The 57,671-nt window shown below is 65.7% G+C and carries 42 protein-coding genes, 4 tRNA genes and 6 rRNA genes (2 of these 52 only partly in view); 22 read left to right on the forward strand and 30 right to left on the reverse strand.

The window, feature by feature from the left end; all coding sequences use genetic code 11:
• The 6 genes from R0232_RS31205 to R0232_RS31230 all read right to left on the reverse strand — a co-directional run.
• On the reverse strand, positions 1-919 hold the 5' portion of the coding sequence (locus tag R0232_RS31205) for an acyl-CoA dehydrogenase family protein (protein ID WP_431510558.1). The gene continues 209 nt to the left of window position 1, outside the view; the window shows 919 of its 1,128 coding nt (coding positions 1-919); its start codon is at positions 917-919; its stop codon lies off the left edge, out of view.
• A 36-nt stretch (positions 920-955) separates the two neighbouring features.
• Complete coding sequence (locus tag R0232_RS31210; RefSeq protein WP_093348258.1) at positions 956-2,203, reverse strand: glutamate carboxypeptidase; 1,248 nt, start codon at positions 2,201-2,203, stop codon at positions 956-958.
• A 132-nt stretch (positions 2,204-2,335) separates the two neighbouring features.
• Complete coding sequence (locus R0232_RS31215; RefSeq protein ID WP_431510559.1) at positions 2,336-3,520, reverse strand: acetyl-CoA C-acyltransferase; 1,185 nt, start codon at positions 3,518-3,520, stop codon at positions 2,336-2,338.
• 55 nt (positions 3,521-3,575) lie between these two features.
• The gene (gene aceK, locus R0232_RS31220) at positions 3,576-5,396 is read right to left on the reverse strand and encodes a bifunctional isocitrate dehydrogenase kinase/phosphatase (RefSeq protein ID WP_208510940.1); all 1,821 of its coding nucleotides are present in this window, start codon (positions 5,394-5,396) and stop codon (positions 3,576-3,578) included.
• Between the two features lie 20 nt (positions 5,397-5,416).
• Positions 5,417-6,166, reverse strand: coding sequence for a carbonate dehydratase (gene can, locus R0232_RS31225; RefSeq protein ID WP_281078005.1), 750 nt, complete (start codon positions 6,164-6,166; stop codon positions 5,417-5,419).
• Between the two features lie 63 nt (positions 6,167-6,229).
• Positions 6,230-6,670, reverse strand: coding sequence for a MerR family transcriptional regulator (locus R0232_RS31230; protein WP_208510941.1), 441 nt, complete (start codon positions 6,668-6,670; stop codon positions 6,230-6,232).
• Between the two features lie 126 nt (positions 6,671-6,796).
• On the opposite strand from R0232_RS31230, the gene R0232_RS31235 reads away from it, so the two are divergent.
• The 4 genes from R0232_RS31235 to R0232_RS31250 all read left to right on the forward strand — a co-directional run bounded on the left by R0232_RS31235 (position 6,797) and on the right by R0232_RS31250 (position 11,075).
• The gene (locus R0232_RS31235) at positions 6,797-7,858 is read left to right on the forward strand and encodes an MBL fold metallo-hydrolase (protein ID WP_431510560.1); all 1,062 of its coding nucleotides are present in this window, start codon (positions 6,797-6,799) and stop codon (positions 7,856-7,858) included.
• A 49-nt stretch (positions 7,859-7,907) separates the two neighbouring features.
• Positions 7,908-9,209 carry a leucine-rich repeat-containing protein kinase family protein gene (locus tag R0232_RS31240; protein ID WP_431512942.1) on the forward strand — a complete coding sequence of 434 codons (1,302 nt, stop codon included), beginning with the start codon at positions 7,908-7,910 and terminating at the stop codon, positions 9,207-9,209.
• A gap of 61 nt (positions 9,210-9,270) precedes the next feature.
• On the forward strand, positions 9,271-10,203 hold the full coding sequence (locus tag R0232_RS31245) for a pseudouridine synthase (RefSeq protein WP_431510561.1): 933 nt from the start codon (positions 9,271-9,273) through the stop codon (positions 10,201-10,203).
• A gap of 95 nt (positions 10,204-10,298) precedes the next feature.
• Entirely contained in the window at positions 10,299-11,075 is a 777-nt protein-coding gene (locus R0232_RS31250; RefSeq protein WP_431510562.1) for an SDR family oxidoreductase, read from the forward strand.
• Positions 11,076-11,168: 93 nt separating this feature from the next.
• Here R0232_RS31250 and R0232_RS31255 read toward each other — a convergent pair whose 3' ends face one another.
• From R0232_RS31255 to glyQ, 7 genes are read right to left on the reverse strand one after another with little or no spacing between them, the layout of a single operon-like run.
• Positions 11,169-12,176: a M48 family metallopeptidase gene (locus R0232_RS31255; protein WP_431510563.1), complete on the reverse strand. Its 1,008-nt coding sequence runs from the start codon at positions 12,174-12,176 to the stop codon at positions 11,169-11,171.
• A 58-nt stretch (positions 12,177-12,234) separates the two neighbouring features.
• Positions 12,235-13,029, reverse strand: a complete 795-nt coding sequence (locus tag R0232_RS31260; RefSeq protein ID WP_208510945.1) for a lysophospholipid acyltransferase family protein — start codon at positions 13,027-13,029, stop codon at positions 12,235-12,237.
• Entirely contained in the window at positions 13,029-13,610 is a 582-nt protein-coding gene (gene gmhB, locus R0232_RS31265; RefSeq protein WP_172705816.1) for a D-glycero-beta-D-manno-heptose 1,7-bisphosphate 7-phosphatase, read from the reverse strand. The genes R0232_RS31260 and gmhB overlap by 1 nt, the downstream gene beginning before the upstream one ends.
• Positions 13,607-14,143 (reverse strand): DUF6036 family nucleotidyltransferase, encoded by a 537-nt coding sequence (locus R0232_RS31270; RefSeq protein ID WP_431510564.1) that lies wholly within the window; start codon positions 14,141-14,143, stop codon positions 13,607-13,609. Before R0232_RS31270 ends, gmhB begins: the two co-directional genes overlap by 4 nt.
• Positions 14,140-14,469, reverse strand: a complete 330-nt coding sequence (locus tag R0232_RS31275; RefSeq protein WP_431510565.1) for a hypothetical protein — start codon at positions 14,467-14,469, stop codon at positions 14,140-14,142. Before R0232_RS31275 ends, R0232_RS31270 begins: the two co-directional genes overlap by 4 nt.
• Positions 14,470-14,496: 27 nt before the next feature.
• A complete protein-coding gene (gene glyS, locus R0232_RS31280) occupies positions 14,497-16,629 on the reverse strand; it encodes a glycine--tRNA ligase subunit beta (RefSeq protein ID WP_431510566.1) in 2,133 nt (710 codons plus the stop codon).
• 15 nt (positions 16,630-16,644) lie between these two features.
• On the reverse strand, positions 16,645-17,568 hold the full coding sequence (glyQ, locus tag R0232_RS31285) for a glycine--tRNA ligase subunit alpha (RefSeq protein WP_431510567.1): 924 nt from the start codon (positions 17,566-17,568) through the stop codon (positions 16,645-16,647).
• A 285-nt stretch (positions 17,569-17,853) separates the two neighbouring features.
• On the opposite strand from glyQ, the gene R0232_RS31290 reads away from it, so the two are divergent.
• From R0232_RS31290 to R0232_RS31300, 3 genes are read left to right on the forward strand one after another with little or no spacing between them, the layout of a single operon-like run.
• Positions 17,854-18,843 carry a diacylglycerol/lipid kinase family protein gene (locus tag R0232_RS31290; RefSeq protein ID WP_093348288.1) on the forward strand — a complete coding sequence of 330 codons (990 nt, stop codon included), beginning with the start codon at positions 17,854-17,856 and terminating at the stop codon, positions 18,841-18,843.
• Positions 18,840-19,658, forward strand: coding sequence for a metallophosphoesterase family protein (locus R0232_RS31295; RefSeq protein ID WP_431510568.1), 819 nt, complete (start codon positions 18,840-18,842; stop codon positions 19,656-19,658). The genes R0232_RS31290 and R0232_RS31295 overlap by 4 nt, the downstream gene beginning before the upstream one ends.
• A 10-nt stretch (positions 19,659-19,668) precedes the next feature.
• Positions 19,669-20,526, forward strand: coding sequence for a phosphatase PAP2 family protein (locus R0232_RS31300; RefSeq protein WP_208510948.1), 858 nt, complete (start codon positions 19,669-19,671; stop codon positions 20,524-20,526).
• A 78-nt stretch (positions 20,527-20,604) separates the two neighbouring features.
• On the opposite strand, the gene R0232_RS31305 is transcribed toward R0232_RS31300, so the two are convergent.
• Complete coding sequence (locus R0232_RS31305; RefSeq protein ID WP_093348292.1) at positions 20,605-21,675, reverse strand: asparaginase; 1,071 nt, start codon at positions 21,673-21,675, stop codon at positions 20,605-20,607.
• Between the two features lie 161 nt (positions 21,676-21,836).
• Here R0232_RS31305 and R0232_RS31310 point away from each other — a divergent pair, with 161 nt between their 5' ends.
• The 8 genes from R0232_RS31310 to R0232_RS31345 all read left to right on the forward strand — a co-directional run bounded on the left by R0232_RS31310 (position 21,837) and on the right by R0232_RS31345 (position 29,497).
• Positions 21,837-22,517 (forward strand): TetR/AcrR family transcriptional regulator, encoded by a 681-nt coding sequence (locus R0232_RS31310; protein WP_177239444.1) that lies wholly within the window; start codon positions 21,837-21,839, stop codon positions 22,515-22,517.
• A gap of 123 nt (positions 22,518-22,640) precedes the next feature.
• Complete coding sequence (locus R0232_RS31315) at positions 22,641-23,228, forward strand: NAD(P)H-dependent oxidoreductase (protein WP_093348294.1); 588 nt, start codon at positions 22,641-22,643, stop codon at positions 23,226-23,228.
• On the forward strand, positions 23,225-24,517 hold the full coding sequence (locus tag R0232_RS31320; protein ID WP_431510569.1) for an amidohydrolase family protein: 1,293 nt from the start codon (positions 23,225-23,227) through the stop codon (positions 24,515-24,517). Before R0232_RS31315 ends, R0232_RS31320 begins: the two co-directional genes overlap by 4 nt.
• A 39-nt stretch (positions 24,518-24,556) precedes the next feature.
• A complete protein-coding gene (locus tag R0232_RS31325; protein ID WP_093348298.1) occupies positions 24,557-25,420 on the forward strand; it encodes a creatininase family protein in 864 nt (287 codons plus the stop codon).
• Between the two features lie 65 nt (positions 25,421-25,485).
• Positions 25,486-26,466 carry an ABC transporter substrate-binding protein gene (locus R0232_RS31330; RefSeq protein ID WP_431510570.1) on the forward strand — a complete coding sequence of 327 codons (981 nt, stop codon included), beginning with the start codon at positions 25,486-25,488 and terminating at the stop codon, positions 26,464-26,466.
• Between the two features lie 13 nt (positions 26,467-26,479).
• Positions 26,480-27,310, forward strand: a complete 831-nt coding sequence (locus tag R0232_RS31335; protein ID WP_431510571.1) for an ABC transporter ATP-binding protein — start codon at positions 26,480-26,482, stop codon at positions 27,308-27,310.
• Complete coding sequence (locus R0232_RS31340) at positions 27,307-28,110, forward strand: ABC transporter permease (protein WP_093348306.1); 804 nt, start codon at positions 27,307-27,309, stop codon at positions 28,108-28,110. Before R0232_RS31335 ends, R0232_RS31340 begins: the two co-directional genes overlap by 4 nt.
• A gap of 7 nt (positions 28,111-28,117) precedes the next feature.
• On the forward strand, positions 28,118-29,497 hold the full coding sequence (locus R0232_RS31345; RefSeq protein ID WP_398501501.1) for an FAD-binding oxidoreductase: 1,380 nt from the start codon (positions 28,118-28,120) through the stop codon (positions 29,495-29,497).
• A gap of 1 nt (position 29,498) precedes the next feature.
• Here R0232_RS31345 and lnt read toward each other — a convergent pair whose 3' ends face one another.
• The 4 genes from lnt to R0232_RS31365 form a co-directional block, all read right to left on the reverse strand.
• Positions 29,499-31,022, reverse strand: coding sequence for an apolipoprotein N-acyltransferase (gene lnt / locus R0232_RS31350; protein WP_431510572.1), 1,524 nt, complete (start codon positions 31,020-31,022; stop codon positions 29,499-29,501).
• On the reverse strand, positions 31,022-31,900 hold the full coding sequence (locus tag R0232_RS31355) for an HlyC/CorC family transporter (RefSeq protein WP_057596996.1): 879 nt from the start codon (positions 31,898-31,900) through the stop codon (positions 31,022-31,024). Before R0232_RS31355 ends, lnt begins: the two co-directional genes overlap by 1 nt.
• Before the next feature lie 120 nt (positions 31,901-32,020).
• Entirely contained in the window at positions 32,021-32,749 is a 729-nt protein-coding gene (locus tag R0232_RS31360) for an N-acetyltransferase family protein (RefSeq protein WP_431510573.1), read from the reverse strand.
• Between the two features lie 109 nt (positions 32,750-32,858).
• The gene (locus R0232_RS31365; RefSeq protein ID WP_057596999.1) at positions 32,859-33,332 is read right to left on the reverse strand and encodes an Lrp/AsnC family transcriptional regulator; all 474 of its coding nucleotides are present in this window, start codon (positions 33,330-33,332) and stop codon (positions 32,859-32,861) included.
• Positions 33,333-33,481: 149 nt separating this feature from the next.
• Here R0232_RS31365 and hppD point away from each other — a divergent pair, with 149 nt between their 5' ends.
• The 5 genes from hppD to R0232_RS31390 all read left to right on the forward strand — a co-directional run bounded on the left by hppD (position 33,482) and on the right by R0232_RS31390 (position 39,120).
• The gene (gene hppD, locus R0232_RS31370; RefSeq protein ID WP_209543890.1) at positions 33,482-34,609 is read left to right on the forward strand and encodes a 4-hydroxyphenylpyruvate dioxygenase; all 1,128 of its coding nucleotides are present in this window, start codon (positions 33,482-33,484) and stop codon (positions 34,607-34,609) included.
• A 29-nt stretch (positions 34,610-34,638) separates the two neighbouring features.
• The gene (locus R0232_RS31375) at positions 34,639-35,445 is read left to right on the forward strand and encodes a transporter substrate-binding domain-containing protein (RefSeq protein WP_431510574.1); all 807 of its coding nucleotides are present in this window, start codon (positions 34,639-34,641) and stop codon (positions 35,443-35,445) included.
• A 15-nt stretch (positions 35,446-35,460) separates the two neighbouring features.
• Positions 35,461-36,333, forward strand: coding sequence for a phenylalanine 4-monooxygenase (phhA, locus tag R0232_RS31380; RefSeq protein WP_093348323.1), 873 nt, complete (start codon positions 35,461-35,463; stop codon positions 36,331-36,333).
• Between the two features lie 159 nt (positions 36,334-36,492).
• Positions 36,493-38,190 (forward strand): AMP-binding protein, encoded by a 1,698-nt coding sequence (locus R0232_RS31385; protein WP_208510954.1) that lies wholly within the window; start codon positions 36,493-36,495, stop codon positions 38,188-38,190.
• Positions 38,191-39,120, forward strand: coding sequence for an MBL fold metallo-hydrolase (locus R0232_RS31390; RefSeq protein WP_431510575.1), 930 nt, complete (start codon positions 38,191-38,193; stop codon positions 39,118-39,120). It begins immediately after the preceding gene.
• A gap of 165 nt (positions 39,121-39,285) precedes the next feature.
• On the opposite strand, the gene rrf (R0232_RS31395) is transcribed toward R0232_RS31390, so the two are convergent.
• The 10 genes from rrf (R0232_RS31395) to R0232_RS31440 all read right to left on the reverse strand — a co-directional run bounded on the left by rrf (R0232_RS31395) (position 39,286) and on the right by R0232_RS31440 (position 50,320).
• Positions 39,286-39,398: ribosomal RNA gene (rrf, locus tag R0232_RS31395) — 5S ribosomal RNA — on the reverse strand.
• Positions 39,399-39,538: 140 nt separating this feature from the next.
• Positions 39,539-42,409 (reverse strand): 23S ribosomal RNA (locus R0232_RS31400).
• A gap of 316 nt (positions 42,410-42,725) precedes the next feature.
• Positions 42,726-42,801, reverse strand: a tRNA-Ala gene (locus tag R0232_RS31405).
• A gap of 30 nt (positions 42,802-42,831) precedes the next feature.
• Positions 42,832-42,908, reverse strand: a tRNA-Ile gene (locus tag R0232_RS31410).
• An 89-nt stretch (positions 42,909-42,997) separates the two neighbouring features.
• Positions 42,998-44,532 (reverse strand): 16S ribosomal RNA (locus R0232_RS31415).
• A gap of 539 nt (positions 44,533-45,071) precedes the next feature.
• Positions 45,072-45,184, reverse strand: a 5S ribosomal RNA gene (rrf, locus tag R0232_RS31420).
• A gap of 142 nt (positions 45,185-45,326) precedes the next feature.
• A 23S ribosomal RNA gene (locus R0232_RS31425) occupies positions 45,327-48,197 on the reverse strand.
• A gap of 316 nt (positions 48,198-48,513) precedes the next feature.
• Positions 48,514-48,589 (reverse strand) — tRNA-Ala (locus R0232_RS31430).
• Positions 48,590-48,619: 30 nt separating this feature from the next.
• Positions 48,620-48,696, reverse strand: a tRNA-Ile gene (locus tag R0232_RS31435).
• An 89-nt stretch (positions 48,697-48,785) separates the two neighbouring features.
• Positions 48,786-50,320, reverse strand: a 16S ribosomal RNA gene (locus R0232_RS31440).
• Together the 16S, 23S and 5S rRNA genes with 4 tRNA genes alongside form the textbook arrangement of a ribosomal RNA operon.
• A gap of 595 nt (positions 50,321-50,915) precedes the next feature.
• Between R0232_RS31440 and R0232_RS31445 the strand changes: the two genes are divergently transcribed.
• Positions 50,916-52,832 carry an ATP-binding cassette domain-containing protein gene (locus R0232_RS31445; RefSeq protein ID WP_431510576.1) on the forward strand — a complete coding sequence of 639 codons (1,917 nt, stop codon included), beginning with the start codon at positions 50,916-50,918 and terminating at the stop codon, positions 52,830-52,832.
• A 97-nt stretch (positions 52,833-52,929) separates the two neighbouring features.
• Positions 52,930-54,705, forward strand: a complete 1,776-nt coding sequence (locus R0232_RS31450) for a phospholipase D family protein (RefSeq protein ID WP_296780278.1) — start codon at positions 52,930-52,932, stop codon at positions 54,703-54,705.
• A 25-nt stretch (positions 54,706-54,730) separates the two neighbouring features.
• Here R0232_RS31450 and R0232_RS31455 read toward each other — a convergent pair whose 3' ends face one another.
• A complete protein-coding gene (locus tag R0232_RS31455; RefSeq protein WP_431510577.1) occupies positions 54,731-55,636 on the reverse strand; it encodes a copper chaperone PCu(A)C in 906 nt (301 codons plus the stop codon).
• Positions 55,637-55,680: 44 nt separating this feature from the next.
• Positions 55,681-57,671, reverse strand: partial view of a TonB-dependent receptor gene (locus R0232_RS31460; RefSeq protein ID WP_431512943.1) — the 3' portion only. 313 nt of this gene lie beyond the right edge of the window; only the last 1,991 of its 2,304 coding nucleotides appear in the window; its start codon lies off the right edge, out of view; its stop codon occupies positions 55,681-55,683.

Consider the following 57,671-nt stretch of genomic DNA (forward strand, 5'->3'; position numbering starts at 1 on the left):
CGGCATCGCGCAGGCTCGCGGCATGCCAGATCAGCTGGCGCGCGGCCTCGAGCTGCGTCGCGCAGTCGGCGAGCCGGAAGCCCACGGCCTGCTGGTCGAAGATGGAACCGCCGAAGGCCTGGCGCTCCTTGGCATAGGCCACGGCCACGTCGAAGGCGCTGCGCGCCATGCCCACGCTCTGCGCGGCGATGCCGATGCGGCCGCCCTCGAGCGCGCCGAGCGCGATCTTGTAGCCCTCGCCCTCGGCGCCGATCAGGTTCTCCGCCGGGATGCGGCAGCCGTCGAAGTTGATCTGCGCGGTGTCGCTGCTGTGCTGGCCGAGCTTGTCCTCGAGCCGCGCCACCTGGTAGCCCGGCGCGTCGGTCGGCACGATGAAGGCGCTCATGCCGCGCTTGCCCGCGGCCTTGTCGGTGACCGCGATCACGATCGCCACCTGGCCGTTCTTGCCGCTGGTGATGAACTGCTTCACGCCGTCGATCACATAGCCGTCGGCGTCCTTGCGCGCGGTGGTGCGCAGGCTCGAGGCGTCGCTGCCGGCCTGCGGCTCGGTCAGGCAGAAGGCGCCGAGCATCCGCCCCTGCGCCAGCGGCTCGAGCCACTGCTTCTTCTGCTGCGCGTTGCCGTAGCGCATCAGGATCGCGTTGACGGGGCAGTTGGTCACGCTGATCGCGGTGCTGGTGCCGCCGTCGCCGGCCGCGATCTCCTCGAGCACCAGCGCGAGCGTGAGGTAGTCGAGGCCGGCGCCGCCGTGCTCCTCGGGCACGCAGATGCCGTAGGCACCGAGCGCCGCGAGGCCCTGGTGCACGTCCTTCGGAAAGCTGTGCTCGCGGTCCCACTTCGGCGCGTGGGGCCAGAGTTCGGCCTGCGCGAAATCGCGCACGGCGTCGCGGATGGCTTCCTGGTCGGTGCTCAGCAGCATGGCGTGTCTCCTTGTGTCGTTCTCGTCGCGTCGTCGTTACTTGCCCGAACCCAGGTCCATGATCAGGCGCGCGGCCATGTAGAGGCGGCGCGGGATCGCGCTGATGTCCACGTACTCGGCCTTGTCGCTGTGGTAGCCGAAGCCCGGCAGGCCCAGGCTCTCGATCACGGGCTTGCCCGACAGCGCCGCGTAGGCCGCGTCGGTACCGCCGCCGGTGCGCTCTTCCACGCCCAGCGTGCCGCCGGCTTCCTTGTAGTAGCCCACCGCCTTGTCGACCAGCTTCCTGCCGCCCTCGCCGGCATTGAAGGCCGGGCGGCCGCGCGTGACGATCACCTTCACGTCCGCATCGGGCAGCTTCTTCTGCTGCGCGCGCTCCTCGAGCGTCTTCATCGCGGCATCGAAGTCCTCGTTGCGCGCATAGCGCACGTCGGCGTTGAGCGTGGCGCTGGCCGGGATGATGTTCGAGACGTTGCCGGCCTTGGCGATGGTCCAGTTGAAGCGCAGGTTCTTCGACTTGTCGTCGATGCTCATGGTGCGCAGCACCAGGTCGGAGGCCTCGACCAGCGCGTTCACGCCGAGGTCGGGCGCCGCGCCCGCGTGCGAGGCCTTGCCCGTGATGTTGACCTGCACGTAGGCGATGCCCGAGGTGCCGAGCGAGAGCTTCTCGTCGCCGGCGCCGGTGGGCTCGAACGAGAGCACGTAGTCGGCCAGCTTGGCCTCTTCCTGGATCAGGTCGCGCGAGCCGAAGGAGCCTTTCTCCTCGTCGGTGTTGAACAGCACGGTGATGGTGCCGTAGTCGCGCACGCCGTAGTCCTTGAGCAGCTTGAGCGTGTGCAGGATCACGGCATTGCCGCCCTTGTCGTCGGCGATGCCCGGGCCGTAGGCCTTGTCGCCCTCGATGCGGAACGGCGCCTTGGCGAGCGTGCCCTTGAGGTAGACGGTGTCCATGTGCGACATCAGCAGCAGGTTCTTGCCGCCGCGGCCCTTGAGCTTGCCGACGATGTTGTCGCCCACCACCAGGCCGGCCGACTTGCTGCGCGTGACGGTGAAGCCCAGGTTCTTCAGCTCGCCCTCGAGGAAGTTGCCCGCCGCGGCGATGCCCTCGGCGTCGCCGGTGCCGGTCTCGATGTTGACCAGCTTCTCCAGCGTCTTGATGACGGCGGGCTGCTCGTCGGTGGCGGCCTGGAACAGCACGTTGTCGCGCTTCTGCGCCCAGGCGGCCGGCGCGAGCAGGGCGCCCGCGAGCACGGCGGCGATGACGTTGCGTGAATGAAAGGGACGCATGGGACCTCCTGCTTTTCTGCGATTCGTTCGGAAACTGGGAAAGGCCGCCGGCAGCCGCCGCCGGCCGGCCGCCCCTTTGGGAAGGGCGGAAGGCGGCGGGCGGCCCGGGCCGGCGGACGGGCGCCGTACCTTTTACAGCAGTTCGAGCGCCACGGCGGTGCCTTCGCCGCCGCCGATGCACAGCGTGGCCACGCCGCGCTTCCTGCCTTGCGCCTTCAGCGCGTGGATCAGCGTGACCATGATGCGCGCGCCGCTGGCGCCGATCGGGTGGCCCAGCGCGCAGGCGCCGCCGTGGATGTTGACGCGGTCGTGCGACACGTCGAGCTCGTGCATCAGCGCCATCGGCACCACCGCGAAGGCCTCGTTGACCTCCCAGAGGTCCACGTCCTTGACGCTCCAGCCGGTCTTCTTGAACAGCTTGGCCACGGCGCCCACCGGCGCGGTCGAGAACCACTCGGGTTGCTGCGCATGCGTGGCATGGCCGACGATGCGCGCGATCGGCTTCGCGCCGATCTTCTTCGCATGCGACTCGGTCATCATCACCAGCGCGGCCGCGCCGTCGTTGATCGACGAGCTCGAGGCGGCGGTGATGGTGCCGTTCTCCTTCTTGAACGCGGGCTTGAGCGTCGGGATCTTGTCGAGCTTGACCTTGCCCGGGCCTTCGTCGATGGCGATCAGCGTGTCGCCGCCGCGGCCCTTGACCGTGACCGGCACGATCTCGTCCTTGAACAGGCCGGTGTCGGTGGCCTTCTTGGCGCGTTCCACGCTGGCGATGGCGAAGGCGTCCTGCTGCTCGCGCGTGAACTTGTACTTGGCCGCGCAGTCCTCGCCGAAGGTGCCCATCGAGCGGCCCGGCTGGTAGGCGTCCTCGAGGCCGTCGAGCATCATGTGGTCGAAGATGCGGTCGTGGCCCATGCGGTAGCCGCCGCGGCCCTTGAGCATCAGGTAGGGCGCGTTGGTCATGCTCTCCATGCCGCCCGCCACCATCACGTCGTGCGTGCCGGCCAGCAGCAGGTCGTGCGCGAGCATCGCGGCCTTCATGGCCGAGCCGCACATCTTGCTGAGCGTGACCGCGCCGGCGCTGTCGGGCAGGCCGCCCTTGTAGGCCGCCTGGCGCGCGGGCGCCTGGCCCTGGCCCGCCATCAGGCAGTTGCCGAACAGCACCTCGCCCACGCTGTCGGGCGCGATGCCGGCACGCTCGACGGCAGCCTTGATCGCGGCGCCGCCGAGGTCGTGCGCCGCGAGGGAGGAGAAGTCGCCCTGGAAGCTGCCCATGGGGGTGCGGGCGGCGCCGACGATGACGATGGATTCGGACATGTGAGTGCTCCTTGATGCTGGAAAAAGAATGCGGGTCCGCGGATGCGAAGGCCCGTCAGGAATGTGCCGCCTGCTCCTCGTCGTGGAAGCGTTGCGACTCTTCGTACGGGAACACGTCCAGCATCTGGCCGGCCTGGATGCGTTCCTTGTGGTGTTGCCAGAAAGCGGCGTCGAGCAGGTCGGCGTGGTGCGCCATGAAGGCTTCGCGCACGTCCTTGTTGCCCAGCAGGAAGGGCTCGAAGGTCTCGGGGAACACGTCCTTCGGGCCGACCGAATACCAGACCTCGCCGCTCATCTCCTCTTCCTCGTTGCGCGGCGCGGGCACCTTGCGGAACTGGCAGTCGGTGATGTATTCGATCTCGTCGTAGTCGTAGAACACGACCTTGCCGCCGCGCGTGACGCCGAAGTTCTTCCACAGCATGTCGCCCGGGAAGATGTTGGCCGCCACCATGTCCTTGATCGCGTTGCCGTACTCGATCACCGCCTGCTCGAGCTGCTCCCTGGCGCGCCTGGCCTGCGCCGGGCTCTCGGGATGCGCGAGCATGTCGAAGGCCTCCTGCAGGTAGATGTTCAGCGGGATCATCCGGCGCTCGATGTAGACGTGCTTGAGCACCAGCTCCATCTCCCCGTTGCCGTCGCGGTCGCCGATCTCGAGCTGGCTGGGCGCGAACTTCCGGATTTCCTCGATCAGCGCGGGCTCGAAGCGGTCGAGCGGAAAACCCACGTCGCTGTACTCGAGCGTGTCGGCCATGCGGCCCACGCGGTCGTGCTGCTTCACGAGCATGTACTTGCCCTTGATCTGCTCGCGCGTGGTGTCCTTCGGCGGCGGATAGAAGTCCTTGATGACCTTGAACACGAACGGGAACGAGGGCAGGTCGAACACCAGCATCACCATGCCCTTGATGCCGGGCGCGATGCGGAAGCGGTCGCTCGAGTAGTTGAGGTGCGAGAGGAAGTCGCGGTAGAACAGCGTCTTGCCCTGCTTGGCCAGGCCCAGCGCGTTGTAGATCTCGGCGCGCGGCTTGCGCGGCATCAGCGAGCGCAGGAACTGCACGCAGGCCGAGGGCACCTCCATGTCGACCATGAAGTAGGCGCGCGCGAAGCTGAACAGCATCTGCAGGTCGTCCTCGCCGAACAGCACCGCGTCGACGTGGAAGCGGCCCTGGCCGTCGTGCAGGATCGGCAGCGCGAACGCCAGCTCGACGAAGCCGTTCATGATCTTGCCGACCACGTAGGCGCCCTTGTTGCGATAGAACAGCCCCGAGAGCACCTGCAGCTGGAAGTTGGCGCGCAGCTTGACCTGGTGGAAGCGCCCCTGCATCGCGCTCGCCACGCGCTCGGCATCGCGCCGCTTGTGGGCCCAGCTGCCGAGCAGCGCGAAGTCGTCGAGCATCTGCTCGATGGTGTCGGCCAGCGTGGCGGGCGACGGATAGTAGGGCCGGTAGGTGGGCGCGCCGCGCGGCTCGATGTACTCGGTGCTGATGGCCGGGCGCACGAAGATGAAGTCGTTCTGGAAGTACGCGCGGTGCAGGATCTTGGTGGTGACCGAGTTGAAGAAGCTCTCGGCCAGCTCGGGCTGGTGGTGGTCGACCAAGAGGCCGATGTAGTGCAGCTTGACCTGGTGCCAGACGTCCATCGGCTGCTCGCCGGCCTTGAACTCCTTCTCGAGCCGCGCCACCGCCTCGCTCACGCGCAGGTCGTAGAACTCGATGCGCTCGCGCTGCGCGCGCTGCTGGCCATGCCAGTCGGCGGTCTCGAAGCGGTGCTTGGCGCGCGACGACTCGGCCCGGAACAGCGTGTAGTGCCGGTTGAAGCCGTCCATCATCGCCTTCGCGATGTCGTAGGCCAGCGGGGAGTCGAGGCGCTGCGGGAACATGGACCGAAGCGGGCGCGGTCTCAGTCGGCCGCGGGGGTGGCGGGAGTGGTGGCGGTAGCGGGCGCGGGCGCCGCGGCGGGCTTGCCCGTGAGCCTGGTCACCAGCTCGCCGGGGCGGCTGTACTTGTGGCGCACGCGCTGTACCGCGGCCTTGTAGAGCGATTCGAGCGACTTGTCGCCTTCCACGCTCATGCCCAGGTCCTGCAGCAGGCCGTCGTGCACGCCGAAGGTCCAGCCGTGGATCGTGACCTTCTGGCCGCGGCTCCAGGCGTCGACCATCACCGTGCTGACGGCCACGTTGACCACCTGCTCGGCGACGTTGAGTTCGCACAGCGCGTCGGCGCGCACTTCTTCCGAGAAGCTGTCGAGCATCACGTGGTGGCGGTCGCGCACGTCCTGGATGTGGCGGATCCAGTTGTCGGCCAGGCCGATGCGGGTGCCGTTGAGCGCGGCCTTCACGCCCGCGCAGCCGTAGTGGCCCACCACCATGATGTGCTCGACCTTCAGGTGCTCGACCGCGAACTGGATCGCCGACAGCGCATTGAGGTCGGAGTGCACCACGATGTTGGCCACGTTGCGGTGCACGAACACCTCGCCGGGCTCGAGGCCGGTGATCTGGTTGGCCGGCACGCGGCTGTCGGAACAGCCGATCCACATGTAGCGCGGCGTCTGCTGCTTGACCAGGCTGGTGAAGAAACCAGGCCGGTCGCGTTCCATCTGCGCGGACCAGGCGCGGTTGTGGGCGAAGAGGTCGTCGAGGGATTCGGACATGCGGGGATTGTCGGTGAGGTGGAGGGGGATTCGGTGCGGCGGCGCCCGGCGCCGGGGGCTCTCTCAGGCGGTGGTTCGGGCCGGTCGCGGTGGCCTGGCCTTGGGCTTGCCGGCGGTTTCGGCCTTCTGCGCGCGCGCCAGTGCCGTCTGGCCCTTCTTTTCGTGAGCACGCACTTCCGCGATATTGGCCTGCAGCTCGGCGAGCTGGCCCTCGAGTTGCGCGCGGTGGGCGCCCAATATGCTGAGGAAGCGCTCGAGTTGCGGCACCGTGTCGCGCGGGCTGTCGTACATGTCGAGGATGTCCTTGGCCTCGGTCAGGCTCAGGCCCAGGCGCTTGGCGCGCAGCGTGAGCGTGAGCCGGGCCCGGTCGCGCGCGCTGTAGATGCGCTGCAGGCCGGCGCGCTCGGGCGTGAGCAGCCCCATGTCCTCGTAGAAGCGGATCGCCCGCGTTGTCAGGTCGAATTCCTTCGCGAGCTGGCTGATGGTGAAGGTTTGCGCTGGCATGAGGGCTTGTTCAGGGAACACGGGAGGCGCCGGAAAGGGGGCGTTGCGGGGGCGACAGCACATTTGCGCCGCGCTCTCTACAATGGTGCCCTCAACCCATGACGTTTACGTAAACGTCAATCCTACATGAATCTGCTCGAACGCGAACTCCACTACCCCCTCGGCGACACCCTGCCCGCCCCCGGCGAGGCCCTCGAAGTGGCGCCCGGCGTGCGCTGGATCCGGATGCGGCTGCCGTTCGCGCTCGACCACATCAACCTCTGGCTGCTGCGCGACAACTACCGCGGCGTCGAGGGCTGGACCGTGGTCGACTGCTGCATCTCGCGCGACGAGGCGCGGGCCCAGTGGGAGCAGATCTTCGAGACCCAGCTGCAGGGCCTGCCGATCGTGCGCGTGATCGTCACCCACATGCACCCCGACCACATCGGCCTGGCCGACTGGCTGTGCAAGCGCTGGAACGTGCCGCTGTGGATCAGCTCCACCGACTACCACGTGGCACGCGTGCTCTGCAGCAGCGGCGACACGCTGGCGGGCGGCGAGCATGCCGCGCGCTTCTTCAGCGCGCACGGCCTGGCCAACCCCGAGGCGCTCGACAAGATCCGCGGCCGCACCAACTACTACGCGAACATGGTGCCCTCGGTGCCCGAGAGCTTCGTGCGCATGCTCGACGGCGACAGCATCGACATCGGCGGCCATGCCTGGCGCTGCATCAGCGGCTATGGTCACGCGCCCGAGCACATCGCGCTGTACTGCGACGACCTCAAGCTGCTGCTGGGCGGCGACATGATGCTGCCGCGCATCTCGACCAACGTGAGCGTGTACGCGGGCGAGCCCGAGGCGAATGCGCTGCGGCTGTTCCTCGACAGCATCGAGCGCTTCAAGTCGCTGCCCGCCGACACCCTCGGCCTGCCCGCGCACGGCAAGCCCTTCACCGGCATCCATCGCCGCGTCGAGCAGCTGCAGGAGCACCACCGCGACCGCCTGGCCGAGCTGCTTGAGGTCGCGCTGGCGCGGCCGATCACGGCTTTCGAGGGGCTGCCGATCCTGTTCAAGCGCGAGCTCGACCTGCACCAGATGACCTTCGCGATGGGCGAGACCGTGGCGCACCTGCACCTGCTCTGGTATTCGGGGCAGGTGAAGCGCGAGCTGGGCGCGGACGGCATCTATCGCTTCGGCGCCCTGCACTGAAGCCGGCGCGGCGCGGCGGACGGCCGCGCATAGACTCGCGGGCATGAACATGTCGCACACGCTGGCCGATCTGCGCGCGGGCCGGCTGGCCGGCGCCACGCGGCTCGACCTGGGCTGCGGCCTCGAGGAATTCCCGCGCGAGATTTTCGAGCTGGCCGACACGCTCGAGGTGCTGAACCTCACGGGCAATGCGCTCGACCGCCTGCCCGACGACCTGGGCCGGCTGCACCGCCTGCGCGTGCTGTTCTGCTCCGACAACCGCTTCACGCGGCTGCCCGAATCGATCGGCGACTGCGCGAGTCTCGACATCGTGGGCTTCAAGGCCAACCGCATCGCCGAGGTGCCGGCCGCGTCGCTCGCGCCCTCGCTGCGCTGGCTGATCCTGACCGACAACGCGATCGAGCGCCTGCCCGACACGCTGGGTGACTGCGCGCGCATGCAGAAGCTGATGCTCGCGGGCAACCGCCTGAGCGCACTGCCCGAAACACTGGCCGGCTGCACGCGGCTCGAGCTGCTGCGCATCTCCGCCAACCGTTTCGCCACGCCGCCCGGCTGGTTGTGGTCGATGCCGCGCCTGTCGTGGCTGGCCGCCGCGGGCAATGCCTTCGACGCGCGCGACGAGGAGGCCGCGGCGATCGCGCCCGCGGTGCCGCGCATCGACTGGAGCGCGCTGCGGCTGGGTGCGCAGCTCGGCGAAGGGGCCTCGGGCGTGATCCACGAGGCGTTGCTGAACGCGCGGGAGCCGGTCGCGGTCAAGCTGTTCAAGGGAGCCGTCACCAGCGACGGCTGGCCACGCAGCGAGCTCGCGGCCAGCATCGCGGCCGGCGCCCATGCCACCCTGATCGGCGCGCAGGGCCGCATCGACGGCCATCCCGAGGGCACGCAGGGCCTGGTGATGGCGCGCGTGCCGGCCTCGTTCCGCACGCTCGCGGGGCCGCCGAGCCTGGCCTCGTGCACGCGCGACGTCTATGCCGAGGAGTCCCGCTGGTCCGCCGCCACCGCGCTGCGCATCGCGCGCGACATCGCGGCGGCGATGCGGCACCTGCATGCGCGCGGCCTGGTGCATGGCGATCTCTATGCGCACAACATCCTCTGGCATCCCGAGCAGGGCGCGCGGCTCGGCGACTTCGGCGCCGCCTGGTTCGCCGATGCGCTGCCCGCCGACGACGCGGCGCGCGCGCGGCAGCTGGAGGTGCGCGCCTTTGGCTGCCTGCTCGAGGAACTGGTCGCGCGCTGCGATGAAGCGCCGCTCGCGATGACGGCGCTGCGCGATCGCTGCCTGCGGCCCGAGGTGGCCGCGCGCCCCTCGGCCGCGGAGATCGCCGCGCTGCTCGACGAGGCCCTCGCATGAGCGCCGCGCCGGGCCGCCCCAAGCAAGCTCGCACCGCAGTGCGAAGCACGAAGGTGCTTCAATGAGCCGCGGCCGTCTCGCCCATCCGCCGCTGCCGATGCGCGACGGCGTGAGCGCGAGCTGCGTCGGCCTGCCGACCGAGGACCACTGGCCGACCATCGCCGATTTCCTGATCGCGCGCTTCACCGCCATCGCGCCCGAGGCCTGGATGCGGCGCATCCGCGACGGCGAGGTGGTCGACGAGCACGGCGTGCCCGTCACGCCCGAGCGCCGCTACCAGGCGCCGCTGCGCGTCTTCTACTACCGCGCGCTCGACACCGAGCCGGCGATCCCGTTCGAGGAGCAGGTGCTGTACCGCGACGCGCACCTGCTGGTGGTCGACAAGCCGCACTTCGTGCCCGTCACGCCCACCGGCAAGTACCTGCACCAGAGCCTGCTGGTGCGGCTCAAGCGCAAGCTCGGCATCGAGGCGCTGTCGCCGCTGCACCGCATCGACCGCAGCACCGCGGGCCTGCTGCTGTTCTCGCTGCGGCCCGAGACGCGCGGCGCCTACCAGACCATGTTCGCGCAGCGCACGGTGCACAAGGACTACGAGGCGATCGTGCCGCTGCCCGGCGGCGAGGCCGCCGCGGCCGCGCTGCCCTCGGTCTACCGCAGCCGGCTGGTCGACGACGCGCACTTCATGCAGGTGAAGGAGGCGCCCGGCGAACCGAACTCCGAGACCGGCATCGCGGTGCTGAAGGTCTTCGACGGCCTCGCGCATCTCGCGCTGTCGCCGGTCACGGGCCGGCGGCACCAGCTGCGCGTGCACTGCATGGCGCTGGGCATGCCGATCGTGAACGACCCCTTCTATCCGGTGCTGGCGCCGGTAGCCGCCGACGACTTCGAGCGGCCGCTGCAGCTGCTGGCGCGTTCCATCGCCTTCACCGATCCGGTGACCGGCGAGCCGCGCCGCTTCGACAGCCAGCTGCGCCTGCTGCTGGCGCCAAGGTGACGCCCGCGGCGCGGCGCCGGCACTAAGCTGCGGCCTCCGGCTGCCCCTGCCTTTCTTCCATCGGGCGGCCCCAGGCACACCAGGAGACGCCGCACATGGACACCACCCGACTCTTCTCGCTCCAGGGCCGCACCGCCCTCATCACCGGCGGCTCGCGCGGCATCGGCCGCATGATCGCCGAGGGCTACCTCGCGCAGGGCGCGCGCGTCTACATCTCGGCGCGCAAGGCCGAGGCCTGCGACCAGACCGCCCAGGAGCTGTCGGCTTTCGGGCATTGCGTGTCGCTGCCGGCCGACGTGTCGACGCTCGAAGGGGCGCAGGCGCTGGTCGCCGCGTTCGCGAAGCACGAGTCCTCGCTGGACATCCTGGTCAACAACGCCGGTGCCGCCTGGGGGGCGCCCTATGCGGAGTTTCCGGAGAGCGGGTGGGACAAGGTGGTCGACCTGAACCTCAAGACGCCGTTCTTCCTGACGCAGGCGTTGACGCCGTTGCTGAAGAAGGCGGCCGCGGGGGGCAACCACCTCGCGAAGGTGATCAACATCGCCTCGATCGACGGGATCTCGGTGAACCCGCAGGAGACCTACTCGTATGCGGCGAGCAAGGCGGGGCTGATCCAGCTCACGCGGCGCATGGCGCTGCGGCTGGCGCAGGACGGGATCGTGGTGAGTGCGATTGCGCCGGGGGCCTTTGCGTCGAGCATGAACAAGGATGCTCGGGACCATGGGGATGAGATCAAGGGGCGGATTCCGGCGGGGCGGATCGGGAAGCCCGAGGACATGGCGGGGGCGGCGATCTTTCTGGCTTCGAATGCGGGGGACTATGTGATGGGGTCTACGTTGGTGGTGGATGGGGGGGTGACGCACGCGCGCTGATTTCTTGCTGAGGCTGCTGGCTCTGGGCAGGTCGTCGGCCGGGTCTCGCCCGCCGGGGCGAGACCCGGCCAACGGCCTACGCAGAAAGAACAACTACCCCCACCGAGGCACAGCCTCATCCTTCAACTGCTGCCGCAACACATCGTAGTCAGGCACCACGCTCTCGACCGTCTCCCAGAACCGATGCGAGTGATCCATCACCCGCAGATGCGCCAACTCGTGCGCCACCACGTAGTCCACCACGGACAACCGAAAGTGGATCAACCGCCAGTTCAGCCGAATGGACCCATCCGCACTCGCACTCCCCCACCGCGTCGCCGCATTCGACAACGACAGCTTCGCCCACCGCACCCCCAGCAGCGGCGCAAAGTGATCGAGCCGCTCGATGAACAGCTTGCGTGCCTGCCGCATCAACCAGGCCTGCGCCGCATCGCGGATCTGCGCCGGCTCGGCGTTCTGCGCCACGGCCAGGCGCAGCAGCCGCGGACCGGTGCCGTCGCCCGCATCGAGCGCACCGCCCACGCCCTCGAAGCCATGCTTCGGATCGAGCCGCACCACCACCGGTTCGCCGAGGAAGGGAAAGCCCGCGCCGTCCTTCCAGTCGATGCGCGTGGCCTCGACGCGCGCGTGGCGCTGCTGGGTCTCGGCGAGCTTGCGCAGGATCCAGTCGCTCTTCTCGCGGACGGCGGCATCGACGTCGCGCAGCGCGACCCAGCGCGGCGCGCGCACCGACAGGCCTTCGGCGCCGACGACGAAACCGATGGTGCGGCGCTTGCCGCGCTTGAATTCGTAGGCGACGCGCGCCGCGCCCAGCATCAGCTCGCGCGAGGCCTGCGGATGCACGAAGCTCGCGGGCGTCAGGGTGTCGGCCAGCGGCACGGCCGGACGCGTGTCCTCGACCAGCGGCACCGTGGGGGTGGGCACGGCCACCACCGGCGACACCGCGAAGGGCAGCGCATCGGGCACGAGGCTGCCGGGCTGGCGCGTGCGTGGCCGCGCCGGGCCCGGGCTCTTGCGGCCGCGCGGCGCGGCGGGCGGTGGCGGCGCGGCCGCGGCGCCATCGCCGAACAGGTCCAGCGCCAGCTGCATCAGCTCCCGCATGCGTGGTTCCCGATGATGGACGACAAGGAAGGGACGACGGCCGAAGACGCGCGCGCCTTCAACCCGCCTTCTCGACCGTGGCGCTGCTGCCGGCCACGCCACCGGTGGCATCGGCATCGCGGTACGCCTCGGGATCGAGGCGATGCATCTCGGCCTCGATCCAGGCCTCGACCTCGCGCATCAGCTCGTCGGGCTTGCGGCCCGCGCTCGAGATCGGCACGCCGATCGACACGTCGACCACGCCGGCGCGCTTGACGAAGGCCTTGCGCGGCCAGACCTTGGCCGAGGTCACGGCGATCGGGATCACGGGCACGCCGGTCTCGCAGGCCAGGCGCGTGCCGCCGCTCTTGTAGGTGCCCTTCTGGCCGCGCGGAATGCGCGTGCCCTCGGGGAACATGATGATCCAGATGCCCTGCGCGAGCAGCTTGCGGCCCTGGCTCACCACCTTGTTGAAGGCCTGGGCGCGCTGGCTGCGGTCGATGTGGATCATGTCGAGCCGGCCCATGGCCCAGCCGAAGAAGGGCACGTAGAGCAGCTCCTTCTTGAACACGTAGGCCAGCGGATGCGGCATCAGCGTGGGCATCAGGAAGGTCTCGAGGGTGGACTGGTGCTTGACCAGCAGGATCGCGCCCGCAAGTTTGTCGGCCGGCAGGTTCTCCATGCCGCTCACGCGCAGCCGGATGCCCAGCAGCGCACGCGCGCCGCTGCCGACGGCCCAGGAGAGCCAGCGCGCCGCCATCCAGTAGAGCGGTATGCCGCGCATCCAGATCGAGCACACCAGCATGATGATCGCCCAGGGGACGACGGTGACGAACATCCACAGCGCGTGGAGAACGGAACGGAGCAACGCCATCAGAGAGCCACCTGCATGGATTCGGCGCGCGCCTCGCGCGCGAGCAAAAAGTCGACGAAAGCGGCGAGGTCTTCGTGCACCCTCGTGTCCGCCGGATATTCGGGAGGCAGCGGATCGAAGCCGCGGCAGGCCGCGCCCATGCCGGTCAGCAGCAGGTGCGGTTCGCAGCCGGCGGCCGCGCCGGCCTGCAGGTCGCGCAGGCTGTCGCCCGCGGTGGGCACGCCGGCCAGGTCGATGCCGAAGCGGTCGCCGATCTGCTGGAACAGGCCCGGCTTGGGCTTGCGGCATTCGCAGTCCTCGTCGGGGCTGTGCGGGCAATAGAACACCGCATCGACACGCCCGCCCACGGCCGCGAGCATCTTGTGCATCTTGGCGTGCATCGCATTGAGCGAGGCCATGTCGAACAGGCCGCGCCCCAGGCCCGACTGGTTCGAAGCGATCACCACGTGCCAGCCCGCATGGTTGAGCCGCGCCACGGCCTCGAGCGCACCGGGCAGCGGCGTCCACTCGGTGTCGCTCTTCACGAAGTCTTCGCGGTGCACGTTGATCGTGCCGTTGCGGTCGAGGATCACGAGTTTCATGGAGGTGTTCCTTCAGACTCCAGCTTGCGCCGCTTCGCCCAGGCGACCAGATGCGGCAGCGGATACTTCGCCGCATCCAGCATGCCGATGCGGTGCACCAGCGTATCGAGCGATACCAGGTCCTGCTTCAACAGCTCGCGAACGAAATCGGCGTCCTTCTCGCGACCGGCCACGCACTTGGAAACGACCAAGTCGTGCAGTTCCGGGCAGATGGCGGTGATCTCGCCGACGTAGTGCAGGCTGGCGCGACTCATCCAGTCGCCGGGCATGACGGCGGTCTCGGGCCCGACACCGTCGGCGAAATAACCGAAGGTCTCGTGAAAGCTCGAGTGCATGCCGATCGCCCCGTCGATCAGGTCGGCGCGCTCCGGATGCAGCGCGGGGTAGAGATCTATTTCGCGCGACACCAGCAGCGACTCGGGCGGTTGATCGAGCAGCAGCAGCACGGCCTGACTGCCGACGACCACAAAAGAACTTTCTTTCGAGATCGCCGCGGAAGCGCGCAACACGTGCTGCAGTTCTTCGAGCTTCATGGGGTCGCGGCCTGCTCGCGCGCCTGCTTGAGCAATGCCATTCGTTCGACCTGCGAGACGAGACCGCCGAGCGGCGACACGCTGCGCATGAGCTGTCCATGCTCGGACTCGACGAGCGCGGCATCTTCGAGCACGCCGACATCGCCGGCGAGAAGACGCTCCCACTCGTCCCACAGCACGTCGGAGCGCGTGGGACCCGACTGCTGACGCCAGCGTTCGAGGGTGCGGCGGGCCTGCTCGCGCAACGCGGGCTTCTGGCGCAGCACCGCCACCGCCCGCTGGTGCAGGGCGAGGGAGAACTGATCCAGTTGCTGTTGCCGGTTCATGCGCGATCGATTATCGAGTGACGGTCTTCAGACAGCCAGCCGCTCGAGCTGCGCCACGCGGTTCATCGCGGCATGCAGCGACATCAGGAGCCCCAGCCGGTTGAGCCGCAGGTCGGCCTGCTCGGCATTGACCATCACGCCGTCGAAGAAGGCGTCGACCGGTTCGCGCAGCGCGGCCAGGGTCTGCAGCGAGGCGGTGTAGTCGCCGGCATCGAACTGGGCGTTGGCGGCGGGCACCACCTGCGCCATGGCGGCATGCAGCGCCTTCTCGGCGGGCTCCTGCAGCAGCAGCTCGCTGACGTGGGCGTCGGCTTCGGGGGCCTTCTTGAGGATGTTGCCGATGCGCTTGTTGGCCGCGGCCAGCGCGGCGGCGGCGGGCAGCACGGCGAAGGCGCGCACGGCGGCGAGCAGTTGGGGCACCTGGCCCAGGCGCTGCGGGCGCGGGGCCAGCACGGCGTCGACTTCCTGCGCGCTGGCGCCCTGCTCGCGCAGGCTGCCGGCGAGACGGTCGAGGATGAAGTCCTGCAGCTCGACCGTGGCCTTGGAGGCATCGAAGCCAGCGATGTCCTTGAACTGCGCGGCGGCCTCGGCCAGCAGCGCGTCGAGGTCCAGCGGCAGGTTCTTCTCGATCAGCATGCGGATCGTGCCGAGCGCATGGCGGCGCAGCGCGAACGGATCGCGGTCGCCGGTGGGCAGGTTGCCGATGCCGAACATGCCGACCAGGGTCTCGAGCTTGTCGGCCAGCGCGACCACCAGGCCGACGCTGTTGCGCGGCAGTTCGTCGCCCGCGAAGCGCGGCTTGTAGTGGTCCTCGATGGCATCGGCCACGGCCGCGTCGAGGCCGTCGTGCTGCGCGTAGTAGCGGCCCATGATGCCCTGCAGCTCGGGGAACTCGCCGACCATGTCGGTCACGAGGTCGGCCTTGGCCAGTTGGGCGGCCTGCACGGCCTGGCGCGCCACCTCGGCATTGCCCAGCTGGTCGGCGATGGCGCGCGCGATGCGCATCACGCGCTCCACGCGTTCGCCCTGGGTGCCGAGCTTGTTGTGATAGACCACCTTGCCCAGCGACGCGACGCGCGAGGCCAGCGTCTTCTTGCGGTCCTGGTCGAAGAAGAACTTGGCGTCGGCCAGGCGCGGGCGCACCACGCGCTCGTTGCCGCCGATGACGGCGCTGGCATCGTCGGGGCTGATGTTGCTGACGACCAGGAACCGGTTCGTGAGCCTGCTCGAGGCGTCGAGCAGCGGGAAGTACTTCTGGTTCGCCTTCATCGTGAGGATCAGGCATTCCTGCGGCACCTCGAGGAACTCGCGCTCGAAGCTGCAGACCAGCACGTTGGGCCGTTCGACCAGCGCCGTGACCTCGTCGAGCAGCGCGTCGTCGTGGATCGGCACCGAGCCGCCGCCGACCTGGACCGCGGCCGCGGCGAGCTGGCGCGCGATCGCGGCGCGGCGCGCCTCGAAGCTCGCGATCACCGCGCCCTCGTCCTGCAGCTGCAGCGCATAGCTGTCGGCGTTGCGCAGCACCACGGGATCGACCGCGGCCTCGAAGCGGTGGCCATGCGTTTCGCGGCCGGCCTGGAGGCCCAGCGCCTCGACGGGCACCACGGCATCGCCATGCAGCGCGACCAGGCCGTGCGCGGGGCGCACGAAGCTCACGCTGGTCCACCCCGGCAGCTCGCAGCCGCTCTCGAGCTGGTAGCTCATGACCTTGGGGATCGGCAGCTTGGCGATGGCTTCGGCCAGTGCCTTCTGCAGGCCTTCGGCCAGCGTGGCGCCCTTGGCGGTGCTCTCGTAGAACAGGGCTTCGGCCTTGCCGTCCATGGCGCGCTTGAGGCCGGGCACGGCCGAGGCGTCGGCGCCGAGCGCGCCCAGGCGCTTGAGCAGCGCGGGCGTGGGCTGGCCCGAGGCATCGAGCCCCACGGCCACGGGCATCAGCTTCTGCGAGACGGCCTTGTCGGCGGCGCGCTCGGCCACGTGCGTGAGGTGCGCGGCCAGGCGGCGCGGCGAGGCGAAGGGCGTGAGCACCGAGCCGGCCTCGGCCAGGCCCTGGGCCACGAGCTGTTCGCGCAGCACGCCCGCGAAGGCCTCGCCGAGCTTCTTCAGCGCCTTCGGCGGCAGTTCTTCGACAAACAGTTCAACCAGCAGGGAGGTCTTGTTCATGGGGGTCGTCATCGCTCAGGCGGCCTTCTTCGGTGCGATCTGCGCGACCCATTCGCGCGGTGCCATCGGGAAGCCCAGCCGTTCCCGGCTGTCGTAGTAGCTCTGCGCCACGCTGCGCGCGAGGTTGCGGATGCGGCCGATGTAGGCCGCGCGTTCGGTCACGCTGATCGCGCCGCGCGCGTCGAGCAGGTTGAAGCTGTGCGCGGCCTTGAGCACCTGCTCGTAGGCCGGCAGCGCGAGCTGCTCGGCCATCAGGTGCCTGGCCTGCTTCTCGTGCGCGGCGAAGGCGGTGAACAGGAACTCGGCATCGGAGTGCTCGAAGTTGTAGGCCGACTGTTCGACCTCGTTCTGCTTGAACACGTCGCCGTAGCTGAGCTTGGCGCCACCGTGGCCTTCGGTCCACACCAGGTCGTACATGTTCTCCACGCCCTGCAGGTACATCGCCAGGCGCTCGAGGCCGTAGGTGATCTCGCCGGTGATCGGCTTGCAGTCGATGCCGCCGACCTGCTGGAAGTAGGTGAACTGCGTCACCTCCATGCCGTTGAGCCAGACCTCCCAGCCCAGGCCCCAGGCGCCGAGCGTGGGGTTCTCCCAGTCGTCCTCGACGAAGCGGATGTCGTTCTTCTTGAGGTCGAAGCCCAGCGCCTCGAGGCTGCCGAGGTAGAGCTCGAGGATGTTCGCGGGCGCGGGCTTGAGCACGACCTGGTACTGGTAGTAGTGCTGGCCGCGGTTGGGGTTCTCACCGTAGCGGCCGTCCTTGGGGCGGCGGCTGGGCTGCACGTAGGCGGCCTTCCAGGGCTCGGGGCCGAGCGCGCGCAGGAAGGTGGCGGTGTGCGAGGTGCCCGCGCCCACTTCCATGTCGTACGGTTGCAGCAGCGCGCAGCCCTTGTCGGCCCAGTACGACTGCAATTTGAGAATGATTTGCTGGAAGGTCAACATGAAGGGTGCCGGCCGGCGCGGCCGGGCGTTGGACGAAAGCGCGGCGGTGCGCCGCGAAAGCCCGCGATTTTACGGGCGGAGGGCAACTCTCCCACAGCGGGTCGGGAAGGCGCCTGCCACGCAGCGGACACGGGCCGTGCGATAAACCGGGGTCCGCGCGGGCCATCGGCGGGCCATCGTCTTCCGACGGCCGCGCGGCCGGCGCTTTTCATGCGGGCCGGGAACGCCCGCCCGCCACGCCGATCCGACGTCCCTCCCCCACGAGCCCCCAGCCCCACACGCCCCATGCCAGTGCCCGAGACCGGCCCGAACACCCCGCTCTTCATCGTGCTCAATGCCGCCTCCGGCAGCGAGGACGCCGTCCAGGCCCGCCAGGTCATCGAGGAAGGCTGCGCCGCGGCCGACCGCCGGCTGCGCATCTTCACGGTCGACCGCGGCAGCGCCGACGACGGCCCCGGCAGCCTGCGCGCGCTGGCGCGCGAGGCGGTGGAGCGCGCGCGCGCCGCCGGCGGCGTGGTGGTGGCCGCGGGCGGCGACGGCACGATCAATGCCGTGGCCCAGGCCACGCTGGGCAGCGGCTGCGCCTTCGGCGTGCTGCCGCAGGGCACCTTCAACTACTTCAGCCGGGCCCACGGCATTCCGCGCGACACCGCCCAGGCGCTCGAGGTGCTGCTGACCCATCCGCCGCGGCCGGTGCAGGTCGGGCTGCTCAACGACCGCGCCTTCCTGGTCAACGCCAGCCTGGGCCTGTACGCCCAGCTGCTCGAGGAGCGCGAGCACTACAAGTCGCGCTACGGGCGCAACCGCCTGATCGCGCTCGGCGCCGGCTTGCTGACCGTGCTGCGCGGCCACCGCACGCTCGACCTGCGCATGGGCTGGCGCGGCCAGGAGCGCGCGATCCGCACGCCCACGCTGTTCGTCGGCAACAACCCGCTGCAGCTGCTGCAGATCGGCATCGAGCATGCCGATGCGCCCGAGCAGGGGCAACTGGCCGCGGTGGCGCTCAAGCCGCATGGCCTGCTGTCGATGCCGGGGCTGCTGCTGCGCGGCGCGCTCGGGCGGCTCGGCGAGGCCGACGAGGTGCTGAGCTTTCCCTTCGAGTCGATGACGGTGCGCATCGGCCGCGCGGGCAGCCGCGGCCCGCGGCGCGTGAAGGTGGCGACCGACGGCGAGATCGGCTGGGCCGAGATGCCGCTGCTGTTCCGCGTCTCGCCCGAGCCGCTGTGGCTGGTGCGGCCCGACGTGGCGCCCGAGCTGGAGGCGGCCAAGCAATGAGCGTGTTGCTGCAGGTTTCCGACCCGCACTTCGGCACCGAGCAGCCGCCGGTGCTGGCGGCGCTCGAGCGGCTGGCGCGCGAACTCGCGCCCGAGCTGCTGGTGCTGTCGGGCGACATCACGCAGCGCGCCACGCGCGCGCAGTTCGCGGCCGCGCGCGCCTTCGTCGACCGGCTGGCGCCGCGGGCGCTGCTGGCGATTCCGGGCAACCATGACATCCCTCTGTTCCAGCTCGCGGCGCGCGCCTTCGCACCCTATGGCCGCTACAGCGAGGCCTTCGGCGGCGAACTCGAGCCGGTGATCGACACGCCCGGCTGGCTCGCGATCGGCGTCAAGACCACGCGCCGCTGGCGCCACGAGGACGGCGAGGTGTCGCACGCGCAGGTCGAGCGCGTGGCGCGTCGGCTGGCCGCGGCGGCGCCGTCGCAACTGCGCGTGGTGGTCACGCACCAACCGGTGGCGGTGACGCGGCGCGAGGACATCGGCAACCGGCTGCACGGCGGCGAGGCCGCGGTGGCGCGCTGGGCCGCGGCCGGCGCCGACCTGGTGCTCGGCGGCCACATCCACCTGCCCTTCGTGCTGCCGCTGCACGAGTGCTTCGTCGATTGCCCGCGGCCGATGTGGGCGGTGCAGGCGGGCACGGCCGTGTCGTGGCGCGTGCGCGCGGGGCATCCGAACTCGGTCAACGTGGTGCGGCGCGACGACGGCGCGCGCGCCTGCGCGGTCGAGCGCTGGGACTACGCGGCCGAGCGCCAGGCCTTCGTGCTCGCCGACGCCGTAAGGCTTTCGCTTGCCAGCGCAGCGGCGCCGCTTTAGGGTGCGCCGCATGTCATCGGCCGTCCCCGTCCCTTCCCTTCCTTCCACTCCCCTCCCGAACCCGCCCGCCCTCGTCGCGCATGCCGAACAGCTCGGCGCCCATGCGCTGGGCGGCTTCCTCTCGCTGCTGCTGGCCTCGGTGCTGATCGCCGGCCTGGCCTGCTGGATGGCGCAGCGCCGCCGGCTCGCGCTGGCCGCCGAGGAAGAGCCCGACGAACCGCGGCTGGTGCTCGCGCTGGTGCTCGGCTTCGCGGCGATCCTCGGCGCCTCGAGCCTGTTCGCCTGGATCGCCTCCAACCTCGGCGACGGCCGCACGCTGGGCCTGGCCGACCAGGCGCTGACCGATGCGATCGCGCAGCACATGCCGCACGGCGTGATCCTCGCGTTCAGCTGGCTCACGCGGCTCGGCGACTTCGCCACCTTGGCGCCGGTGGCGGTGCTGGTGGCGCTGCTGCTGTGGCACCGCTCCCATCGCGGCCTGGCGCTCGGCTGGTCGATGGCGCTGGTGGGGATCGTGCTGCTGAACCCGGCGCTCAAGCAGATCTTCGCGCGCGCCCGGCCGCTGCACGACCACGGCCTGGCGCACGAGACCAGCTACAGCTTCCCGAGCGGCCACAGCGCGGGCGCGATCGTGAGCTACGGCATGCTGGTCTATCTCGCGCTGCGCCTGCTGCCGCCGCGCTGGCACGTGGCGGCGGCGATGGCCGGCGCTGCCGCGATCGTCACCATCGCCTGCAGCCGGATCTTCCTGCAGGTGCACTTCGCGAGCGACGTGGTGGCGGGCCTGCTGACCGGGCTGGCCTGGCTGCTGGTGTGCGTGGGCGGGCTGGAGTTCGCGCGGCATCGCCAGCGGCGGCTCGCGCGCTGAACCGGCCGCGAAAGAAAAAGGGCCGCGCCCTTCCCTGCGGAAGGAGCGCGGCCCCGGGGACCGACGCGGATCGAGGGATCAGTATTCCCAGAAGATGCGCTGCAGTTCCTTGGTGTCGCTGGTCTTCGTCAGCGCGACCATCGCGAGGATGCGCGCCTTCTGCGGGCGCAGGTCGTGCGCCACCACCCAGTCGTACTTGTCGTCGGGCTGCTCGGCGTTGCGGATCACGAAGCCGTCGGGCACGCGCGAGCTGCGGATGACGACGATGCCGTCGGCGCGCACCTTCTGCAGGTTCGGCACGATGCGGTCGGCGACCGAGCCGTTGCCGGTGCCGCCATGGATCAGCGCCTTGATGCCGCTCTTGGCGAGCGCGTCGATGGCGGTCGAGGACACGCCCTCGTAGCCCATGGCGATCTCGACCGGCGGCAGCGCGTTGATCTGGTCGATGTCGAACTCCGAGTTCATGGTGTGGCGCTTCACGGGCGCGCGGAACCAGTAGTTCTTGCCCTCGACCACCATGCCCAGCGGGCCCCACTGGCTCGAGAAGGCGCTGGTCTTGATGTTCACGCTCTTGCTCACGTCGCGGCCGGTGTCGATGTTGTCGCCCATCGTCACCAGCACGCCCTTGCCCGCGGCGTCCTTGCTGCCGGCCACCGTCACGGCGTCGTACAGGTTGAGCGCGCCGTCGGCCGACAGCGCGGTGCCCGGGCGCATCGAGCCGACCACCACGATCGGCTTGGAGGTGTGCACGGTCAGGGTCAGGAAGTAGGCGGTTTCTTCGAGCGTGTCGGTGCCGTGCGTGATCACGATGCCGTCGACGTCGCTCTGCTTCGACAGCGCCGACACGCGCTTGGCGAGCGTGAGCAGGTTGTCGTTGGTGAGGCTCTCGGACGCGACCTGGAACACCTGTTCGCCGCGCACGTTGGCGACCTTGGAGAGCTCGGGCAGGCCCGCGATCAGCTTCTCGACACCGACCTTGGCGGCCGCGTAGGTGGCGCTGTTGACGGCCGAGGCGCCGGCGCCCGCGATGGTGCCGCCGGTGGCCAGGATCACCACGTTGGGGAGCGCCTGCTGCGCCTGCGCGAGCGCGCTGGCCGCCAGCATCGCGGCACCGGCCGCGAGGGCCCTGAAGCGAGGGGAAAGGTACATGGAGAACTCCTTGTGTTGAATGAATTTTTCGAGGCGGCGAGAAGATACATGAACCATGCCCGGCTGCCCGGCGCGGCCATGCCGGCATGGCATGCGGTCATGCGGCCGTGGGGACGCAGGCATTACCATCGACCGCGCGCACGCCGCGCCACTCCCTCGCCATGAACGCCGACTCCGCCGCCCTTCCCGTCTCGACCGCCCAGGAAATGCCCGCGCCCGACGGGCCGCTGTCGCGCGCGCGCCCGGGCCGCGAACGCATCATGGCGGCGATCCGCGCCGCGGCCATCGCGGAGTTCAGCCTGCATGGCCTGAAGGGCACCTCGACCCAGGCCATCGCGGCACGCGCCGGCCTCACCAAGCCGCAGCTGCACTACTACATCGTCGGCAAGGAAGAGCTGTACGAAGAACTGCTGATGCAGGTGCTGCATGCGTGGAAGGTGGTGTTCTCGTTCGAGGACGCGAGCGATCCGGCGACGGTGCTCGGCGACTACATCCGCAAGAAGCTCGACCATGCGATCGACAGCCCCGAGATGTCGCGCATCTTCACGCGCGAGATCCTCGACGGCGGCCGCAACCTCGACCGCTACTGGCCCAACGCGCGCGCCTGGACGCAGAAGAAGGTCGACATCATCAACGGCTGGATCGCGCGCGGCCAGATGCGCCCGCTCGATGCGCGCATCCTGCTGATGCACGTCTGGGCCATGACCCAGAGCTACGCCGACTACGCGATCCAGACCCGCGTGATGCTGGGCCTGCCGCCCGACGCGCCGATCGACCGCGAACCGATCGCGCGCGAGCTGGTGGCCTTCGTGCTGGCCGGCTGCGGCATCCGCGCCAGCTAGCCACCCGCGCCGCCCGGGCGCTTTCCTCCCCGCCAGAACCGCACCGGCCCCAATCCGGTGCGCCCGCGCTGGCACGTCGCTTGCTAAACCTGACCACTTGCTCTGATTAAGCGGTCAAACACCATGCGCGTGCTCGTCGTCTACTGCCATCCGGTCGAAACCAGCTTCCATGCCGCCCTGCACCAGGAGGTGCTGAAGAACCTGCGCGCGGCCGGCCACGAGGTCGACGACTGCGACCTCTATGCCGAGGGCTTCGATCCGGTGCTCTCGCGCGAGGAGCGGCTGGGCTACCACGAGGTGCCGGCCAACCAGCTGCCGCTCAAGCCCTACGTCGAGCGGCTGCAGTGGGCCGAGGGCATCGTGTTCTGCTTCCCGACCTGGTGCTTCGGCCTGCCGGCCATGCTCAAGGGCTACTTCGACCGGCTGTTCATGCCGGGCGTGGCCTTCGACATCAGCGACCCCGCCAACGTGAAGCCGATGCTCACGCACATCAAGCGCATCAGCGCCGTGGTCACCTACGGCCGCCCGCGCTGGGTGGCGATGTACATGGGCGACCCGCCGCGCAAGATCGTCACGCGCTACATGAAGCGGCTGACCGGCCATGGCGCCAAGGTCGACTACCACGCCCACTACCACATGAACGTGGCGACCGAGCCCCAGCTCAAGCGCTTCATGGCCAAGGTCGGCAACGCCATGGCGCGCTTCGCATGAGCGCGCCCGTGCTGCTCGACCGGGTGCGCCTGCCGCGCTGGCTGCTGCCGGCCGACTGGCCGCAGCGCGACGGCGTGCCGGCGCTCGCGCGGCTCGCGATCGAGGGCGGCCGCGTGCAGTCGCTGCGCCCCGCGGACGACGCTGCCGAAACGCCCGCCGCGGGCTGGGACCTCGGCGGCACGCTCGCGCTGCCGGGCTTCGTCGATGCCCACACGCACCTCGACAAGGTCTTCACGCTGCCGCGCATGAAGGCGGTGCAGCCGGGCCTGCTCGGCGCCATCGATGCGATGCTGGCCGACCGCGTGAACTGGACGCCCGCCGACGTGCGCGAACGCGCAGCACGCGGACTGCAATGGGCCTGGGAATGCGGCACCACGCACGTGCGCACGCATGTCGACTGGTGGGAGCCCGATGCCCTGCCGATGGCCTGGCCGGTGATGGCCGAGTTGGCGCAGGAATGGGCGGGCCGCGTGCGGCTCGAGCAGGTGAGCCTGATCAAGCTGCCGCTGTTCGAGGACGCGGCGCAGGCGCTGCGGCTCGCGAAGCAGGTGAAGGCCACCGGGCCGCACGCGCTGCTCGGCGGCTTCGTGCACTCCACCAACTGGAGCGAGAACGCGCTGCGCAACCTGCTGCGCTCGGCGCAGGCCTGCGAGCTCGACATCGACCTGCACGTGGACGAGGAGCTCAATGCCTCGGCCACGGGCCTGGCGGCCACCGCGCGCATCCTGGCCGAGATCGGCTACGAAGGCCGCGTGGTCTGCGGCCACGTCTGCGCGCTCGCGGAACAGCCCGAGGCGCAGGCGCTCGCCACGCTCGACGCCGTGGCGCGCGCGCCGATCACGGTGGTCTCGCTGCCCGCCACCAACCTGCTGCTGCAGGACGCCGTGAGCGGCCGCACGCCGCGCCGGCGCGGCATCACGCTGGTGAAGGAGGCGCGCGAGCGCGGCATCCCGCTGCTGTTCGCGAGCGACAACGTGCAGGACCCGTTCTGCCGGCTCGGCAGCTTCGACCCCGTGGAAGCACTGGGCACGGCCGCGCTGGTGGCGCAGCTCGACGAGCCGTTCGAGACCTGGTCGGAGGCGCTGTGCCGCGCCGACTGGCTGCGCCGCGACGCCAGCGTGCAACGCCCGACGCTCGTCGGCGCGCCCGCCGACCTCGTGCTCTTCGGCGCGGCCGACCGCTTCGGCTGGCCCTCGCGCAGCGCATCGCGCGTGGTGCTGCGCGCGGGCCGCGTCACGCACGGCGAGGTGCCCGCCGCCTGGTGCGAGCACCCGACCGCGCACGCCTGAGCCTCTTCAACGAACAGAACCACTCCAAGGACCGTCCCCATGCTCCACGGCTACATCCCTCCCCACCGCTTCCTGCCCTACCTGAGCTGGACCGAGATCGCCGCGCTGCCCGACCGCGAGAACACGGTCATCGTGCTGCCCTGCGGCGCGATCGAGCAGCACGGCCCGCACCTGCCGTGCTCGGTCGACAGCGTGATCAGCTCGGGCGTGATGGGCAAGGCGCTCGAGAAGCTGCCGGCCGAGGTGCGCGCCTTCGCGCTGCCCACCATCACCTACGGCAAGTCGGAAGAGCACCTGCACTTCCCCGGCACGATGACGCTGACCGGCACCACGCTGCTGTCGACCGTGACCGAGATCGGCGAGTCGGTCTACCGCGCGGGCTTTCGCAAGCTGCTGTTCGCCAACGGCCACGGCGGCCAGCCGCAGGTGCTCGAGATGGCGGCGCGCGAGCTGCGGCTGCGCCATGGCGACTTCGTGGTGGTGCCGCACGGCGTGTCGCGCCTGCCGAGCGCGGCCAGCAAGCAGGTCAGCGAGCAGGAGAAGAAGCTCGCGATGCATGCCGGCCATTCCGAGACCGCGCTGATGCTTGCGCTCGCGCCCGAGACGGTGCACATGGAGCGCGCGGTGGCCAATTTCCCGCCGCCGTTCCCGATCAAGCTGCTGTCGGCCGACGGCCGCCCGGCCTGCGCCTGGACCGCGCGCGACTTCGGACCCAGCGGCGTGATCGGCGACCCGACCACCGCCACGCGCGAGCAGGGCGAGGCGATCCTCGACACGCTGTCCGACAGCTGGGTGCAGGCGCTGACCGAGCTGCATGCGCTGCGCTGGGTGGTGCGCGAGGAAGCCACCTGGGAGCGCGGCCACCAGCAGGGCTTCGTGCAGCAGTCCTTCGCGCCGGCCTGAGCCTGCTTCTTGCATCGGCCCGTCTTTCCCCTTTTTCTTCACCCACGCCCTAGAGAGGTCCTCCCATGCGCTCCTTCGCACTGTCCCTGGCCGGCGCCGCCGCCATCGCCTTCCTCGCCGCGCCCGCGCAGGCCGAGGACAAGTTCACCTACATGACCAACTGGTACGCGCAGGCCGAGCACGGCGGCTTCTACCAGGCCGTGGCGCAGGGCATCTACAAGAAGTACGGCCTCGACGTGACCATCAAGATGGGCGGCCCGCAGGTCAACATCACGCAGATGATGGCGGCCGGCCAGGCCGACTGCATCATGGGCTCGAGCGACATCCAGATGATGCAGGTGCGCGAGGGCGGCGTGCCGGTGGTCAACGTGGCGGCCTTCTTCCAGAAGGACCCGCAGGTGCTGATCGCGCACGACGACGTGAAGGGCTTCGAGGACCTCAAGGGCAAGACGCTGCTGATCGGCGCGCAGGCCAACCGCGGCTACTGGCCCTGGCTCAAGGCCAAGTTCGGCCTCAAGGACGAGCAGACCCGGCCCTACACCTTCAACATCCAGCCCTTCGTGGCCGACAGGAACACGGCCCAGCAGGGCTACCTGACCTCCGAGCCCTACGCGATCCAGAAGGCCGGCGTGAAGAGCACCGTGCTGATGTTTAGCGACCACGGCTTCCCGGCCTATGCCACCACCGTCTCGTGCATGGAGAAGACGGTGAAGGAGCGCAGCAAGCAGGTCGCGGCCTTCGTCAAGGCCTCGGCCGAAGGCTGGAAGAGCTACCTCGCCGATCCCGCGCCCGCCAACGCGCTGATCAAGAAGGACAACCCCAACATGACCGACGACCAGCTCGCCTACAGCGTGGCCAAGCTCAAGGAGATGGGAATGATCACGGGCGGCGACGCGGCCAAGCTCGGCATCGGCGTGATGACCGACACGCGCGCCAAGGCCAGCTACGACTTCCTCGTGAGCGCCAAGCTGCTCGACCCGGCCAAGGTCGAGCTCGCGAAGACCTACACGACCGAGTTCGTGAAGGACGCCAAGGTATTGCCCTGATCGTCGCCACGCCATGAACCGCATCGACCCCCACACCCTCGCGCCGCCGACGGTGCCTGCCGTGCCCGCGGTGGAAGTGCTCTCGGCCGAGAAGACCTATCCCAACGGCACGCAGGCGCTGCTGCCGGTCGACCTGTCGATCGCCGAGGGCGAGTTCGTCACGCTGCTCGGCCCCTCGGGCTGCGGCAAGAGCACGCTGCTCAAGATGGTGGCGGGCATGCTCGAGCCCAGCGACGGCCGGCTGCTGGTGTGGCGCAAGCCGGTGGCGCAGCTGCATGACCGCCCGCACAAGCTGTCCTTCGTGTTCCAGTCGCCCACGCTGATGCCCTGGGCCAGCGTGCAGACCAACGTGCGGCTGCCGCTCGACCTGGCGGGCGTGCCGCGCAAGGAGGCCGATGCGCGCGTGATGGAGTCGCTGGCGCTGGTGGGCCTCGAGAAGTTCGCCAGCGCGCTGCCGCGCGCGCTCTCGGGCGGCATGCAGATGCGGGTGTCGATCGCGCGCGGGCTGGTCACGCAGCCCGACCTGCTGCTGATGGACGAGCCCTTCGGCGCGCTCGACGAGATCACGCGCCACAAGCTCGACGCCGACCTGCTCGAGCTCTGGCGCAAGAAGAAGCTCACGGTGATCTTCGTGACGCACTCGATCCACGAGGCGGTGTTCCTCTCGAGCCGCGTGGTGATGATGGCCGCGCGGCCGGGCCGCGTGGTCGAGCAGTTCCAGATCGACGAGCCCTATCCGCGCAGCGCCGACTTCATGGTCACGCCCGAATTCGCGCGCCATGCGAAGCGGCTGCAGGACAGCCTGCTGCGTGCCAGCCATGCCGACGAGGAGCACGCGCGATGAGCCGCACGCCGCTGCTGAGCCAGCCGCGCGTGCAGCGCGTGCTCTATCCGATGGCGATCGGCCTGCTGCTGATCGCGCTGTGGCAATGGATGGTGGTGGCGATGGAGCTGCCGCCCTACCTCGTGCCCTCGCCCTGGCTGATGCTGCAGACGCTGGTGACCGACTGGGCACCGCTGGGCAACGCGCTGCTGGTCACGCTCAAGATCACGGTGCTGTCCTTCGTGCTCGCCACGGTGGCGGGCGTGCTGATCTCGTTCCTGTTCGTGCAGAGCAAGCGCATCGAGACAGCGCTCTTTCCGTACGCGGTGCTGCTGCAGGTCACGCCGATCGTGGCGGTGGCGCCGCTGATCATCATCTGGGTCAAGAACCCGACGGCCGCGATGACCGTGTGCGCGGCGCTGGTGGCGCTGTTCCCGATCATCAGCAACACCACGCTGGGCCTGCGCAGCATCGACCCCGACCTGCAGAGCTACTTCAAGCTCAACCGCGCCACGCGCTGGCAGCAACTGGTGCGGCTGCGCATCCCGAGCGCGCTGCCCTACTTCTTCGGCGGCCTGCGCATCTCGAGCGGCCTCGCGCTGATCGGCGCGGTGGTGGCGGAGTTCGTGGCCGGCACCGGCGGCTCGGGCGCGGGACTGGCCTACCAGATCCTGCAGGCGGGCTTCCAGCTGAACATCCCGCGGATGTTCGCCGCGCTGCTGCTGATTTCCCTCACCGGCGTCGCGCTCTTCGTGCTGATGGCCTGGCTCACCAAGGTGGCGCTGGGCTCGTGGCATGCGAGCGAACTTTCCCAGGACTGATCCCGACATGAACGCACAAGAATCCTCCATCGGGCCGCTGCTGCTCGAACTCCCCGACCTCGACTGGATCACCGACGAGGGCCGCGTCGTGCGGTTGTCGCAGGACTTCTCCTGGTTCAGCCCGGTGCTCAAGCGCCAGCTCGAGGGCAAGCACGCCGACGTGGTGGTGCGCCCGCGCAGCGAGGACGAGATCCGCGCGGTGGTCGGCGCCTGCGCGCGCCACGGCGTGCCGATCACCGTGCGCGGCAGCGGCACCGGCAACTACGGCCAGACCACGCCGCTGGCCGGCGGCGTGGTGCTCGACATGACCGGCTACAACGCCTGCCTCTGGGTGCAGCCCGGCGTGGCGCGCGCGCAGGCCGGCATCCGCCTGGGCGAGCTCGAGAAGCAGACCAGGGCCAGCGGCCAGGAGATGCGCTGCGTGCCCTCGACCTACCGCAGCGCCACGCTCGGCGGCCTGTTCGGTGGCGGCTTCGGCGGCGTGGGCTCGATCAACTACGGGCCGCTGGGCGCGCCCGGCAACGTGCTCGGCATCCGCGCGATGACCATCGAGGCCGAACCCCAGGTGGTGGAGCTGCGCGGCGCCGAGGCGATGCGCATGCACCACCTGTGGGGCACCAACGGGCTGGTGCTCGAACTCGAGGTCGCGCTGGCGCCCGCGCATCCGTGGCTCGAGACGCTCGTGACCTTCTCCGATTTCGAGGGCGCGCTGAACTTCGCCGACCGGCTCGCGAACGCGCCGGGCATCGTGAAGCGCGAGGTGTCGTTCTATGCGGCGCCGATCTCCGACCACCTGGCGCAGCTCGCGGCGCACCTGCCCAAGGGCTGCCACACGGTGCTGTCGCTGGTGGCCGAGGCCAGCGAGCCGGCGCTGCTGCAACTGGTCGAGAGCTTCGGCGGCGCCGTGAGCTACCGCAAGACCGCGGCCGAGGTGCAGAAGAGCAACCGCACCCTGATGGAGTTCACCTGGAACCACACGACGCTGCACGCGCTCAAGGTCGACCCGACCCTGACCTACCTGCAGAGCGGCTTCGTGCCGGGGCGCCACGTGGCGCAGGTCATCGAGATGGAGAAGCTGCTCGGCGGCGAAGTGATGATGCACCTGGAGTTCATCCGCAACGTGGCGGGCCTGATGACCTGCAGCGGCCTGCAGCTGGTGCGCTTCAGCACCGAGGAACGGCTGCAGGAGATCATGCAGATCCACCGCGAGCACGAGGTGCACATCAACAACCCGCACGTGAACATCGTCGAGGACGGCAAGGCCGGCGGCCCGCTGCCGCCCGAGGTGATCGCGGTGAAGCGGCGCTTCGATCCGCTGGGCCTGCTGAACCCCGGCAAGCTGCGCGACTGGCCGGTGAAGCCGCGCGCGGCCGCGGTGGCGGCCTGAGTCAGGCCGCGCGGCGGCGCCGCACGAAGGCGACCGCGACGATCGCGCAGGCCAGGCCCCACAGCGGCCACAGCCCGAGGTGCGCGACCCAGCGCGCATAGGGCGTGAGGCCGGTGCGGCCCTCGACCGAGGCCTCGAGCACGCCGCGCGTGAGCCGCGGCAGCGCATGGGTCACGCGGCCCTCGGCGTCGATGACCACGGTGGCACCGGTGTTGGTGGCGCGGACCATCGGCCGCGCGAACTCGAGCGCGCGCATGCGCGAGATCGCGAGATGCTGGTCGATGGCGATCGAATCGCCGAACCAGGCGATGTTGCTGACGTTGAGCAGGATGGTCGGTGCCGTCGCCGCGTCGCGGAAGTTGGCGCCGATCTCGTCGCCGAACAAGTCCTCGTAGCAGATGTTCGGCGCGATGCGCTGGCCCTGCCAGGCGAGCGCGGGCTGCGCGAGGCCGCCGCTGCGGAAGTCGCCGAGCGGGATGCTCATCATGTCGATGAACCAGCGGAAGCCGAAGGGAATGAACTCGCCGAAGGGCACGAGGTGGTGCTTGCTGTAGGCGTAGGCCGAGGCGGCTCCGGGCCGGAACCCGAGCACGGTGTTGGTGTAGCCCTGGCGGTCGCCCAGCGGCAGGCCGACCACGGCCGCCTGGCTGCCGCTCGCATAGCGCGCCTGGATCGCCTCGAGGTAGCCCGTGGGCAGTTGCTGCGGCAGCAGCGGGATCGCGGTCTCGGGCGTGACCACCAGCGAGGCCCTGGCATCGCGCAGCTGTTCGCCGTACCAGCGCAGCGCGTTCTCGATGCCGCCGTTGGGGACGAACTTCTCGTCCTGCGCGATGTTGCCCTGCAGCAGCGCGACCTGCAGCGTGCCCGCGGCTTCGCCGCGCGAGGGCTGGGCCACGAGCGGAAAGCCGAACACGAGGGCGATCAGCAACGCGGCGCCCGCGAGCTCGGCGCGGGCCGCGGGCCGTGCCAGCGCGACCAGTGCGGCAGCCAGGGCCGCGACGGCGCCGATGCCGTAGACGCCGACCCACGGCGCCCAGCCCGAGAGCGGGCCCTCGACATGCGCATAGCCGCCCGCGCCCCAGGGAAAACCGGTGAACCAGCTGCCGCGCACCAGCTCGGCCAGCGTCCACAGCGCGGCAAAGACCAGTGCGCCGATGACCGTGCCGCGCGGACCGCGCCGCACGAACCAGGCACCGGCCAAGGCGTAGTACAGCCCGAGCGCGGCCGCGAGCGCGAGCACCGCGATCGCGGCCAGCGGCGCGGCGAGGCCGCCGTAGGTGTGCATCGAGATGAAGAGCCACCAGAAGGTGCCGCAGAGCCAGGCGGTGGAGAACAGCCAGGCATGCAGCCCGGCGCGGCGCCAGCCCGCGTGCTGATCGCGCAGGCGGCGCAGCCCGAAGGCGAGGACGCCGAGCGACACCAGCTGCAGCAGCCACATCGGCCGGCCCGAGCCGGGCAAGGCGATCGAGGCGGCCTGCCCCAGTCCGGCCAGCAGGAAGGCCAGCGCCAGCAGTGCGGCGCGCATCAGTCGGCCGCGTCGCCGCCGCGGGCCGGCGACACCTTGAACCAGCGCACCGCGCCGCCCTTGGTGTGCAGCACCACGAAGTCGAAGCCGCCGATCGCATGGTGCTCGCCGCGCTTGGGCACGTGGCCCATTTCGTGCGCGATCAGGCCGCCGATGGTGTCGAAGTCCTCGCTGAGCTGTTCCTCGTCGAACACGATGCCGAAGGCCTCGGCCACGCGCTCGATCGGCGTGTCGCCCGAGACGCGGTAGGTGTGGTCGGCCAGGCCGAAGATGTCGCCCTCGTCCTCGGCGATGTCGAACTCGTCCTCGATCTCGCCGACGATCTGCTCGAGCACGTCCTCGATGGTGATCAGGCCGGCCACGCGGCCGAACTCGTCGATGACGATCGCCAGGTGGTTGCGGTTGCCGCGGAATTCGCGCAGCAGGTCGTTGAGGCCCTTGCTCTCGGGCACGAAGGTCGCGGGCCGCAGCAGCGCGCGGATGTTCAGGCCCGGCGCGCGCTGCAGCTTGAGCAGGTCCTTCGCGAGCAGGATGCCGATGATGTTTTCCTTCTCGCCCTCGTACACCGGGAAGCGCGAGTGCGCGGTGTCGATGACCAGGTGCAGCAGCGCGTCGTAGGGCGCGTCGATGTTCACCAGGTCCATGCGCGGTGCCGCGACCATCACGTCGCCGGCCGTCATGTCGGCCATGCGCAGCACGCCTTCGAGCATCACGCGCGATTCGGCGCCGATCACCTGGTTGTCTTCGGCATCCGCCAGGGTTTCGATCAGCTCGTCGCGCGAGTCCGGACCGGGATGGATGAATTCGGCGAGCTTCTGGAGAAAGCCGCGCTTGTCTTCCCGTTCGACGGGTGCGCGTTCAGGGTGAGGTTCGGCCACTGCGGGAGGGCGTAGTTGGGGGGAGTGCAAGGATACCGGATTGCATGTGACAGGCTCTACCGGGTCCGCCTGGGGGTATGCAAGGAGCGTTCCCGGGCAGGGCCGGGCCGCCCGAGGACCTTATTGCGCCGACTTGCCGCGCGCGTCGCGCACGCCGCTGCGGACTTCCTGCAGGCTGGCCAGGAAGGCCCAGAACTGCTTCGCGCGCGTCTTGAGGTGGAAGTCGACCGCCGCGTAGTGCTCGAGCGCGATCTCGCTCATGCGGCTGTCGAAGGTGGCGCTCGGCAGCTGCAGGTGGGCTTCCGATTCGGAACCGCTGCGCACCACGGTGGCGCCGGCATTGCGCGCGATCTTGAGCATCGCGGCGTTCTCGCTCAACGCATGGATGAACAGCATGCCCACGCCTTCGTTGCGCGCCACGACCACGGCGCGCTCGAACAGCCGGGCGCCATAGCCGCGTCCGCGGGCATGGGCCGAGACGGAAACGCCGAATTCGGCGCAGTCGCTGTGCTGGTCGTCGGGCGCGAAGGCCAGGTGGGCCATCGCGATCAGCTCGAGCTTGCGGTTGTAGATGCCGAACAGTTCGTCGCGGTCGAAGTCGAGGCCGTCGACATAGCGCTGCACCTGCTCGTCGCCCGCGGCATAGCCGAAGCGCAGGTAGCGGTCGTGGGCGCTGAGCGCCAGCAGGTGGCGCGCGATGCGCTCGCGCTCGCGCGGGCCGATCGAGCGGATCGGCACCATGACGGGCTGCGGCGCGGCAACGGCGCGTGGTTGGGCCTCAACCATCGGCGCCTTCAGAAAAGAGCCGAGGCCGAGGGATGCCCTGAGGAGGTCCTTGGCGGTAAGCATGGCTTGAATGTAAGGGTTTTCCCTTAACCCACAAGCCCGGCGGGACACTTTCGTGACTCATTTGTGAATCAATACCCGAAAGCGTGTGCCCGGAGCAACTTTTTCGTGCCTAGACCGGCACGGCTGTGGTGGCTTTGACACGGTCCAGCACGAAACTGGTCTTGCAGTCCTGCACGCTCGGGTGCTTGAGCAGGGTGTCCATGATGAAGCGGCTGTAGTGGGCCATGTCGGCCACGACCACGCGCAGCAGGTAATCCATCTCGCCCGTGAGGGCGGCGCACTCGACGACTTCGGGCCAGGTCTGCACACTGGCGCGGAACAGGTCCATCGGGTTGCGCTTGTGGCTCTCGGTGTGCTTTTCGAGCCGCACGTTGAGATAGGCCGTGAGGCCCAGCCCGACGGCCTCGGGCTTGACCAGCGCCACGTAGCGGTCGATCACGCGCTGCTCCTCGAGCCGCTTGACCCGGCGCAGCACGGCGCTGGGCGAGAGGCTGACCTGCTCGGCGATCTGGTCGTAGGTGGCGCGGCCATCTGCTTGCAGCGTGCGCAGAATCAGCCGATCTATCTTGTCGAGTGCTTCCATAAGGAGATTTTTGCACTTTTCCTGCAATCGGTCCAAGAAACACGCCCGCAAACGCTGAAATCATGAGCGGCAGTCGACCTACATTGCTGCACTGGCCGAGCCGCCATCCTTTTACTTTCCCCTCGATCCCCACTTCTTCGGAGACTGCCATGAGCCACGCCGACGCGCCCGCCTTCACGCCCTGGGACAACCCCATGGGCACCGACGGCTTTGAATTCATCGAATACGCGGCACCCGATCCGGTCGCCATGGGCAAGGTCTTCGAGCGCATGGGCTTCACGGCCATCGCCAAGCATCGCCACAAGAACGTGCTGCTGTACCGCCAGGGCGAGATCAACTTCATCCTGAACGCCGAGCCCGATTCGTTCGCGCAGCGCTTCGCGCGCGAGCACGGCCCGAGCGTGTGCGCCATCGCCTTCCGCGTGCAGGACGCCAAGGCCGCCTACGAGCGCGCCACCTCGCTGGGTGCCTGGGGCTTTGCCGACAAGGCCGGCCCGGGCGAGCTGAACATCCCCGCCATCAAGGGCATCGGCGACAGCCTGATCTACCTGGTCGACCGCTGGCCCGGCAAGAACGGCGCGAAGCCCGGCGACATCGGCAACATCGGCTTCTACGACGTCGACTTCGAACCGCTGCCGGGCGTGGCCTCGCAGGACGCCCTGACCACCAAGGGCAACGGCCTGACCTACATCGACCACCTGACGCACAACGTCTACCGCGGCCGCATGAACACCTGGGCCGGCTTCTACGAGAAGCTGTTCAACTTCCGCGAGATCAAGTACTTCGACATCGAAGGCCAGGTCACCGGCGTGAAGAGCAAGGCCATGACCAGCCCCTGCGGCAAGATCCGCATCCCGATCAACGAAGAGGGCAAGGAACAGGCCGGCCAGATCCAGGAATACCTGGATATGTACAAGGGCGAGGGCATCCAGCACATCGCGATGGGCTCGGACGACCTCTACGAGACGGTCGACGCGCTGCGCGCCAAGGGCGTGACCCTGCTGGACACCATCGACACCTACTACGAGCTGGTCGACAAGCGCATCCCGGGCCACGGCGAGAGCGTGGAAGAGCTGCAGAAGCGCAAGATCCTGATCGACGGCAAGAAGGACGCGCTGCTGCTGCAGATCTTCAGCGAGAACCAGCTCGGCCCGATCTTCTTCGAGTTCATCCAGCGCAAGGGCGACGACGGCTTCGGCAACGGCAACTTCAAGGCGCTGTTCGAGAGCATCGAGCTCGACCAGATGCGCCGCGGCGTGCTGACCGCCGCAAAATAAGCGCTCCTTCCACCCTCCAGGAGCTCCGCATGCGCAACATCCTCTCGATCGGCCTGACCCCCCTCGCTGCGGCGGTCGTTCTTTCGGGATGCGCGGCGGGGCCGGGAGGCGCGCCGGCCGCCAGCGCCTCGGGCTCGCACCTCGACAGCGTGCAGAAGGCGGCCGTGCTGCGCCTCTGCACGCCGGGCGACTACCGCCCCTTCAGCTTCCAGAAGGCCGACGCCTCGTTCGAAGGCATCGACGTCGACCTGATGGCCGGCTTCAGCGCCAGCCTGGGCGCCAAGCCCGAGTGGATCAAGACCACCTGGGCCAACCTGCTGCCCGACCTCGCGGCCGGCAAGTGCGACATCGCCGTGGGCGGCGTGTCGGTGACCACCGACCGCCAGAAGCGGGCCTTCTTCAGCGCGCCCTACATGGTCAACGGCAAGACGCCGATCGCGCGCTGCGCCGACGTGGCCAAGTACCAGAGCGTGGCCGACATCGACAAGCCGGCCACGCGCGTCATCTTCAATCCGGGCGGCAGCAACGAACGCTTCGCCCGCACCAACTTCAAGCAGGCCCGGCTCACGCTGCATGGCGAAAACGTGACGATCTTCGACGAGATCCTCGCCAACCGCGCCGACGTGTTCGTGACCGAGTCGGCCGAGGCGATCGTGCAGCAGAAGCTCAAGCCGGGCCTGTGCGCGATCAATCCCGACAAGCCGCTGCAGTATGGCGAAATGGCCTGGATGCTGCCGCGCGACGATGTGGCCTTCAAGGCCTATGTCGACCAATGGCTGCACCTTCAGCAGGCCGGCGGCGACTTCCAGCGCGTCATGGACCGCTGGCTCAAGTAATCAACCGAAGCACCCATGGACACCCCTGCCACCGTCGTCACGCCCGCCGTCTACGGCGCCTCCGATCGCCCGCCGCGCGGCGACTATTCGCGCGGCGGCACGGTGCAGGCCGACTACACCTGCGCGCAGGACTGGGCCAGCTACACGGCGGCCGACCACGACACCTACAAGCGGCTCTACGAGCGCCAGGCCGCGCAGTTGCCGGGGCTGGCCTGCGATGCCTTCATCAAGGCGCTGCCGCTGTTGGGCGTGAAGGACCGCATCCCGCGCTTCGAGGAGCTCAACGAGCGGCTGCACAAGGCCACCGGCTGGGAGATCGTGGCGGTGCCGGGGCTGATTCCCGAGCTGCCCTTCTTCACGCTGCTCGCGAACCGCAAGTTTCCGGTCACCGACTGGATCCGCAAGCCCGAGGAGTTCAACTACATCGTCGAGCCCGATGTGTTCCACGACCTGTTCGGGCACGTGCCGATGCTGTTCGATCCGACCTTCGCGGACTACGTGCAGCGCTATGGCGCCGGCGGCATCAAGGCCCACGAACTCGATGCCGGCGAGAAGCTGGCGCGGCTGTACTGGTACACGGTGGAGTTCGGGCTGATCCGCCAGCCCGATGGACTGCGTGCCTATGGCGCCGGCATCCTGAGCTCGGTCGGCGAGCTGCAGCATGCGGTGCGCTCGAACGAGCCGCTGCGGCTGCCGCTCGACCTGCTGCGCACCATGCGCACGCTCTACAAGATCGACACCTACCAGGCCAACTACTTCGTCATCGACAGCTTCGCGCAGCTGTTCGACCTGACCGAGCCCGACTTCGCGCCGCTGTACCGGGCGCTGGAGACGGCGACCGACATTCCGGCCGGCGTGCTGCAGCCCGGCGAATCCGGCAAGGCCTGAGCTTCTTTTTCGGCAGCCGTGCCGAAGTGCGCGGCTCCCGTTCGCTCCATGCATCGATCGGCAGCTATCGCGCAGGCGACAGCCGATGCATTTACCTAGGACAAGCCCGCTGGTCGCTTGTCCTGTGCGGCTCCCACAATCCGCGCCAAAGGAGCTTGCATGCAGACATCCGCGCGACAGCACTATCCGGCCGGCGTACCGCACGAGATCGATCCCGAGCAGTACCGATCGCTTTCCCACATGTTCGATGAGGCTTTCGGCCGCTATGCCGACCGCCCGTTCTCGGTGTGCATGGAGCGCTGGATGTCGTACGGCGAGCTCGATGCGCAGTCGAAGGCACTCGGCGCCTGGCTGCAGTCGCGCGGGCTCGAGCCCGGCGCGCGGGTGGCGATCATGCTGCCGAACATCCCGCAGTTCGCGGTCACCATGTGTGCCGTGCTGCGCGCGGGCTACACCTGCGTGAACGTCAATCCGCTGTACACCGCGCGCGAGCTCGAGCATCAGCTCAAGGACTCGGGCGCGACGGCGATCGTGATCCTCGAGAACTTCGCCTCCACGCTCGAGCAGGTGATCGAGAAGACGCCCGTGAAGCACGTGGTCATCACGGCGATGGGCGACCTGCTCGGCGGCCTCTACGGCAGCTGGATCACGCTCGCGGTGCGGCATCTGAAGAAGATGGTGCCGCCGTTCAAGTTGCCGCTGAGCGATGGCCGCACGGTCACGCCGTTCTCGCAGGCGCTCGCCGAAGGGCGTGGCCGCACGCTGGCGGCCGACAAGAGCACGCTCGACTCGATCGCCTTCCTGCAGTACACGGGCGGCACGACCGGGCTGTCGAAGGGGGCGGTGCTCACGCATCGCAACATCGTGGCCGCCACCCTGCAGGCCGAGGCCTGGTTCACGCCGGCGCTCGCGCGCGCGGGCGACCTCGCGAAGGTCAACAGCATCGCTGCGCTGCCGCTGTATCACATCTTCGCGCTCACGCTGTGCCTGCTCGTGATCCGCCAGGGCTCGCACATGACGCTGGTGCCGAACCCGCGCGACTTCGACAAGTTCATCGCAGTGCTGAAGAAGCGACCCTTCCACATGCTGCCGGCGGTGAACACGCTGTTCAACGCGCTGTTGATGCATCCCGAGTTCAAGACCATCGACTTCTCGACGCTGTTCGTCTCGCAGGCCGGTGGCATGGCCGCTTCGGAGGGCACGGCGAAGCGCTGGTTCGAGGCCACCGGCTGCCCCATGATCGAAGGCTGGGGCATGAGCGAGACCTGCGCGATCGGCACCAACAACCCGGTGTCGAACACCAAGTTCACCGGCACCATCGGCCTGCCGTTGCCGAGCATCGAGATCGCGATCAAGGACGATGAAGGCAATTCGATGCCGATCGGCGAATCGGGCGAGCTCTGCATCAAGGGTCCGAACGTGATGAAGGGCTACTACAACCAGCCGGCCGAGACGGCGGCGGCCTTCACCGCCGACGGCTTCATGCGCACCGGCGACGTCGCCGTGATGCAGGAAGACGGCTACAGCCGCATCGTCGACCGCAAGAAGGACATGATCCTGGTCAGCGGCTTCAACGTGTTCCCGAACGAGCTCGAGAACGTGATCTCGCTGTGCCCCGGCGTGGTGGAATGCGCGGCCATCGGCGTGCCCGACGAGAAGCAGGGCGAGGCGATCAAGGTGTTCGTGGTGCGCCGCGACCCGAGCCTGACCGAGGAGGCTGTGCTGCAATACTGCAATGGACAACTCACCGGCTACAAGCGCCCACGGCACATCGAATTCCGCGATGCGCTGCCCAAGACCAACGTCGGCAAGATCCTGCGCCGCGAACTCCGCACCACCGCTTCCGCGGGCCATTGAATGAGCGCGGCGGCGGTCGCCGGGTTACCGGCGAATGTCGTCGTGCTCGAGCGAGGGTGGCTATCGTCCAACAACATTCTCGTGGTCGGCGCCGATGAGACGGCGCTGATCGATACCGGATATGTGGCGCACGCCGAGCAGACGGTGGCGCTGGTCGAGTCGGCATTGGACGGGCGGCCGCTGGACCGGGTGCTCAACACGCACCTGCACAGCGACCATTGCGGCGGGAATGCGGCGCTGCAGGCGCGCTATCCGGACCTTCGCATCGAGATCCCGCCGGGCGAGGCCGCGCTGGTGGAGCGCTGGGATGAAGAAGGGCTGAGCTTCAGGGCGACGGGGCAGAGCTGTCCGCGGTTTCACGTCTCCGGGTTACTGCAGCCCGGGACCGAACGCGATGTCGGTGGACTATGCTGGCAGATTCATGCGGCGCCCGGTCACGATTCGCATTCGGTCATTCTTTTCGAGCCTGTGTCGCGGACCTTGGCGTCGGCTGATGCGCTGTGGGAGAGCGGGTTCGGTATCGCGTTTCCGGAATTGAAGGGGGAACCGTCGTTCGGAGAGATGGCGGCCACCCTGGATCTGATCGAGCGCCTGGCGCCATTGATCGTGATTCCGGGGCACGGATCGATCTTCACGGACGTGGAAGCCGCGCTGAAGGTGGCGCGGCGACGGCTCCAGGGGCTGCAGCGGGATCCCGTCAAGCACGCGCGGCATGCGATCAAGGTGCTGATCAAGTTCAAGCTGCTGGAAAAGCAGCGGATGTCGCGTGGCGACTGGATGGCCTGGGTGCGCGAGACGCCTTATCTGGCCATGGTGTGCGCCCGGTTCTTCGAGGGCGTGTCGCTGGATGTCTTGGCGCAGGAGATCTTGGCCGAACTCGTCGCTGCGCGGGCTGCTGAAATCACGGAAGACGAGGTTCGGAACCTCTGAATTCTTGAAATGGTCGGGCCTGTCTACGGCGTCCCGATTTCATTCAAATAAAGCGCCGCCAATGATCCGGCAATAAAAAAGCGCCCTGTCGTGGACGGGGCGCTTTTTCGTTTCTGCAAAGAAAAAAGCCCCAACCGATTGGTTGGGGCTTTTTTGGCTGTAAGAGCCTGACGATGACCTACTTTCACACGGGAACCCGCACTATCATCGGCGCTGAGTCGTTTCACTGTCCTGTTCGGGATGGGAAGGAGTGGGACCAACTCGCTATGGTCATCAGGCATAAAGGGTTGTCTGGCTGATCACGCGATCAACCAAACGAATTCATAGAGTTTTGAATCAGCACGCGCGGTGGCGTTATTTGAATGTATTTTGAATGCGTCAACTTGGCATAACACCTTGATCTTCTGATCAAAGTTATAGGGTCAAGCCGCACGAGCAATTAGTATCAGTTAGCTTAACGCATTACTGCGCTTCCACACCTGACCTATCAACGTCCTGGTCTTGAACGACTCTTCAGGGGGCTCGAGGCCCCGGCAGATCTCATCTTGAAACGAGTTTCCCGCTTAGATGCTTTCAGCGGTTATCTCTTCCACACTTAGCTACTCGGCAATGCCACTGGCGTGACAACCGATACACCAGAGGTGTGTCCACTCCGGTCCTCTCGTACTAGGAGCAGGCTTCCTCAAATCTGCAGCGCCCACGGAAGATAGGGACCAAACTGTCTCACGACGTTTTAAACCCAGCTCACGTACCTCTTTAAATGGCGAACAGCCATACCCTTGGGACCGGCTACAGCCCCAGGATGAGATGAGCCGACATCGAGGTGCCAAACACCGCCGTCGATATGAACTCTTGGGCGGTATCAGCCTGTTATCCCCAGAGTACCTTTTATCCGTTGAGCGATGGCCCTTCCATACAGAACCACCGGATCACTATGTCCTGCTTTCGCATCTGCTCGACTTGTCAGTCTCGCAGTTAAGCACGCTTATGCCATTGCACTATCGTCACGATGTCCGACCGTAACTAGCGTACCTTCGAACTCCTCCGTTACGCTTTGGGAGGAGACCGCCCCAGTCAAACTGCCTACCATGCACTGTCCCCGATCCAGATAATGGACCTAGGTTAGAACCTCAAACACACCAGGGTGGTATTTCAACGTTGGCTCCACAAGATCTAGCGACCCTGCTTCAAAGCCTCCCACCTATCCTACACAGATCTGTTCAAAGTCCAATACAAAGCTACAGTAAAGGTTCATGGGGTCTTTCCGTCTTTCCGCGGGGAGATTGCATCATCACAAACATTTCAACTTCGCTGAGTCTCAGGAGGAGACAGTGTGGCCATCGTTACGCCATTCGTGCAGGTCGGAACTTACCCGACAAGGAATTTCGCTACCTTAGGACCGTTATAGTTACGGCCGCCGTTTACTGGGACTTCAATCAAGAGCTTGCACCCCATCATTTAATCTTCCAGCACCGGGCAGGCGTCACACCCTATACGTCCACTTTCGTGTTTGCAGAGTGCTGTGTTTTTAATAAACAGTCGCAGCCACCGATTTTTTGCAACCCATTCATGCTCCGTTGTTCACTTCACACTAATAGGGCACACCTTCTTCCGAAGTTACGGTGTCAATTTGCCGAGTTCCTTCTCCTGAGTTCTCTCAAGCGCCTTAGAATACTCATCTCGCGCACCAGTGTCGGTTTGCGGTACGGTCGTATACAGCTGAAGCTTAGTGGCTTTTCCTGGAACCTCGTTCAGTCACTTCGCGAGCAAGCTCGCTCGATCGTTGGCCTCGGTATATGTGCACCGGATTTGCCTAATGCACGCCTACATCCAACTAAACCGGGATATCCAACACCCGGATGACCTATTAAGATCCGTCCCCACATCGCACTGTATATCGGTACAGGAATATTGACCTGTTTCCCATCAGCTACGCATCTCTGCCTCGCCTTAGGGGCCGACTCACTCTACGCCGATGAACGTTGCGTAGAAAACCTTGCGCTTACGGCGAGGGGGCTTTTCACCCCCTTTAACGCTACTCATGTCAGCATTCGCACTTCTGATACCTCCAGCACGCTTTACAACGCACCTTCACAGGCTTACAGAACGCTCTCCTACCACTTGCAATAAATTGCAAATCCGCAGCTTCGGTAACTGGCTTAGCCCCGTTACATCTTCCGCGCAGGACGACTCGATCAGTGAGCTATTACGCTTTCTTTAAATGATGGCTGCTTCTAAGCCAACATCCTGACTGTTTTAGCCTTCCCACTTCGTTTCCCACTTAGCCAATTTTAGGGACCTTAGCTGGCGGTCTGGGTTGTTTCCCTCTTGAGTCCGGACGTTAGCACCCGGTGCTCTGTCTCCCAAGCTGTACTCTTCGGTATTCGGAGTTTGCCTTGGTTTGGTAAGTCGCCATGACCCCCTAGCCAAAACAGTGCTCTACCCCCGAAGGTAATACTTGAGGCACTACCTAAATAGTTTTCGGAGAGAACCAGCTATTTCCAAGTTTGTTTAGCCTTTCACCCCTATCCACAGCTCATCCGCTAGTTTTGCAACACTAGTCGGTTCGGACCTCCAGTACCTGTTACGGCACCTTCATCCTGGCCATGGATAGATCACTTGGTTTCGGGTCTACACCCAGCGACTGATCGCCCTATTCGGACTCGATTTCTCTACGGCTTCCCTATTCGGTTAACCTTGCCACTGAATGTAAGTCGCTGACCCATTATACAAAAGGTACGCAGTCACCCTTGCGGGCTCCTACTTTTTGTAAGCACGCGGTTTCAGGATCTATTTCACTCCCCTCCCGGGGTTCTTTTCGCCTTTCCCTCACGGTACTAGTTCACTATCGGTCGATGATGAGTATTTAGCCTTGGAGGATGGTCCCCCCATATTCAGACAGGATTACACGTGTCCCGCCCTACTTTTCGCTAGCTCAGTACCACACAAGTCTTTTAACGTACGGGGCTGTCACCCACTATGGCCGGCCTTTCCAAGCCGTTCTGATAAGTCTTGTGCTATCACTAGCAGGCTCTTCCGATTTCGCTCGCCACTACTTTCGGAATCTCGGTTGATGTCTTTTCCTCGAGCTACTGAGATGTTTCAGTTCACCCGGTTCGCCTCGCATAGCTATGTATTCACTATGCGATACCTTTCGGTGGGTTTCCCCATTCGGAAATCTCCGGATCAAAGCTAATTTGCCAGCTCCCCGAAGCTTATCGCAGGCTATCACGTCCTTCGTCGCCTATCATCGCCAAGGCATCCACCACGTGCTCTTATTCACTTGACCCTATAACTTTGACGTTTCTTCACAGAAACCAAAGTCAATCAAGGAATTGCCAGGTCTTTCACCTGGCGCGTTATGCCGTCTTCATAAATCGATTTGACTCGAAATTGAAGTTCATATTGACGCAATCAAAAATTCAAGTTGCTGACGGCACGGTGAGCCATGAAGCTCTTTCCGTCAGCAACGCTGATTCAACTCTATGAATTTTTAAAGAACAGCCGATTGATCAAGAGATCCTGATCAACAACAAAGAAGCCTCATGCTTTCGCAGGAAGCCGCTTTGGTGTTGAAACGTTCCGAGGGAACCGATTATTGGTTGTGGTGGAGGATGACGGGATCGAACCGACGACCCCCTGCTTGCAAAGCAGGTGCTCTCCCAGCTGAGCTAATCCCCCAAACTCTCACACACGAGATATCAGAAGATTTGGTGGGTCTAGTTGGGCTCGAACCAACGACCCCCGCCTTATCAAGACGGTGCTCTAACCAGCTGAGCTACAGACCCATTCGCCAATCATCTTCGAAATCGAAGACAACCGACTTCTTCCAACAACCGATAAGTGTGGGCGTTTAAATTAAATTGCTTGTTTCCAGAAAGGAGGTGATCCAGCCGCACCTTCCGATACGGCTACCTTGTTACGACTTCACCCCAGTCACGAACCCTGCCGTGGTAATCGCCCTCCTTGCGGTTAAGCTAACTACTTCTGGCAGAACCCGCTCCCATGGTGTGACGGGCGGTGTGTACAAGACCCGGGAACGTATTCACCGTGACATTCTGATCCACGATTACTAGCGATTCCGACTTCACGCAGTCGAGTTGCAGACTGCGATCCGGACTACGACTGGTTTTATGGGATTAGCTCCCCCTCGCGGGTTGGCAACCCTTTGTACCAGCCATTGTATGACGTGTGTAGCCCCACCTATAAGGGCCATGAGGACTTGACGTCATCCCCACCTTCCTCCGGTTTGTCACCGGCAGTCTCATTAGAGTGCCCAACCAAATGTAGCAACTAATGACAAGGGTTGCGCTCGTTGCGGGACTTAACCCAACATCTCACGACACGAGCTGACGACAGCCATGCAGCACCTGTGTTACGGTTCTCTTTCGAGCACTAAGCCATCTCTGGCGAATTCCGTACATGTCAAAGGTGGGTAAGGTTTTTCGCGTTGCATCGAATTAAACCACATCATCCACCGCTTGTGCGGGTCCCCGTCAATTCCTTTGAGTTTCAACCTTGCGGCCGTACTCCCCAGGCGGTCAACTTCACGCGTTAGCTTCGTTACTGAGAAAGTGAATTCCCAACAACCAGTTGACATCGTTTAGGGCGTGGACTACCAGGGTATCTAATCCTGTTTGCTCCCCACGCTTTCGTGCATGAGCGTCAGTACAGGTCCAGGGGATTGCCTTCGCCATCGGTGTTCCTCCGCATATCTACGCATTTCACTGCTACACGCGGAATTCCATCCCCCTCTACCGTACTCTAGCTATGCAGTCACAGATGCAGTTCCCAGGTTGAGCCCGGGGATTTCACAACTGTCTTACATAACCGCCTGCGCACGCTTTACGCCCAGTAATTCCGATTAACGCTTGCACCCTACGTATTACCGCGGCTGCTGGCACGTAGTTAGCCGGTGCTTATTCTTACGGTACCGTCATTAGCCCTCTTTATTAGAAAAGGCCGTTTCGTTCCGTACAAAAGCAGTTTACAACCCGAAGGCCTTCATCCTGCACGCGGCATGGCTGGATCAGGCTTGCGCCCATTGTCCAAAATTCCCCACTGCTGCCTCCCGTAGGAGTCTGGGCCGTGTCTCAGTCCCAGTGTGGCTGGTCGTCCTCTCAGACCAGCTACAGATCGAAGGCTTGGTGAGCCTTTACCTCACCAACTACCTAATCTGCCATCGGCCGCTCCATTCGCGCAAGGTCTTGCGATCCCCTGCTTTCATCCGTAGATCGTATGCGGTATTAGCACAGCTTTCGCTGCGTTATCCCCCACGATTGGGCACGTTCCGATGTATTACTCACCCGTTCGCCACTCGCCGCCAGGATTGCTCCCGCGCTGCCGTTCGACTTGCATGTGTAAGGCATGCCGCCAGCGTTCAATCTGAGCCAGGATCAAACTCTATAGTTCGATCTTGATTTGCGCCTGATCTCGCGATCAAGCAAAACTCACAAAAACGGAATTGAAGTGAACTTCACTTCTATTCTCATGAGCGTTTTAAGTCTTGCGACTTGTTCCGAAGAACTTACGCAATTACCTTCAAACGCCCACGCTTATCGGCTGTAATTTTTTAACGATCACCGAAGCAACTCATCGTTTACTTCGTCTTGCTCGCTGCGATCAGCGAAGCCTTGTAGTCTAACACGATTTTTAAAGAATCGTCAAACTTTTTTCAACCCCTTCACCTTCAAACCCCAGCAGAACAACTCTCGTCATCCGCCGCTGAAGCCGTCCAGCGAAGCCCTCGATTATGCACAGCTTTTTGAACTTGCGTCAACTTCGAGAGAAGTTTTTTCGACCTGCCTGCAACTCGCCCGAAGACTCGCTACCGACAGTGCTGACAACCTGCAGAGTGCCGGATGCTTCGCTCGTCTTGCTCGCACTTATGAGGTGCTCACATAAATAAGAAAGGCCCAACACACTGTGTTGGGCCTTTCCGGGCTGTAAGAGCCTGACGATGACCTACTTTCACACGGGAACCCGCACTATCATCGGCGCTGAGTCGTTTCACTGTCCTGTTCGGGATGGGAAGGAGTGGGACCAACTCGCTATGGTCATCAGGCATAAAGGGTTGTCTGGCTGATCACGTGATCAACCAAACGAATTCATAGAGTTTTGAATCAGCACGCGCGGTGGCGTTATTTGAATGTATTTTTGAATGCGTCAACTTGGCATAACACCTTGATCAGACTGATCAAAGTTATAGGGTCAAGCCGCACGAGCAATTAGTATCAGTTAGCTTAACGCATTACTGCGCTTCCACACCTGACCTATCAACGTCCTGGTCTTGAACGACTCTTCAGGGGGCTCGAGGCCCCGGCAGATCTCATCTTGAAACGAGTTTCCCGCTTAGATGCTTTCAGCGGTTATCTCTTCCACACTTAGCTACTCGGCAATGCCACTGGCGTGACAACCGATACACCAGAGGTGTGTCCACTCCGGTCCTCTCGTACTAGGAGCAGGCTTCCTCAAATCTGCAGCGCCCACGGAAGATAGGGACCAAACTGTCTCACGACGTTTTAAACCCAGCTCACGTACCTCTTTAAATGGCGAACAGCCATACCCTTGGGACCGGCTACAGCCCCAGGATGAGATGAGCCGACATCGAGGTGCCAAACACCGCCGTCGATATGAACTCTTGGGCGGTATCAGCCTGTTATCCCCAGAGTACCTTTTATCCGTTGAGCGATGGCCCTTCCATACAGAACCACCGGATCACTATGTCCTGCTTTCGCATCTGCTCGACTTGTCAGTCTCGCAGTTAAGCACGCTTATGCCATTGCACTATCGTCACGATGTCCGACCGTAACTAGCGTACCTTCGAACTCCTCCGTTACGCTTTGGGAGGAGACCGCCCCAGTCAAACTGCCTACCATGCACTGTCCCCGATCCAGATAATGGACCTAGGTTAGAACCTCAAACACACCAGGGTGGTATTTCAACGTTGGCTCCACAAGATCTAGCGACCCTGCTTCAAAGCCTCCCACCTATCCTACACAGATCTGTTCAAAGTCCAATACAAAGCTACAGTAAAGGTTCATGGGGTCTTTCCGTCTTTCCGCGGGGAGATTGCATCATCACAAACATTTCAACTTCGCTGAGTCTCAGGAGGAGACAGTGTGGCCATCGTTACGCCATTCGTGCAGGTCGGAACTTACCCGACAAGGAATTTCGCTACCTTAGGACCGTTATAGTTACGGCCGCCGTTTACTGGGACTTCAATCAAGAGCTTGCACCCCATCATTTAATCTTCCAGCACCGGGCAGGCGTCACACCCTATACGTCCACTTTCGTGTTTGCAGAGTGCTGTGTTTTTAATAAACAGTCGCAGCCACCGATTTTTTGCAACCCATTCATGCTCCGTTGTTCACTTCACACTAATAGGGCACACCTTCTTCCGAAGTTACGGTGTCAATTTGCCGAGTTCCTTCTCCTGAGTTCTCTCAAGCGCCTTAGAATACTCATCTCGCGCACCAGTGTCGGTTTGCGGTACGGTCGTATACAGCTGAAGCTTAGTGGCTTTTCCTGGAACCTCGTTCAGTCACTTCGCGAGCAAGCTCGCTCGATCGTTGGCCTCGGTATATGTGCACCGGATTTGCCTAATGCACGCCTACATCCAACTAAACCGGGATATCCAACACCCGGATGACCTATTAAGATCCGTCCCCACATCGCACTGTATATCGGTACAGGAATATTGACCTGTTTCCCATCAGCTACGCATCTCTGCCTCGCCTTAGGGGCCGACTCACTCTACGCCGATGAACGTTGCGTAGAAAACCTTGCGCTTACGGCGAGGGGGCTTTTCACCCCCTTTAACGCTACTCATGTCAGCATTCGCACTTCTGATACCTCCAGCACGCTTTACAACGCACCTTCACAGGCTTACAGAACGCTCTCCTACCACTTGCAATAAATTGCAAATCCGCAGCTTCGGTAACTGGCTTAGCCCCGTTACATCTTCCGCGCAGGACGACTCGATCAGTGAGCTATTACGCTTTCTTTAAATGATGGCTGCTTCTAAGCCAACATCCTGACTGTTTTAGCCTTCCCACTTCGTTTCCCACTTAGCCAATTTTAGGGACCTTAGCTGGCGGTCTGGGTTGTTTCCCTCTTGAGTCCGGACGTTAGCACCCGGTGCTCTGTCTCCCAAGCTGTACTCTTCGGTATTCGGAGTTTGCCTTGGTTTGGTAAGTCGCCATGACCCCCTAGCCAAAACAGTGCTCTACCCCCGAAGGTAATACTTGAGGCACTACCTAAATAGTTTTCGGAGAGAACCAGCTATTTCCAAGTTTGTTTAGCCTTTCACCCCTATCCACAGCTCATCCGCTAGTTTTGCAACACTAGTCGGTTCGGACCTCCAGTACCTGTTACGGCACCTTCATCCTGGCCATGGATAGATCACTTGGTTTCGGGTCTACACCCAGCGACTGATCGCCCTATTCGGACTCGATTTCTCTACGGCTTCCCTATTCGGTTAACCTTGCCACTGAATGTAAGTCGCTGACCCATTATACAAAAGGTACGCAGTCACCCTTGCGGGCTCCTACTTTTTGTAAGCACGCGGTTTCAGGATCTATTTCACTCCCCTCCCGGGGTTCTTTTCGCCTTTCCCTCACGGTACTAGTTCACTATCGGTCGATGATGAGTATTTAGCCTTGGAGGATGGTCCCCCCATATTCAGACAGGATTACACGTGTCCCGCCCTACTTTTCGCTAGCTCAGTACCACACAAGTCTTTTAACGTACGGGGCTGTCACCCACTATGGCCGGCCTTTCCAAGCCGTTCTGATAAGTCTTGTGCTATCACTAGCAGGCTCTTCCGATTTCGCTCGCCACTACTTTCGGAATCTCGGTTGATGTCTTTTCCTCGAGCTACTGAGATGTTTCAGTTCACCCGGTTCGCCTCGCATAGCTATGTATTCACTATGCGATACCTTTCGGTGGGTTTCCCCATTCGGAAATCTCCGGATCAAAGCTAATTTGCCAGCTCCCCGAAGCTTATCGCAGGCTATCACGTCCTTCGTCGCCTATCATCGCCAAGGCATCCACCACGTGCTCTTATTCACTTGACCCTATAACTTTGACGTTTCTTCACAGAAACCAAAGTCAATCAAGGAATTGCCAGGTCTTTCACCTGGCGCGTTATGCCGTCTTCATAAATCGATTTGACTCGAAATTGAAGTTCATATTGACGCAATCAAAAATTCAAGTTGCTGACGGCACGGTGAGCCATGAAGCTCTTTCCGTCAGCAACGCTGATTCAACTCTATGAATTTTTAAAGAACAGCCGATTGATCAAGAGATCCTGATCAACAACAAAGAAGCCTCATGCTTTCGCAGGAAGCCGCTTTGGTGTTGAAACGTTCCGAGGGAACCGATTATTGGTTGTGGTGGAGGATGACGGGATCGAACCGACGACCCCCTGCTTGCAAAGCAGGTGCTCTCCCAGCTGAGCTAATCCCCCAAACTCTCACACACGAGATATCAGAAGATTTGGTGGGTCTAGTTGGGCTCGAACCAACGACCCCCGCCTTATCAAGACGGTGCTCTAACCAGCTGAGCTACAGACCCATTCGCCAATCATCTTCGAAATCGAAGACAACCGACTTCTTCCAACAACCGATAAGTGTGGGCGTTTAAATTAAATTGCTTGTTTCCAGAAAGGAGGTGATCCAGCCGCACCTTCCGATACGGCTACCTTGTTACGACTTCACCCCAGTCACGAACCCTGCCGTGGTAATCGCCCTCCTTGCGGTTAAGCTAACTACTTCTGGCAGAACCCGCTCCCATGGTGTGACGGGCGGTGTGTACAAGACCCGGGAACGTATTCACCGTGACATTCTGATCCACGATTACTAGCGATTCCGACTTCACGCAGTCGAGTTGCAGACTGCGATCCGGACTACGACTGGTTTTATGGGATTAGCTCCCCCTCGCGGGTTGGCAACCCTTTGTACCAGCCATTGTATGACGTGTGTAGCCCCACCTATAAGGGCCATGAGGACTTGACGTCATCCCCACCTTCCTCCGGTTTGTCACCGGCAGTCTCATTAGAGTGCCCAACCAAATGTAGCAACTAATGACAAGGGTTGCGCTCGTTGCGGGACTTAACCCAACATCTCACGACACGAGCTGACGACAGCCATGCAGCACCTGTGTTACGGTTCTCTTTCGAGCACTAAGCCATCTCTGGCGAATTCCGTACATGTCAAAGGTGGGTAAGGTTTTTCGCGTTGCATCGAATTAAACCACATCATCCACCGCTTGTGCGGGTCCCCGTCAATTCCTTTGAGTTTCAACCTTGCGGCCGTACTCCCCAGGCGGTCAACTTCACGCGTTAGCTTCGTTACTGAGAAAGTGAATTCCCAACAACCAGTTGACATCGTTTAGGGCGTGGACTACCAGGGTATCTAATCCTGTTTGCTCCCCACGCTTTCGTGCATGAGCGTCAGTACAGGTCCAGGGGATTGCCTTCGCCATCGGTGTTCCTCCGCATATCTACGCATTTCACTGCTACACGCGGAATTCCATCCCCCTCTACCGTACTCTAGCTATGCAGTCACAGATGCAGTTCCCAGGTTGAGCCCGGGGATTTCACAACTGTCTTACATAACCGCCTGCGCACGCTTTACGCCCAGTAATTCCGATTAACGCTTGCACCCTACGTATTACCGCGGCTGCTGGCACGTAGTTAGCCGGTGCTTATTCTTACGGTACCGTCATTAGCCCTCTTTATTAGAAAAGGCCGTTTCGTTCCGTACAAAAGCAGTTTACAACCCGAAGGCCTTCATCCTGCACGCGGCATGGCTGGATCAGGCTTGCGCCCATTGTCCAAAATTCCCCACTGCTGCCTCCCGTAGGAGTCTGGGCCGTGTCTCAGTCCCAGTGTGGCTGGTCGTCCTCTCAGACCAGCTACAGATCGAAGGCTTGGTGAGCCTTTACCTCACCAACTACCTAATCTGCCATCGGCCGCTCCATTCGCGCAAGGTCTTGCGATCCCCTGCTTTCATCCGTAGATCGTATGCGGTATTAGCACAGCTTTCGCTGCGTTATCCCCCACGATTGGGCACGTTCCGATGTATTACTCACCCGTTCGCCACTCGCCGCCAGGATTGCTCCCGCGCTGCCGTTCGACTTGCATGTGTAAGGCATGCCGCCAGCGTTCAATCTGAGCCAGGATCAAACTCTATAGTTCGATCTTGATTTGCGCCTGATCTCGCGATCAAGCAAAACTCACAAAAACGGAATTGAAGTGAACTTCACTTCTATTCTCATGAGCGTTTTAAGTCTTGCGACTTGTTCCGAAGAACTTACGCAATTACCTTCAAACGCCCACGCTTATCGGCTGTAATTTTTTAACGATCACCGAAGCAACTCATCGTTTACTTCGTCTTGCTCGCCGCGATCAGCGAAGCCTTGTAGTCTAACACGATTTTTAAAGAATCGTCAAACTTTTTTCAACCCCTTCACCTTCAAACCCCAGCAGAACAACTCTCGCCATCCGCCGCTGAAGCCGTCCAGCGAAGCCCTCGATTATGCACAGCTTTTTGAACTTGCGTCAACTTCGAGAGAAGTTTTTTTCGACTGCTTTATCAACCTGCCCTCGGCTTTCGCCTCCGGGCCTGTCGACCTGATTTGCGTTGCCGCATCGTCAGCCGAGCCAGCGAGTATATGCCATTTATCCAGCCCTGCAAGAGCGCTGCCAACAAATCGACCGCCCGGCTTTCCTGCCTGCGGCAGCGCTACGCGCTGCCGCAGGCAGAACAGGCTCCTCGGATAATCCGCCCCACATGGCACTCATCACACTCCTCGACGCCCAATTGGCGTTCGGTCACGTCCCGCTGCTCGATCACACGGACTTCTCGCTCCTCGAATCGGAGCGCATCGGCCTGATCGGCCGCAATGGCGCGGGGAAATCCTCCCTGCTCAAGATACTGGGGGGACTGGAGAAGCCGGATGACGGCGCCCTCCAGTACCAGCAGCACCTGCGCGTCTCCTATGTGGCGCAGGAACCCGCCCTGGACATGGAGGCCGACGTGTTCACCGCCGCCAGCGCCGGGCTGTCCGAGGTGATCGCCGTGCGGGACCTCTACCTATCGGGCGCGGACGGCCTGGACCTGGACGCCCTCCAGTCCCAGATCGAGGCCTTCGATGCCTGGAACTGGGAGCAGCGCGTCGAAGAGACGCTGCATCGTCTCCATCTGGACCGCAATGCCCGCGTCGGCAACCTGTCGGGCGGCACCCGCAAGCGGGTGGCCCTGGCCCAGGCCCTGGTCGCGGCGCCCGACGTGCTCCTGCTCGACGAGCCCACCAACCACCTGGACCTCGATTCCATCGAGTGGCTTGAGCAGCTGCTGATCGACTTCAAGGGCAGCGTGGTCACCGTGACCCACGACCGCAGCTTCCTGAACCGCGTCGCCACCCGCATCGTGGAGCTCGATCGCGGCAAGCTCGGCTCCTACCCCGGCAACTTCGAACAATACCTGCTGCAGAAGGAAGAGCAGCTGGCCCAGGAAGCGGTGATCAACGCCAAGGCCGACAAGCTGCTGGCGCAGGAAGAGGTCTGGATCCGCAAGGGCGTCGAAGCCCGCCGCACCCGCAGCCAGAGCCGCATCGGCCGCCTCGAGGCGCTGCGCGCCAACCGCACCGCCCGCCGCGAGGTGCAGGGCAGCGTCAACATGGACGTGGCCACCGGCCAGGCCAGCGGCAAGATCGTGGCCGAGCTGACCGAAGCCTCCAAGTCCTTCGGCGAGAAGACCGTGATCCGCAACTTCAGCGGCACCATCCTGCGCGGCGACAAGATCGGCCTGCTCGGCCCCAACGGCGCGGGCAAGACCACGCTGCTCAAGCTGATCCTCGGCGAGCTCGAACCCGACAGCGGCAAGATCCGCCGCGGCACCAACCTCGAGGTCGCCTACTTCGACCAGATGCGCGACAAGCTCGACCTCGACGCCACGCTCGAGGACTTCATCAGCCCCGGCAGCGAATGGATCGAGATCGGCAGCCAGCGCAAGCACGTCAAGAGCTACCTGTCGGACTTCCTGTTCTCCCCCGCGCGCGCCAACTCCCCGGTGCGCTCCCTGAGCGGCGGCGAGCGCAACCGGCTGCTGCTGGCGCGCCTGTTCGCCCGCCCGGCCAACGTGCTGGTGCTCGACGAACCGACCAACGACCTCGACATCGACACGCTGGAGCTGCTCGAAGGCCTGCTGCAGGACTACGACGGCACGGTGTTCCTCGTGAGCCACGACCGCACCTTCCTCGACAACGTGGTCACCAGCACCATCGCCTACGAGGGCGACGGCCGCTGGCGCGAGTACGAGGGCAGCGTGCAGGACTGGCTGATCCAGTCCCGCCGCGCGCGCGAGATCGCCGAGCAGCGTCTGGCCGCGGCCGCCACGCCCGCCGTGGCGCCGCCCCCGCCCGCCGCCAGCGCGGCCAGCCCCGCGCGCCCGGCCGCACCGCCCGCCGGCGCGCCGCGCAAGAAGCTCAGCTACAAGGAACAGCGCGAGTTCGACGCCCTCCCCGCGCTGATCGAAGCGCTGGAAACCGAGCAGAAGCGCATCTCGGAAATCCTCGCGCTCGATGGCGGCGCGATCTACGCCAGCGATGCCTCGCGCGCCACCGAGCTGGCCGCGCGCCACAGCCGGATCGACGACGAACTGCTGACCGCGATGGAGCGGCAGGAAGAACTGGGCGCCAGCCGCTGAGTCCGCCTGCCGTCCGACGCCGGACGGCCGCGACCTCGGCTATACATGCGGCTCCCACCCAATCCAGACAACAGAAAGCGCCGGGGGAGTCCACCGCATGCCGTTCATTCCAGCGTACCTCGGTCGTTCGACGGCGGCGGCCCTGCTGCTCGTCCTCGGCGCCTGCGCCCAATTGCCCCAGAACGTGGACCGCCCGGTGTCCACCGCGCTGGCCGCCCCGGCCGGCACGGCCCTGGCCACGCTGGTCCAGGAGCGCCGCCGGGCCGATGCGGCGCGCTACGAATCGGGCTTCCTGCTGCTCGCGGGTCCGCAGGCGGCCTACGGCAGCCGGCTGGCGCTGATCGACGGGGCCCAGAAGACGCTGGACCTCCAGTACTACGCCATCCACGTCGATGCCAGCACCGGGCGCCTGGTGCGCGGCCTGCGCGCCGCGGCCGAGCGCGGCGTGCGGGTGCGCATCCTGCTCGACGACTTCCACAGCACCGGACGCGACGCGCTGGTGCTGGGCCTGGCCTTCGTGCCGAACATCGAGCTGCGGCTGTTCAACCCGCTCGCGGGCGCGCGCGGCTCGACCTTCAGCCGACTTCTGAATTCGGCCGGCGACGCCTCGCGCATCCAGCAGCGCATGCACAACAAGCTGTTCCTGGCCGACAACGTGCTGGGCGTGACCGGCGGGCGCAACCTCGGCGACGCCTACTTCGGCAATTCACTCAACGGCAACTTCATCGACGTCGACGTGCTCGCGGCCGGCCCGATCGTGCAGGACCTCTCGCGCAGCTTCGACAGCTACTGGAACAACGAGCGCGCCTACCCGGCGCAGTCGCTGGTCTCGCGCGAGGAGCTGCAGGCGATCCGCGACCGCGCGCGCCAGACCGACCAGGAGCTGGCCGAGGAATCGGCCCGCGCGCGCGACCCCGCCACCGCGAACTCCGGGGACCAGCCCAAGCCGCCCGACGGCGAGCCCCGCCCCGACGGTCCGCCCACCGCCGAGCAACGCGCGCGCGCCTGGGACGAGAAGCCGCTCGACCTGCGCAGCGCGCGCTTCGTCTGGGCACCGGCCGCGATGCTGGCCGACCAGCCCGGCAAGATCCCGGCCGACGTGCCCGGCGGCCCGGACGGTGCCCGCGCGCCCGGCCTGGTGGTGAGCCAGCCCGAGGACAAGGCCGGCGTGTCGCGCAGCGCGGCCGCGCTCACGGCCGACTCCGACCTCGCGGCCGGCAGCGAGACGGTGGTCGAGGGGCTGCTGCAGCTCATCGGCCAGGCCCGCTCCGATCTGCTGATCATCTCGCCCTACTTCGTGCCCGGCGCCGACATGAAGCAGGCCTTCGCCGCCGCCCGCGCGCGCGGCGTGCGCATCCGGGTGCTGACCAATTCGCTGGCCTCGAACGACGCGCCGGTGGCCCACGTGGGCTACGCGCGCCATCGCGAGGAGCTGCTGAAGATGGGCATCGGCCTGTACGAGCTGCGCAGCGAGCAGGCCGGCCTGGGCAGCGCCTTCGGTGGCTCCACCGGCTCGACCGGCGGCAGCAGCGTGACCGGCGAATCGCGCGCGATGCTGCATTCGAAGGTGCTGGTGATGGACGGCCGGCTGCTGGTGGTCGGCTCGATGAACCTCGACCTGCGCTCGCAGCTGCAGAACACCGAGATCGCGCTGTTGATCCGCAGCACCGAGCTGTCGCGCCTGGCGGCCGAGCAGATCGAGCGCGGGCTGCGCGAGCGCGCGTGGCATGTCGAACTCGTCGACGGTTCGCTGGTCTGGCACGCGCCCGAGGGCAGCGGCCTGCCCGACAGCCGGACCGAGCCCGATGCCAGCCTGAGCCTGCGCCTGCTGCTCAAGCTCTTCGGGCCGCTGGCGCCGGACCAACTGCTCTAGTCAGCCCGGCGCCGCGGAAGCGGCCTCAATGCTTGTGCTGATGCGCGGCCCCGCCCGCGTCGGCGCCGGCCGGCGCGCCCACGGGCAGCGTGACGTCGAGCGCGGTCTTCACGCCCTTCGCGTCCTCGAACTTCAGGGTCAGCGGCACGTTCGTGCCCTTGGCGACCGCGCCCTTCAGGTCCATCAGCATGACGTGGAAGCCGCCCGGCTTCAGTTCCACCGTCTGGCCGGCCGGCAGGTCGAGGCCGGCGCTCAGCTCGCGCATCTTCATGGTGTCGCCTTCCATCTTCATCTCGTGTACCTCGGCCACGCCGGCCGCGGGCGTGGAGATGCTCACGAGCTTGGTGCCCGTGGGCGAGGTCAGCTTCATGAAGGCGCCGGTGCCGCTCTGGCCCGGCACCGACTGACGCACCCAGCCGTCGCGCACGTCGACCGTGGCCACGCCCTGCGCCACCACGTCCAGCCTGGCGGCCGGGCGCTTCAGGCCCGCGGTGGAATTGCCCGAGGCCGGCACCTCGGCCCAGTCGGCGCTGCCCACGTCGCAGGTCTGCAGCACCTTGAACCACAGCGTGCCCGGCGTGGCCGGCGCCTTGCCGCGCACCACGAACTCGGCCTTCTCGGTGCCGGGCAGCGCGGCCTGCGCGTTCTCGGCGGTCCAGCGCACCTCGCCGCCGGCGCCCTTCTGCACATCGAGCTTCCAGCCCTTGCGCGCCTGCGCCTCGCTCAGCACGAAGCCCGGCGGCAGCTTCACCGCCAGACCGGTGGTGGCCTTGGCGCCTTCGCAGGCATGGCCGACGCGGAAGGCGGCGTCGTAGTCGCTGCCCACGGTGACGCCGCCGGGCGGCAGCGTGACATGGGCCAGCACGGCGGCGGCGCTGCCGGCCAGCAGGACGGCGGCGGCGACGGTGCGCAGGGTGAGGTGACGGTTCATGAGAGGTACTCCTTGAGGAAAGACGGTGAAGGACAGGGCAGGCGTCAGAGGTCGAACTTGAGTTCGCCCACGTAGGTGCGCTGCGGATAGGGGTGGAAGGCCCAGTACTTGTTGTTGTTCAGGTTGTCGATGCCGAAGGATGCGCTCCATTGGCGGTCGATGCGGTAGCGCACGCGCAGGTCGGCCACGAAGAACTTCGAGAAGCCCATGTAGGCGAAGCCGTTCGGGTCGCTGTTGTCGAGCGTGCCGTACTGCTTGCCGCTGTAGCGCATGCCCAGGGTGTAGCTCCAGTTGGCGTCGGGCCGGTAGGTGGCCAGCAGGGTGGCGCGCACCTTGGGCACGCGCGGCTGCTGCTGGCCGACGCTGGCCGGAAAGCCGCGGTTGGCTGTGATCTTCGAGTTCGCGAGCGTGAGGCTGCCGCCGAGGTCGAGGCCGCGGATGCCGACGTCGGTGGCGTTCAGCGCCACCTCGAGCCCGCGGGTGCGGATGGCATCGACGTTCTGCACCGTGCTCACGAGGTTGGTCAGCGCCTGGCTGTAGAGCGCGTCCTTCGTGCGCTCGAAGAACAGCGTGGTGCGCAGCACGCCGTCGAGCCCCCAGCCGTCGAGGCCGCGTTCGGCGCTGAGCTCGGTGGTCCACGAGCGCTCGGGCCGCAGGTTGGGGTCGGTGTTGACGATGCGGTTGCCGTCGATCGAGCCCTGGTAGAGCTCGCTCACGGTCGGCATGCGCACCGCGCGGCCGGTCGAGGCCTTGAACAGCCAGTCGGACGTGGCCTGCCAGGCGATCGCGGCCTTGGGCGAGTCGTAGCTGTTCCTGCGCGGCGCGAAGTCGAGCAGCCGGGTCGCGTTGCCGAGCTGGCCGCCCCAGGCCTCCCAGCGCTCGTGGCGCAGGCCCAGGGTGGTCTTCCAGTCGCGCGCGAAGCGCCAGGTGTCCTGCAGGTAGAGCGACTGCAGCCGGGTGTTGCCGTTGAAGGCCGAGAACGGCGTGATCGGCGGGCCGCCGATCCAGTCGAGGGTGTTGCCGACGCTGGTGCGCAGCTTGGCCGCGTCCTGCTGGAAGCCGAAGTCGACCACGTGCGCGCCCACGCCCTCGGCCGAGCCGGTGGGCCGCCAGGTGCCCGCGGCCTTGAAGGTACGCCAGCCGCTGCCGCCCATGTCGGTGGTGCGGCCCGGCCCGCCGAGGAAGGCGCCGGGCAGCGGCGTGGTCGGCGTGCGCGAGGTGTCGCTCGCGTAGTCGAACAGGCTGGCCGCCACCTCCCAGTCGAACACGCCGCCGCTGTGGCTCTTGACCGAGAGGCCGTGCATGTAGTGGGTGAGCCGGGTCTCGGTCGGCACCAGCGCGCCGCTCGGCGCGTCGAGGTTGTAGCTGCGCCCGGCGATGTTGACCCGCCCGCCGTAGACCGGCAGGCCCAGCGGATCGCGCAGCCAGGTGTCGACGCTGCCGTGCGTGGTGTTGTTCCAGGCGCCCAGCGTGTAGGTGGCGCGCACCGTGGGCGAGAAGTCGTAGGCCAGCTTGAGCTTGGCCTGTTCCTGCGTGGTGTCGTAGATCGTCGCGCCGCCGACCAGCCACCAGGGCTGGTTCGAGGGATTGAGCCCCAGCACCGCGCCGGTGACCGGGGTGCCCGCATTGCCGAGCGTGCCCGCGCTCAGCAAGCGGTTGCCGAACACCAGCGCCTGGCCCTTGCTCTGGGTGCGCGAGGCGCTGAGCCACCACGACCAGTCGCCGCTGCGGCTGCCCAGCGACAGGTCGAGCTGCTGGCCGGCCGGCGAGGAATGGCTGTTGTAGAGATCGAAGTTCGAGACGAAGCCGCTGAGCTTCACGTGGGCCTCGAACTTCTCGGGCATGCGCGTCACGTAGTCGACCACCGCGCCCACCGAGTTGCCGGGGTAGGCGGCAGAGAACGGCCCGTACAGCACGTCGACGCGCTCGATCTCCTCGGGCGAGACCATGCCCCAGCGCGGCGCGTAGGTGGCGCCGTTGCCCAGCGGGTTCGACAGCATGATGCCGTCGGCGTAGACCATCGAGCGCGCGCTGT

Origin of the sequence: Variovorax sp. DAIF25, from assembly GCF_050711835.1 — a bacterium.
Lineage (GTDB): Bacteria > Pseudomonadota > Gammaproteobacteria > Burkholderiales > Burkholderiaceae_C > Variovorax.

Coding starts and splice junctions, on each gene's coding strand:
- R0232_RS31210 (WP_093348258.1), bottom strand. CDS start 2,203: ATGCGTCCCTTTCATTCACGCAACGTCATCGCCGCCGTGCTCGCGGGC.
- R0232_RS31215 (WP_431510559.1), bottom strand. CDS start 3,520: ATGTCCGAATCCATCGTCATCGTCGGCGCCGCCCGCACCCCCATGGGC.
- aceK (WP_208510940.1), bottom strand. CDS start 5,396: ATGTTCCCGCAGCGCCTCGACTCCCCGCTGGCCTACGACATCGCGAAG.
- can (WP_281078005.1), bottom strand. CDS start 6,166: ATGTCCGAATCCCTCGACGACCTCTTCGCCCACAACCGCGCCTGGTCC.
- R0232_RS31230 (WP_208510941.1), bottom strand. CDS start 6,670: ATGCCAGCGCAAACCTTCACCATCAGCCAGCTCGCGAAGGAATTCGAC.
- R0232_RS31235 (WP_431510560.1), top strand. CDS start 6,797: ATGAATCTGCTCGAACGCGAACTCCACTACCCCCTCGGCGACACCCTG.
- R0232_RS31240 (WP_431512942.1), top strand. CDS start 7,908: ATGTCGCACACGCTGGCCGATCTGCGCGCGGGCCGGCTGGCCGGCGCC.
- R0232_RS31245 (WP_431510561.1), top strand. CDS start 9,271: ATGAGCCGCGGCCGTCTCGCCCATCCGCCGCTGCCGATGCGCGACGGC.
- R0232_RS31250 (WP_431510562.1), top strand. CDS start 10,299: ATGGACACCACCCGACTCTTCTCGCTCCAGGGCCGCACCGCCCTCATC.
- R0232_RS31255 (WP_431510563.1), bottom strand. CDS start 12,176: ATGCGGGAGCTGATGCAGCTGGCGCTGGACCTGTTCGGCGATGGCGCC.
- R0232_RS31260 (WP_208510945.1), bottom strand. CDS start 13,029: ATGGCGTTGCTCCGTTCCGTTCTCCACGCGCTGTGGATGTTCGTCACC.
- gmhB (WP_172705816.1), bottom strand. CDS start 13,610: ATGAAACTCGTGATCCTCGACCGCAACGGCACGATCAACGTGCACCGC.
- R0232_RS31270 (WP_431510564.1), bottom strand. CDS start 14,143: ATGAAGCTCGAAGAACTGCAGCACGTGTTGCGCGCTTCCGCGGCGATC.
- R0232_RS31275 (WP_431510565.1), bottom strand. CDS start 14,469: ATGAACCGGCAACAGCAACTGGATCAGTTCTCCCTCGCCCTGCACCAG.
- glyS (WP_431510566.1), bottom strand. CDS start 16,629: ATGAACAAGACCTCCCTGCTGGTTGAACTGTTTGTCGAAGAACTGCCG.
- glyQ (WP_431510567.1), bottom strand. CDS start 17,568: ATGTTGACCTTCCAGCAAATCATTCTCAAATTGCAGTCGTACTGGGCC.
- R0232_RS31290 (WP_093348288.1), top strand. CDS start 17,854: ATGCCAGTGCCCGAGACCGGCCCGAACACCCCGCTCTTCATCGTGCTC.
- R0232_RS31295 (WP_431510568.1), top strand. CDS start 18,840: ATGAGCGTGTTGCTGCAGGTTTCCGACCCGCACTTCGGCACCGAGCAG.
- R0232_RS31300 (WP_208510948.1), top strand. CDS start 19,669: ATGTCATCGGCCGTCCCCGTCCCTTCCCTTCCTTCCACTCCCCTCCCG.
- R0232_RS31305 (WP_093348292.1), bottom strand. CDS start 21,675: ATGTACCTTTCCCCTCGCTTCAGGGCCCTCGCGGCCGGTGCCGCGATG.
- R0232_RS31310 (WP_177239444.1), top strand. CDS start 21,837: ATGAACGCCGACTCCGCCGCCCTTCCCGTCTCGACCGCCCAGGAAATG.
- R0232_RS31315 (WP_093348294.1), top strand. CDS start 22,641: ATGCGCGTGCTCGTCGTCTACTGCCATCCGGTCGAAACCAGCTTCCAT.
- R0232_RS31320 (WP_431510569.1), top strand. CDS start 23,225: ATGAGCGCGCCCGTGCTGCTCGACCGGGTGCGCCTGCCGCGCTGGCTG.
- R0232_RS31325 (WP_093348298.1), top strand. CDS start 24,557: ATGCTCCACGGCTACATCCCTCCCCACCGCTTCCTGCCCTACCTGAGC.
- R0232_RS31330 (WP_431510570.1), top strand. CDS start 25,486: ATGCGCTCCTTCGCACTGTCCCTGGCCGGCGCCGCCGCCATCGCCTTC.
- R0232_RS31335 (WP_431510571.1), top strand. CDS start 26,480: ATGAACCGCATCGACCCCCACACCCTCGCGCCGCCGACGGTGCCTGCC.
- R0232_RS31340 (WP_093348306.1), top strand. CDS start 27,307: ATGAGCCGCACGCCGCTGCTGAGCCAGCCGCGCGTGCAGCGCGTGCTC.
- R0232_RS31345 (WP_398501501.1), top strand. CDS start 28,118: ATGAACGCACAAGAATCCTCCATCGGGCCGCTGCTGCTCGAACTCCCC.
- lnt (WP_431510572.1), bottom strand. CDS start 31,022: ATGCGCGCCGCACTGCTGGCGCTGGCCTTCCTGCTGGCCGGACTGGGG.
- R0232_RS31360 (WP_431510573.1), bottom strand. CDS start 32,749: ATGCTTACCGCCAAGGACCTCCTCAGGGCATCCCTCGGCCTCGGCTCT.
- R0232_RS31365 (WP_057596999.1), bottom strand. CDS start 33,332: ATGGAAGCACTCGACAAGATAGATCGGCTGATTCTGCGCACGCTGCAA.
- hppD (WP_209543890.1), top strand. CDS start 33,482: ATGAGCCACGCCGACGCGCCCGCCTTCACGCCCTGGGACAACCCCATG.
- R0232_RS31375 (WP_431510574.1), top strand. CDS start 34,639: ATGCGCAACATCCTCTCGATCGGCCTGACCCCCCTCGCTGCGGCGGTC.
- phhA (WP_093348323.1), top strand. CDS start 35,461: ATGGACACCCCTGCCACCGTCGTCACGCCCGCCGTCTACGGCGCCTCC.
- R0232_RS31385 (WP_208510954.1), top strand. CDS start 36,493: ATGCAGACATCCGCGCGACAGCACTATCCGGCCGGCGTACCGCACGAG.
- R0232_RS31390 (WP_431510575.1), top strand. CDS start 38,191: ATGAGCGCGGCGGCGGTCGCCGGGTTACCGGCGAATGTCGTCGTGCTC.
- R0232_RS31445 (WP_431510576.1), top strand. CDS start 50,916: ATGGCACTCATCACACTCCTCGACGCCCAATTGGCGTTCGGTCACGTC.
- R0232_RS31450 (WP_296780278.1), top strand. CDS start 52,930: ATGCCGTTCATTCCAGCGTACCTCGGTCGTTCGACGGCGGCGGCCCTG.
- R0232_RS31455 (WP_431510577.1), bottom strand. CDS start 55,636: ATGAACCGTCACCTCACCCTGCGCACCGTCGCCGCCGCCGTCCTGCTG.